Raw genomic sequence first — 56506 nt, forward strand, 5'->3', positions numbered from 1 at the left:
CTGCAGCGCGCGCCGACGCTGGCCGCCCGAACCGACGGTGGGCCCCTTCTTGGTGCCCTCCTTGCGCACCGCCCCCCGCCGCCCCCCATTCCCGGCCATCTACTTGCCGTCGCCCAGCGTCCACTGCGGGCCGTCCGCGGTGTCGGTGACCTCGATGCCGGCGTTCTTGAGGCGGTCGCGGATCTCGTCGGCCAGCGCCCAGTTGCGCTGTTCGCGCGCCTTTTCGCGGTTCTGCAGTTCGGAGCGCACCAACACGTCGACGGCGGCGAGCGCGGCCGAGGTCTCGTCGCGGGTCTCCCAGCGTTCGTCGAGCGGGTCGCAGCCGAGGATGCCCATCATGGCGCGGATGGCGCGGGCGTGTTCCAACGCGCCCTCGTGGTCGCCGGCGTCGAGCGCCCGGTTGCCCTCGGCGCGGGTCTGGTGCACCTCGGCCAGCGCGATCGGGACCGCGAGGTCGTCGTCGAGGGCGTCGGCGAACCGCGGCGTCCACTGGCCCGGCTCGACGCCGCCGACCCGGCTGCGGACGCGGTGCAGGAACTCCTCGACGCCGACGTAGGCCTTCACCGCGTCCTGCAGGGCCGTCTCGGAGAACTCCAGCATCGACCGGTAGTGGGCGCTGCCCAGGTAGTAGCGGAGCTCCGCGGGCCGCACCCGTTGCAGCATCGCCGGTATCGCGAGCACGTTGCCCAGCGACTTGCTCATCTTCTCGCCGCCCATGGTGACCCAGCCGTTGTGCAGCCAGTACCGGGCGAAGCCGTCGCCGGCGGCGCGGCTCTGGGCGATCTCGTTCTCGTGGTGCGGGAACACCAGGTCCATGCCGCCGCAGTGGATGTCGAACTCCGGCCCGAGGTACGTGCGGGCCATCGCCGAGCACTCCAGGTGCCAGCCCGGCCTCCCGCGCCCCCACGGCGTGGGCCACGACGGCTCACCGGGTTTGGCGGCCTTCCACAGGGTGAAGTCGCGCTGGTCTCGCTTGCAGGTCGCCGCACCCTCGCCCTGGTGGACGTCGTCGATCCTGTGCCCGGACAGCTGCCCGTACTCCGGGTAGCTCAGCACGTCGAAGTAGACGTCGCCGCCCGCCGCGTAGGCGTGACCGGTTTCGATCAGGCGGTCCATCAATTCGACCATCTGGGTGATGTGGCCCGTCGCCCGCGGTTCGGCCGACGGGGGCAGCACGTCCAGCGCGTCGTAGGCGGCGGTGAAGGCGCGCTCAAAGGTCGCCGCCCACTCCCACCACGGCCGGCCGGCCGCGGCGGCCTTATTGAGGATCTTGTCGTCGATGTCGGTCACGTTGCGGATGAACGCGACGTCGCAGCCGCGCGCGATCAACCAGCGGCGCAGGATGTCGAAGGCGACCCCGCTGCGGACGTGCCCGATGTGCGGCAGGCCCTGGACGGTGGCACCACACAGGTAGATGGAGACGTGGCCGTCGCGCAAGGGTACGAAATCGCGCACGGCACCGGCGGCGGTGTCGTGGAGCCGCAGGCGGGGGCGATCGGTCACGACGTGCCAGCTTACCTGCCCTATTGCGGCGACCGACGGCACCGAGCGTCACGCTGGCGTGGCCGTCGGCGCCGGGCGTCACGCTGGCGTGACGCCCGCGCTCAGCCGATCGGGAGGAGCAGCGCCGTGGCGACGGCGGCGCGGCCCTCGCCGCGGCCGGTCAGTCCCAGCCCGTCGGTGGTGGTCGCCGACACCGATACGGGCGCACGCAGCAGTCCCGACAGCACCTCCTGCGCCTCGGCGCGGCGGGGGCCCACTTTCGGCTCGTTGGCGATCACCTGGACGGCGGCGTTGCCGACGCGGTAGCCGTGCCGCTCGACAAGGTCGAGCACGTGGCGCAGCATGTCGGCGCCGCTGACGCCCTTCCAGCGCGGGTCGTCGACGCCGAATACGGCCCCGATGTCGCCCAGGCCCGCGGCCGAGAGCACCGCGTCGCACAGCGCGTGCACGGCGGCGTCACCGTCGGAGTGACCGGCGCAGCCGTCCGCGCCGTCGAACATCAGGCCCACCAGCCAGCACGGCCGACCGGGTTCGATCGGGTGGACGTCGGTGCCGATGCCGGTCCGCGGCGACCCGTTCACCGGCGGACGATCGCCTGGGCCAGCAGCAGATCCAGCTGGGTGGTGATCTTGAACGCCAGCGGGTCGCCGTCGATCACCTGGACCTGGCAGCCGATGTGCTCGACGAGCGACGCGTCGTCGGTGAAGCCGGCCGCCGACGCGTGGTCGGCGCCGGAGTACGCGCGATAGGCGCGCAGCAGCAGATCGGTGTCGAAACCCTGGGGGGTCTGCACCGCGCGGAGTCCGGCCCGCTGCGGCGTCCCCAGCACCACCCCGTTCGCATCCACGGCCTTGATGGTGTCGACCGGCGGCAACGCGGGAACGACGGCGGGGTGACCGGCCCGCAGCGCCTCGACCACCCGGGCGATCAGCCCGGGCGGGGTCAGCGGCCGCGCGGCGTCGTGCACCAGCACGAAGTCGGGGGCGTGCGCCTGGGCGACGCCCGCCAGGGCCAAACTCACCGTTTGCGTCCGTTCCGGACCGCCGGCGACCACGGTCGCGCGGTCGCCGACGATCCGCTGCGCCTGGTCGAGCCGGTCGGCCGGGACGGCGACGGCGATGTGATCGACGACGCCGGAGTCGACGAGGCCGGTCACCGCACGCTCGAGCAGCGTGCGGCCATCGAGTTCACAGAAGGCCTTGGGGATGCCTGCGGCGAGTCGCTCCCCCGACCCTGCGGCCGGGACAACGGCGATCACCGAGCCCGAGGCGCTGTTCTCCGCGACCACCGGAGCGTCAGGAATTTCAGGAAGCGGCGGCCAGAACCTCGTCGAGGATGGTTTCCGCCTTGGCGTCGTCGGTGCTCTCGGCCAGGGCGAGCTCGCCCACGAGGATCTGCCGGGCCTTGGCCAGCATCCGCTTCTCGCCGGCGGACAGCCCGCGCTCCTGGTCGCGGCGCCACAGGTCGCGGACTACCTCCGCGACCTTGTTGACGTCACCGGAAGCGAGCTTTTCCAGGTTGGCCTTGTAACGGCGGGACCAGTTCGTCGGCTCCTCGGTGTGGGGGGCACGCAACACCTGGAAGACCTTGTCGAGGCCTTCCTGGCCGACGACGTCGCGGACGCCCACGTATTCGGCGTTGTCGGCGGGCACTCGAACCGTCAGGTCGCCCTGCGCCACTTTCAAGACGAGATACTCTTTTTGTTCCCCTTTGATGGTTCGGGTTTCAATCGCCTCGACTAGCGCAGCACCGTGATGCGGGTAAACAACGGTGTCGCCGACCTTGAAGATCATCTGATTCGGGCCCCTTTCGTTACTTCATTCTAACACGGCAACCCGACGCGTGCGGAACAACGGTGCAGGTCAGGGGCACAACGCACGCGAATTAGGGGTTGACAGACCGAGCGATACATGCAAGGGCAAACCTTACCAATGCGCTCAACGGCCGGCGCGGGCACCCTTGTCCTTCGCTGCCACGCTGGTCTGCGGCCCTGCGCTACCGCCGCCGAAGCCTTCCTACTACTGTGCATAGTTGCGTATTCGATCGCGTTGATCCGCTGTCCGTGACGGCGTGAGGCCCTGCAGGAGGGACCCCGAGTGAACCGCTTCAAGATCTGCCTGGTTGCGTTGGCCGCCGCCGTGCTCAGCGGTTGCGGGGCGGGTCAGGTCTCCCAGATGGCCACTCAGCAACCGGCGATCAACGGCAACGCCGTCACGGTCAAGAACGTGGCGCTGCGCGACATCAGGATCCAGGCCACCCAGAAGGGTGACTCCGTCCCGCCGGGGCAGACGGTCGACCTCGTCGCGGTCGCCGTCAACCAGTCGCCCGATCAGCCGGACAGGCTGGTCGGGATCACCAGCGACATCGGCACGGTGACGGTGAACGGCGACGGTCGCGTGCCCGCGGCCGGGACCCTGTTCATCGGCACCCCGGAGGGCCAGAAGGTGGCGCCCGGCCCCACCAGCAATGCGGTCAAAGCAACGGTCAACCTGTCCAAGCCCATCAGCAACGGCCTGACGTACACCTTCACGTTCAACTTCGAGAAGGCCGGCCAGGCGACCGTGCAGGTCCCGATCACGGCCGGGTTGCCGCAGTCGGAGCAGACCTAGTCGTCCCTGGGCCTGCAATGCCGGGCCTGTCGCACCGGAATTGTCGGACCGGCCCGATACCTTCAGGGCGTGGCTAATGCGCGCTCGCAATATCGCTGTTCGGAGTGCCGGCACGTCACCGCCAAGTGGGTGGGGCGCTGCATGGAGTGCGGCACCTGGGGCACCGTCGAGGAGGTGGCGGTCCTCAGCGCCGTGGCCGGCGGGGCCCGCCGCTCGGCCCTCGCCCCGGCGTCGCGGGCGGTTCCGATCTCCTCGGTCGAACCCAATGCCAGCCGGCACCGCTCGACGGGCGTAGGCGAACTCGACCGGGTGCTCGGCGGCGGCGTCGTGCCCGGCTCCGTCACGCTGCTGGCGGGCGACCCGGGCGTGGGCAAGTCGACCCTGCTGCTCAAGGTCGCGCACCGCTGGGCGGAGGCCGGCCAGCGCGCCCTGTACATCTCCGGGGAGGAGTCCGCCGGCCAGATCCGGCTGCGCGCCGACCGGATCGGGTGCGGGGGCGACGAGGTCTACCTGGCTGCCGAGTCCGACGTGCACACGGTGCTCGACCACATCGCGACCGTGCGTCCGGCGCTCGTCATCGTGGACTCGGTGCAGACGATGTCCACCCGGGAGGCCGACGGCGTCGCCGGCGGCGTGACGCAGGTGCGGGCGGTCACGGCCGCGCTCACCGCCGCCGCGAAGGCCAACGGCGTCGCGCTGATCCTCGTCGGCCACGTCACCAAGGACGGGGCCATCGCCGGGCCGCGCTCGCTGGAGCACCTAGTCGACGTGGTGCTGCACTTCGAGGGCGACCGCAACGGTTCCGTGCGAATGGTCCGCGGGATCAAGAACCGCTTCGGCGCGGCCGACGAGGTCGGGTGTTTCATGTTGCACGACAACGGGATCGAGGGCGTCTCGGACCCGTCGAACCTCTTCCTGGACCAGCGGCCGGCGCCGGTGCCGGGCACCGCGATCACGGTGACGCTCGACGGCAAGCGTCCGCTGATCGGCGAAGTCCAGGCGCTGCTCGCGACGCCCCCGGGCGGCTCACCCCGCCGCGCCGTCAGCGGCATCGACCATGCCCGGGCCGCGATGATCACCGCCGTGCTCGAAAAGCACGGCCGGCTCAACCTCGCGGTCAACGACATATACCTGTCCACCGTGGGCGGCATGCGGCTCACCGACCCGTCCTCGGACCTGGCCGTCGCAGTCGCGCTGGCGTCGGCCTACCTCAACAGGCCGCTCCCGACGACCGCGGTGATGATCGGTGAGGTGGGGCTCGCGGGTGACTTGAGGCGGGTCAGCGGCATGGAACGCAGGTTGAGCGAGGCCGCGCGTCAGGGGTTCGACGTGGCGCTCATCCCGGACGGGGACGACCCCCGGCGGGAAATCGTGCCGAACGGGATGCGGGCGCTGCGCGCGCTGACCATCGCGGCGGCGCTCAAGCACGTGCTGGACATCGCCGAACCACCGCAGCGGCTGGACGCATAGCGCGGCGGGGCCGCAGAATGCACGCTGTGACTCGTCCGACGCTGCGTGACACCATCGCCCGCCTGGCCCCGGGAACGGGCCTGCGCGACGGCCTGGAGCGCATCCTGCGCGGCCGCACCGGTGCGCTCATCGTGCTGGGCAACGACGAGAACGTTGAGGCGATCTGCGACGGCGGCTTCACCCTGGACGTGCGGTACGCCCCCACGCGGCTGCGGGAGCTCGCGAAGATGGACGGCGCCGTCGTGCTGTCCACCGACGGCGGCCGCATCGTCCGCGCCAATGTGCAGCTGGTCCCCGATCCGTCGATACCCACCGACGAATCCGGCACCCGGCACCGCTCGGCGGAACGGGCGGCGATCCAGACCGGCTACCCGGTGATCTCGGTCAGCCACTCGATGAACACCGTCACCGTCTATGTCGGCGGCGAGCGGCACGTCGTCGCCGACTCGGCGACCATCCTGTCGCGGGCCAATCAGGCCATCGCGACGCTGGAGCGCTACAAGATGCGGCTCGACGAGGTGAGCAGGCAGTTGTCGCGGGCCGAGATCGAGGACTTCGTGACGCTGCGCGACGTGATGACGGTGGTACAGCGGCTGGAGTTGGCGCGGCGGATCGGCCTGGTGATCGACGACGACGTCGTCGAGCTCGGCACCGACGGCCGCCAGCTGCGCCTCCAGCTCGAGGAGCTGTTGGGCGGCAACGACATCGCCCGCGAGCTGGTCGTCCGCGACTATCACGCCAGCCCCGAACCGCTGTCGGAGGCGCAGATGACCGCCACCCTGGACGAGCTGGACGCCCTGTCGGACACCGAGCTGCTCGACTTCACCGCGCTGGCGAAGGTCTTCGGCTACCCCACCACCACCGAGGCCCAGGATTCCGCGCTGAGCCCGCGGGGCTACCGGGCGATGGCCGGCATCCCGCGGCTGCAGTTCGCGCATGTCGACCTGCTGGTGCGGACGTTCGGAACCCTGCAGGGCGTGCTGGCCGCGAGCGCCAGCGACCTGAGGTCGGTCGACGGCATCGGCGCCATGTGGGCCCGCCACGTCCGGGAAGGGCTGTCGCAGCTGGCGGAGTCGACCATCGCCGACCCGCTGACGTAGCGACCGGGTGTCAGCCCGCGGGTGACTGGGCGCCCGGCGCCTCCGGCGGCGGCGCAAGCGCCGGCTGGCCGGGCGCCGGCACCGGACCGGGCGGCGGTGGCGGCTGGTTCAGGATGAACGGCACCGGATTCGAGCGCAGGTTGCCCAGTTGCACCACCAGGTTGTAGGTGCCCGGCCCGATCGCCGGCCTCGGCAGCGGGCAGTGCGGCGCCGACCCCATCCCGGTCCAGGTCACCGCGGTGGTCACCTGCTCGCCCGGCGTGAACGTCTTGACCAGCGTCTCGTTGGACGGCGCGCAGTCCAGGTTCGACCACAACCGCTTGTTGTCCAGCGAGTAGACGTACGCGGCGAGCACCGCCGCCCCGACGTCGCGCTTGCAGGCCACCAGCCCGATGTTGGTGACGACCATCGTGAACTTCGGCTGGTCACCGATGAAGTACTGCGGCGCGTTGGTCAGGCCCTTGACGGCCAGGGTCGAGTCGGGGCAGTCGTCGCCCTCCTTGAGCACCGGCGGCGGCTGCACCGCGGCCGTCGGCGTCGGCGACTCGGGGTTCTGCCCCTGCGGGGCCGGCACCGGGGTGACGCCCTCGGGGCCCGGCGCCTGCGGCGCCTGCGGCGCGGGGGCCGCGGGTTTCACCTGGGCGGAGTTGGGTTTGTCGGCACTGGCAGGCTTGGCGCCCGCGTTGTGACTCATGATGGCGACGACCGTGGCGACAACAATTCCCACGACGACCACCGCGATGCCCAGGGCCAGGCCCCTGCGCCGCCAATAGATCTCGGTAGGTAGCGGGCCACGCGGTTCCAGATCCAGCACATTCGCAGCGTAGGGGCAGGTCACGCCGATTTGTTACACCCGCGTCGGCGTGTCGCAAGGTTTGCTGGCTGAGGACCGGGTATTGGCGGTCCGGAGACGTGGTTTTCCCTATTCGCCGATGTCGCCGATGTGGTCGACGAGGGCCGCCCGCCCGTCGGAGAGGTGATAGGTGGCGCCGGCGACCGCCAGGGTTCCCGCATCCACCCGCTCGGCGATGGCCGTGGAGCGGGCGAGAAGCTGCGCCACCGTCTCGCGCACATGTCGTTCCTCGAACTCGTCGACGCGGGTCAAGCCATCGCGGCGGCCCATCAGGATCGAGGGCGCAACACGTTCCACCACGTCGCGAACGAAACCACCGGGGATCGCACCGTCGTCGATAGCTCCGAGCGCCGCCTTCACGGCGCCGCAGCTGTCGTGGCCCAAGACGACGATGAGCGGAACGTTGAGCACCGTGACTGCGAACTCGATCGAGCCCAATACGGCCGTGTCGATTGCCTGCCCGGCAGTGCGCACGACGAACATGTCGCCCAGGCCCTGATCGAAGATGAGTTCGGCCGCCACCCGGCTGTCGGCACACCCGAACACGACCGCGATCGGATTCTGTCCGCCGGCGAGGCTGGCGCGGTGCTCGACACTTTGGCTGGGGTGCTGTTGCTTGCCGGCGATGAATCGCTCGTTACCCTCTTTAAGTGCTTTCCATGCGGTTACTGGGCTGGTGTTAGGCATGGCTCATATCATGCCGCACGGCCCGGTGAACGCACGACCAACTGTTTCGGTCGACGAGTTGCTCGACTGGTATGACCGTTCGTGCCGGGACCTCCCGTGGCGACGACAAGGTGTGAGCGCGTGGCAGATACTGGTCAGCGAATTCATGTTGCAGCAGACGCCGGTGTCCCGGGTGGAACCGATTTGGTCGGAATGGGTGCGACGCTGGCCGACACCTTCGGCCACGGCGTCGGCGAGCCCCGCCGATGTGCTCCGGGCCTGGGGCAAGCTGGGCTATCCGAGGCGGGCCAAACGCCTCCACGAGTGCGCCACCGTCATCGCGCGCGACCACGACGACGTCGTTCCCGATGATGTGGACACATTGCTGACCCTGCCCGGCGTGGGAAGCTACACCGCGCGGGCGATCGCCTGCTTCGCCTACCGTCAGCGAGTACCCGTGGTGGACACCAACGTTCGCAGGGTGGTAGCCCGCGCAGTGCGCGGCCTGGCCGACGCGGGGACGCCGTCCGCCGTGCGCGACCACGCCGAGGTCTTGGCCTTGTTGCCTTCCGATGAGATGGCGCCAAAGTTTTCGGTGGCGCTGATGGAGCTGGGCGCGATCGTGTGCACCTCGCGAGCGCCGCGCTGCGGGTTGTGCCCGGTTCTCGACTGCGCGTGGCGGCGGGCAGGTTATCCCGCCGCACAAGGGCCTGCACGCAGGGTGCAGAGCTACGCCGGAACGGACCGCCAGGTCCGAGGCCGATTGCTCGATGTCCTGCGCGAGAGGGACTCTCCGGCCACCAGAGTGGAATTGGACTCGGCATGGGTGATCGATTCCGAACAACGTGAGCGGGCGCTGGATTCATTGCTGGCCGATGGACTGGTGACCCGGACCGGCGACGGCCGATTCGCGTTACCGGGCGAAGGATAGCCCGCATTCAGAGGTCGTTGCCCGCGTACGACTGATTGAAGCTCTTGTTGGCCAATGGGAAGTCGGGAACTATGTTGTCGGCCATCGCAACTGGCAGCGCGGGCCAGTTGAAGCACGACGGATCGACGATCTTGGCGCGGGTGATCAGCTTGGCGGCGTCGAGTTCGATGCGATGGACTATGGTGCCGCGCCAGCCTTCGACGATGCCGACGCCGCTCCGCGCCGCACACCGCGCCGTTGGGTCTCCGACGTAGTCGGCCGGCCCGGTGTGCGATTCGATCAAATGGCATGCCAACTCGGTGGACGCGGCGAACTCGTCGCGTCGTACCGTGAACCGAGACAACACATCACCCCGAGCGGCGCACACCTCGGTTACAGGCAGTCGGGCGGTCGGGTGTTCGAGTCGGGCGTCAGTACGAATGCCGCTGGCACGAGCGACATAGCCAAGGCAGCCGAGGGCCTGCGCGTCTTCCGGATGCAGCACCGCGGTCCCGGCAAATCTGTCGTACACCAGTGAACTGCGCAGGGTCAGTTCCGCAATCTCGGCGACATCGGCCGCGATGGACCGCAGTTCGGCGACGTCGGGCAGTGCCCGCAGCGCGACCGCGCCCGGGCGAATTGCGCCACGCAGCAGCCGGTTCCCCGTGACGAAAGCGTTGAGCCGCAAAAGCTTTTCGCGCACCCGCTGGGCATGCGCATTGGCGAGACCGAAGCCGGCGTCGTTGGCCAGTGCCCCCAGATCGGTGATGTGGTTGTACAGCCGTTCGAGTTCGACAAGCAGTGCCCGCAAGCGGTGCGCCTCCTCGGGCAGTGCGATCCCGAGCCCGTCTTCGATGGCAAGGCAGTGCGCGAGCGCGTGCGCAGCAGAGGTGTCACCGCTGACGCGTTCGGCCAGGTCGACCGCGCCTACCGCCGGCCGGCCCTGGAAGAGCTTCTCCAAGCCTCGGTGCACGAACCACAGGCGGGCCTTGAGGCGCAGCACTTTTTCGCCGGCGACCGAAAAGCGGAAGTGGCCCGGCTCGATCAGGCCGGCGTGCACCGGGCCCACGGGAATCTCGTACACCCCTGGACCCTCGACGGTGACAAACGGGAAGTGGCCGCTGCCATCGAATTCGGGTGCCGACGAAGCCGATTCGCGCATCGGGTACCAGCTCTCGGGCCAGTGGGCATGCCGCACCAATCGGCGTGCTTTCGGATGCCCGACGGGCCGGATGCCGTACAGGTCCGCCACTTCACGCTCGAACCGGCTGGCCGGGAAGGACAGATAGGCCAGCGATCGGAGCTCTGGATCATGTTTGGGCAGTTCGCATTCGAGTTCGACGCGCCGGTCTGGCCGGCCGGCGAGGAACAGGTACACCACCCGGAATGCGGCACCGTCGTCGTGGGCGGCCACCAATGCCAACCGAAATCCATTGCCCAGCAATCCTTCTGCCATTTCGGCCACTTCGCACTGCGAAAGCCGGTGGCGCGCCCACTCAGGCGTCACCGCGATCTCCCGACACTGGCCGCGGCGGTGAACAAGTCGGTAAGCGGACCGGCGCTGACCCCCAAGGCGAACGATGCGGCAACACCAACCAGTAGGGCCGCCGCCACTGTTCGCGGAACGGTAATTGCGGGTGTACCGGCTGCGGCGCCCAGCAGGATGCGGGCCGAGTTACGCGCCAGCGCGGCGAAGGCGACCACAATAAATATCATGCCGACGCCGAGGGCCCAGCCGAGTCGCGCGTCTGCGAGCGAACGTACGATTGCCAGCTCACTGGCGAACATCGCGAAGGGTGGCAAGCCGAGCAGGACGACCACACCGACGGCAATCGACACGCCGATGAGTCGAGACCGACGCAGCACATCACCGATGTCGGCGATCGCGGTGGAGTCGTGAGCAGCCTGCAGCTGCCCACTCGCCAGGAACAGGACCGTCTTGCCGATCCCATGAGCGAGGACGTGCAGCAGCAGGGCGGCAATCGCCAGCGTGGTTCCGGCGGCTGCGGCGATCGCGATCACACCCATGTTCTCCATGGAGGAATAGGCGAGCATGCGCTTGACATCCGGTGTCACCGTGAGCATCAGCGCCGCGACCGACAACGTCACAAGACCGATCACCAGTAGGCCCGACCGCATGAACGTGGGTCCCGTCGCTGCGTCGATGATCGGCGTGATGCGGATCAACACCGAGAAGGCGACCGACAAGAGCACGCCGCTCATCAACGCCGACACCGGCGCCGGGGCCTGACTGTGCGCGTCGGCCAGCCACGTGTGAAACGGAAACAGGCCGACCTTCGCGCCGTAGCCGATCAGCAGCAACCCACCCGCAAGTCGAGCGACGTCGGGGTTGAGCCCGCCGGCGTGCGCGGTCAGCACGTCGAGGTTAAGGGCGGCGGCGGCCGGCGCGCCGGCATGCTCGGCGGCGTAGTACAGCAACACCGTTCCCAGGAAGGCGATGGCGATGCCGACCGAGCAGATCACCACATATTTCCACGTGGCCTCGAGCGCGCCCCGGTTGCGGCGGTGTCCAACCAGGAATGCGGTGATCACGGTCGTTGCTTCGATAGCGATCCAGATCATGCCGATGTTGTTGGCGCACACCGCCAAAACCATCGCGGCCAAGAAGGCTGCGATCAGCGCCCCGTAAATTCGTGCGCCGCGCATGTCGGTGTGCTCGTGCGCGAGTTCGGTGTCGACATAGCCGATGCTGGCCCAGCTGGCCAGTGTGGCAACGATTCCGATAACGATCAGCATGGTGATGGTGAGAGCGTCGATGCGCAGTAACCCGCCCAGGGCGAGCCGCGTTCCCGATCCGCCACGAATACCGAGCGCCGCGCCACATCCGAGAACCGACACCGCAGACAACACGATCAGCGTCGCAGTGGCCCTCCGCCATCCGGCGATCAGGGTGGTGATCGCCGCAACGACAGGCGTGAGGATGGCGGTGAGCAGTAAACCGGTCATCAGTCGTGCAGCTCCTGCAGCGCGTCCAGGTCCGCGCCACCGAAGGCGGACGACAGCCGTCCCGTGAGAACCCCGATCACGATGACCGCGAACAGCACGTCCAGCGAGGCACCGAGTTCCACGATCAGCGGGACCCCGGCCGTGAGCAGGAAGGCCGTGGCGGCAATTCCGTTGTCCAGCATCAGGAACCCCGCGGCCTGTGACACCGCGTGCCGCCGCGTGACCATCACCAGCAACGCGATGAGCACCACCGCGGTGGCGGCGGGGACCGCGGTCGTCGTCGCGCCGGGTTGCAGGTTCACCAGAGGGCGAGTGGCGGCGAAGGCGACCAGTGTCAGCGCGGCGGTGATCAGCAGCGACGTCGCGGTGTTGACCAGCGGGGTGGCTTCGCGGCGGCAGTGCGGCTCGGCGCCAACCGCGCGGGCCAATAGCCGCGGCAGCACCGCAACCCGCAACACCAGGACTGCAACGCCAACACCGATCAGCGCAGCATCGCCGTCGTGCGCTCCGCGCAGGATGGGCACGGACGCCAGGGCGACGCCCTGCCAGGCCAGCAGACGGACAATCGCGGCCAGGTCGCGGCGCCACACGATGAGCACTGCAGCCAGGAGCAGGCCGCCGGCGGCGAGGTCCACCAGGTCTGCAAATGCGACGGACGTCATGCCGGCACCGCGAAGAAGTTGGCCGCGATGACGGCAAGGAGCGCCAGCAGGAATGATCCGGCCAGCAGCTCGGGGACGCGGAACAGCCGCAGCTTGGCTACGAACACCTCGACGGTTGACAACAGCCCCGCGAGCACCGCCACCTTAATCGCGACCGCCGCGAGGCCGACAACGATATCCACCGCACTCGGCCGTCCGCCCGCAACGCCCCACGGCACGAACAGATTTGCCAGCAGGGCCAACAACACCGTCAGCCGCATCCCGGCCGCCCATTCGACCAGTGCCAGGCGCGGACCAGCGTATTCCAGGACCATCGCCTCGTGGACCATCGCCAGTTCGAGATGCGTGGCCGGGTTATCCACGGGTAGGCGGCCGGTTTCGGCGACGATGACGATCACCAACGCGGCGAAGGCCAGCACCGACGCGAGCGACACCACCTGCGCGGGATGACTGACGGTATGCGCTACCAGGGCACCGAGGTTCGCCGACCTCGCCGGCATCGACACCGCGAAAAACGCCAGCAGGATGGTGGGCTCGACGAGTGCGGCGATGGTGATCTCCCTGCTGGCACCCATCCCGCCGAACGAGGTGCCGGTGTCGATGCCGGCCAAGGTCAACGCGACGGTCCCGACGAACAGCAGGCCCACCACGGCGAACAAGTCGGCGGCGGCGTCCAACGGGGATCCGGTGGCGACCAGCGGCGCGATGGCGGCGATCAGCAACGTCGAGCCGGCGACCACGGCGGGCGCGGCCGCGAATACCAACGTCGTCCCGCGGGGCGTGATCTGTTGTTTGCCAAGCTGTTTGAGGAGATCACGCCAAGGCTGCAGGATCCCGCCGCCGGCGCGGCCTTCCCAGCGCGCGCGTACCTGGCGGGTAAGGCCGACCACCAGCGGCGCACCCACCATCACCCCGCCGATCTGGACCGCGCCAGCGGCGCAGGAAAGGACGTTCATCGGGCGACCACCACCACGGTCAAAACACCGAGCGCGCCGTAGGCCAGATACAGATGCACACTGCCCGTGTGTGCGCGCCGTACCAATTCCCCTGCAGTGACGATGAATTGGATCACCGGCAGGTACCAGCGTTCCTCGATCGCATCGCCGATCCTGCTGCGGTAGCTGATTCTTTCGGCGAGATAACGCGACTCGGCCGCGGGAGTGACCTCGATGTCGGTGTCGGGCCGCAGGACGTCGTCGAAGATCCGCTGCAAAGGCTGGGCGAAGGACGTCGCCGTGTACTGCATCCGTGCGGTGAGATCGTCTGCCCCGCAGGCCCATAGCGGCAAGGTGGCGGGTGCGGGTCGCCGCCTCACACGCCACAGCGCCAGCACGGCCGCCACCACCGCGGCCGCTCCGAGGCCGGCCGCGATCACACCAGGTGCGATCGATCCCTGCAGCCCCGGCAGTCGGACCACGGCTCCGAGATCGGTGAATTGAACATTCCGGGCCGCGGGTAGCGCGGCGGCCGCCGAGCGCAGGGCGGGTGCGACAACCGACGGCGCCACGGCAAGCACGAGGCACGCGGCACCGGCGATCGCCATCCCGGCCAGCATGGTGCCGGGCGCCTCTCGGGCGCGGGCGGCCTGGTCGGAACGCGGCCGCGCCAGGAATCCGATCCCGAACGCCTTGACCATCGCTGCCACACCCAGGCCCGTGCAGAGCGCGACCGCACCGACTGCCAGCGGCGTGGTCAACGCCAAGACTGTGGCATGCTGCGGGGCTGTGTGAATCAGGGACTGCACCAAGAGCCACTCGCTGACGAACCCGGCGCCGAGCGGTAACCCGGCCGCTCCGAGCGCGGCCACGCCGAACAAGCCGGTGGTCAACGGCATTCGCGGGGCCAGGCCACCCAGCCGGTCGAGGTCGCGCAACGTTGTCGCGGCCAGAACCGACCCGGCGGCGAGGAATGCGAGAGTCTTGAATGCCGCATGCGCGATCAGGTGCAGCATGGCGGCAACCGCGGCGATCGTCGCTGGCGCGTGAGCGCCGGTTGCAGCGAACAGGGTGGCGGCTCCCAATGCAAGCGTGATCAAACCAAGGTTCTCCGTTGTCGAATAGGCGAGCAACCTTTTGAGATCCGTTGCCACCGAAGCCTGCACGACGCCATAGAGCGCCGACAACCCGCCGATGGTCATCAGCGTGAGCCCCCACCAACGCGGCCCAGGGCCGAGCAGTTGCAGATCGACACGGCAGATGCCGTAGACGCCGAGGTTGACCATCGCGGCGCTCATCAGAGCCGACGCCGGGCTGGGCGCCTCCGGGTGGGCACGCGGCAGCCACGCGTGGAGCGGCACCAGTCCGGCCTTGGATCCGAACCCGGCGATCGTCAACAAGAAGACAACAGCGGTGCACGCACCCGGGGGTATTCGATGCAAGTCGTCGAACCGGTCCGCGCCACCTGCCGCCGACAAGACCATGAGTCCGACAAGGATCGCCACGAACCCCAATTGGGTCATCACCGCGTACGTCAACGCAGCGGAGCGAACCTGTGGACGCGTGTGATGCGCCAGCACCAACACCAGCGACGCGACCGCCATCGACTCCCAAGCCAAAAGAAAAGTGGTGACGGAACCAGCGGCGGGCACCAGCAACATCGCCGCGACAAACACCGGCAACACCGCCAGGGTGAACCTACCCAGACGCTCGCTCCGGGCGTACGCGATCGTGTACACCCCGACGGCGACGGCGACCGCGCCCGTGAGCGCCATGAAGAATCCGCCCAAAGGATCGAGCCCCAGTTGGACCCCCGCCAGTGGAAGCAACCACCCGATGCGGATCGTGGGGAGTGACCCGAACATTCCCAGTGCGCCGGCCCACAGCCCGCCGGCACCCAGCAGCGACGTCGAAACGCCCGTGAGGATGCGGTGGAAATTGTTGGGAGGCAATCTCTTCGGCATCGGAGCCGCGCCGGTCGCCAACGCCGGGGTCACCTTCCGGTCACCGATCGCAGCGCGGTGATGATGTGGGTCGGGTCCGGCGGACACCCCGCGATTTCCACATCGATGGAGACCACATCGGCAACCGCGCCCACCACACCATAGGCGCCGATGAACGCGCCCTGGTTCAAAGCGCAGTCCCCGCAAGCGATCACCCACCGCGGACGCGGGGTGGCCTGGACCGTCGCGCGCAACGGGTCGGCCATGTTGCGTGTGACTACTCCCGTCACCAGCAGCGCGTCGGCATGTCGCGGTGAGGCCACCAACCGCGCACCGAACCGCTCGGCGTCATACACCGGGCCGAATGCGCCGGCAATCTCTACCTCACAGCCATTGCACGAACCCGCGTCGACATGCCGTATTTGAAGCGAACCACGCGGCGCCGCAGTCAATCCGGCCTCTCGTTGCCGGGCCGGTGGCGCGGGCTCGGTGATCCGGCCGACCCTGAAGACTTTCCCGATCCAGCTCATCGGCGCTTTGCCACGCGCTCTGCGCGCAGGTCTTCCAAGACCGCAACCCGGTCGTTCAGCACACCGGTGAGGACCTTGCGCGCCACCAGAAGCAACTCGGCGATGTCCGGCGACGCGATCGAGTAGATGACCGTGTTGCCGTCCCTGAATGCATCGACGACCCCCGCCCGCCGCAGGACCCCGAGCTGTTGCGACAGATTCGACGATTCAAGCCCTACCTCGGGTAACAGCTCGGCGACCGACTTGTCCCCCGTCGCCAGCAGCTCCAGAACTCTGATCCGCGCCGGATGCCCCAGGGTCTTGAAGAACTCCGCTTTCAGCTTGTACAGCGGCTCCGACCCGAGCCCTCCCTCGCCCAGCAGCCGTCGACGGAGGACAAGTTAAAAAATTTATCAGTTCGTATCCCCGCCCCCCCGCCGATCACCGCCCCTCCCGTGGCCCGTAGGAGTGGTCCTGTGCCGCCTTTCGACGCCGAGAACTGCGGCAATGCCTGTCGGGCCGGCCGTTCTATGACTTCGAGCACACACCGGGGTGGGGCGTCCACCGGACTCCGTCGGGCACCGCAAGGTGCGTGATTGCGATTCGTTTTTCGCGAAGCTTGACATACGTATTTTTCTTCGCGTATTGTGTATCGCATGACCGATGGATCTGTCCACCTGGCGACCGGTGGTGATCACCGGTGAGCACTCTCCTCCTGGCGGTTGTCACATTGCCGCTGTTGGCCGCGCTCGGTGCGCTGTGTGCAGGCTCGAAACACCACCGTCTCGTTGGTCGTCTGGGCGCCTCGGCCGCCGGGGCGGGATTCGTCGGTGGTTGCGTCTTGGCGTTCTACGTGACCGCCCAAGGTTCCGTGTCCGCGACCCTGAGCCCGGGGGGCACCTTGATGGCCGGGGTGACGGCCAACCGGCTCAGCGCACTGCTGCTCGTGCTGGTGTTCGGGGTCAGCACCGTCGCGCAGGTCTTCGCTCTGCGCTACCTGGCGGGTGACGATCGGGCGATCTGGTTCACCGCGGGCACCGGGATTCTCACGGCCGCGTCCGGCGGCCTGATGACCTCGGCGACCCTCATCGGGTTGGCGCTCTGCTGGACGACGGCCGGTACCGCGCTGTGCATGCTCCTGGCGACCTATTGGGACCTGCCCGCGGCCCGCGAGGGTGTGCGGCGGACGGCGACGGCGTTCGCCCTGGGTGATCTCTGCCTGTGGGTGGCGGTCGGCCTTGTCACCGCGCAATCGGGCAACGTCAACCTGATCACGCTGAGCGCCAAGCGATTCGAGCACTCTTCCCCGACGCTGATGGTGGCCGCGGCATTGGTCGTCGTCGCGGCCTTGTCGCGCTCGGCGCAGATTCCCTTCCATCGCTGGCTGCCGGCCACCCTGGCCGCACCGACCCCGGTCTCGGCGCTCCTGCACGCCGGAGTGGTCAACGCCGGCGGCGTACTACTGGTGCGGTTGAGCCCCCTGGTGAGCGGATCGGCCGGCGCAATGGTGCTGGCGTTCGCCGCCGGCGCGCTGAGCGTGGTCTACGGGGCCGTCGTGATGCTCACCAAAACCGACATCAAGGGCTCGCTGGTCTACTCGACGGTGGCCCAGATGGGTTTCATGATCATGACCTGCGGGCTCGGCCTGTCCGCGGCCGCCGTCTTCCACCTGGTGGGTCACGGCTTCTACAAGGCCACGCTGTTTCTCTCCTCCGGGTCGGCCATCGCCAAACGCCGGCAGAAAGAAGCGCGGCCCGCCGCGAAGGCGCCGACCCCCGCCCGGTGGGCGGCGATCGCGGCAGCCGCGACCCTCCTGCCCGCCGCGGCGCTCTACACTGCCGCGCGAATCGTGAAAGTGCCTGCGGGCGAACATGGCTCGGCGGAGGCGCTGCTCGTCTTCGCCTGGGCGACCGCCGCGGCGGCGCTGACCGCCTGGCTGGCGCGCAGCCCGGGAGTCCGCGCGGCCCTGGCCGGCGCGTCGGCGCTGCTGGTCGCCGCGGTCGCGTACGTGGCATTCGTCGGCGCCGTCACGGGATTGCTCGGTCCGGACCTGCCGCCGGTCACCGTGCCCTCCGCATCGTCGGCCGGCATCGTCGCCCTGGCCGTCATCCTCGGCGCGCTGGCCATGCTGCGTCAGGCGCCGCCGGACGGCAGGACCGGCGACATCCAGCGGGCGATCTACGCCAAAGCCGTTACCTCCGGTCATGTTTCAACTTCACGGCCGCAGGTTCCCACCACCACCCACACGTCGACCCGCCACCTGACAGGAGCGCACCGGTGACCATCGTGGCCGACCAACTCACTACCGACACCCACCGCGCACAGTTGCGCAGCGAGGTGGCCCTCGCCGCCCGGGTGCTGCCGACGCACTACCCACTCGAAACCTTCATCGCGGTGAACCCCTTGTCCGGACTGGAATCCCTGCCGTTCGAGCAGGCGGTCCGGCGTGCCGGTGACCTCTATGGCGGCGCCGGCGTGCTCGACGAGGTGACCTATCGCGAGCTGTACCGCGCCGGACGGATAACCGACGCCGACCTCGAGTCGGCGCTTCGCATGCGCTATCCCGCCCTAGTGGACGGCAAGTCCATCCGGCTCGGTACCCATGTGCTGACACCGGGCGCACTGCTGCGCGCCGATCTGCTGCACGGCAGCACCGCGCCGAAGCCATCGCGCCGCAACACCTTTCGCAGTGAACGAACGGCGCCGCCGGTCGCGGACCAGATCGACGCGCAGGCCGCCAAGTGGTGTGCGGCCTACTTCGGCTCCCCCGCGGCGGCCTGGCCCATGCCCGATCGCGACAGGGGCTTCTACCATGCCTGGCGGCGGCTGGCCCCGGGCGACCACAAGCTGAGCCGACGGGCGCGGGCCGCACTGCGCGAGGTTCCCCATCGTGCCGATGACGCCGCCCTGCGCGCTCTGCGACAGCTCGAAGTGGCGGACGACGAGCGAATCCCCTACCTGCAAGCGCATTTGACCCGGCTCCCGGGTTGGGCGGCACACATCCGATGGTCCGCCGGCCGCGGGGGGGGCGTGACGCTGCTCGACTACCTCGCAATGCGCCTGACCTACGAAGCGGTCCTGCTGTCCCACACCTCGCGGAAACAAAGGCCCGCGCCGCCGCCGACCACCCCGGAGGTCGTGCCCTCCGCCCGCGAACGAGCCGCCGCGCTGGCCCAGGAGCTGGGTGTCGAGCACGTCACCGACGACGATCTGGGCGCGGCGGCACGCGTGCTGTCGGCGTTGCCGGTCAGCGCCCGGCCGATGGTGTGGCAGCAGGCCTTCGAGGGGCACTACCGCGACGCGCTGCTGCGCTCGCTGACCGGCCCCGGGGCTCACCCGGGCCACAAACGGCCGGCCGTCCAGCTGGTGTGCTGCATCGACACCCGGTCGGAGGGGCTGCGCCGCCACTTCGAAGCCCTCGGCGACCACGAAACCCTGGGCTTCGCCGGGTTCTTCGCCGTCGCGATCCGATTCACCGGCCTGCTCGGGGGAGCGCCGAACGATCTGTGCCCGGTGCTGATCAGCCCGGAGCACGAGGTCATCGAAGGTCCCGCACCGGGCGCGGGCGACGCCGCGCGGCGCGTTCGCGAGGGCGGCGCGATCATGGGCGGCGCCGACGCCGCCTTCCACGCCGCCAAGCAGTCTCTGGTTGCGCCGTTCGCCCTGGCCGAGGCGGCGGGCTGGGCCGCCGGCCCGTGGGCTGCCGCCAAGACGCTGAGCCCGCTGGTCACCGGCGCGCTGCGGCGGCGCCTGCGCGACCGCCTGGCGCCGCCCGCCCCCACGGTGCTCTCGGTCAACGACACCGTCGCGCTGAACCAGCGCGCCCTCTACGCGCAGGTGGCACTGACCACCATGGGGCTCACGGACGGATTCGCGCGCGTCGTCGTCCTGTGCGGGCACGGCAGCATGACCGAGAACAACCCGTATCAGGCGGCGTTGGAGTGCGGCGCCTGCGGCGGGCAAGCGGGCGGCCCCAATGCCCGCACGGCGGCCGCGATCCTGAACGACGCCGAGGTCCGCGCCGCACTGCGGGACGACGCGGGGATCACCATTCCGGACGACACCCGGTTCATCGCGGCTCAGCACGACACGGCGACCGACACGGTCACCGTCCTCGACCCGCATCTGGTCCCGGAAAGCCACCGGGCGGACGTCCAGCGCCTCGTCAAAGACCTTGGCGTCGCCGGCGCCGCGCTGTCCGCCGAACGCTGTCGCGAACTGCCGGGCGGCGTCACCGACCCCCGCCCCGCGCGGGCGGCACGGCACGTCACCGCCCGATCCCTCGACTGGGCGCAGGTCTTCCCCGAGTGGGGGCTGGCCAACAACGCGGCGTTCATCGTCGCGCCTCGAGAGCTCACCCGGGGCATCGACCTGCGTCGGCGGGCCTTCCTGCACTCCTACGACGCCGACATCGACCCGGACGGCACCGCGCTCGAAACCATCCTGACCGCGCCCATGGTGGTGGCCCAGTGGATCAACTGCCAGTACTACTTCTCGACGGTGGCGCCGGTGATGTTCGGGGCGGGCACCAAGACCATCCACAACGTCGTCGGCGGAGTCGGTGTGCTGTCCGGACACGGTGGTGACCTGCAACTGGGCCTGCCGCGCCAGTCGATCACCGACGGCCTGTCCTTCGGACACGAACCCATGCGGCTGCTGACCGTCGTGCAGGCGCCGCTGCAAAGCATCGACTCGGTGATCGAACGAAATCCGATCCTGCAGCACCTGTTCGGCAACGACTGGGTCTGCCTGGCAGCCCGGGAGAACGCCCATCAGGACTGGCAACGCTGGACCCGATGCGGCTGGCGGCGCTGGGATGCCGCCGCCGCGACCGACCCGAACACCACCGACCAGGAGGCGACCCCATGTCAACAAACGGCCTGACCAAGATGACCAAGATCGAGGTCGTCGTAGCGGGGGAGGACGTTCCCGCGGTCAAAGACCAGTTCCGCGGCGCCGGCGCAACGGGATTCACCAGCGTCTCCGGCGTCTCGGGACTCGGCCATCACGGCTACCACCAAGGCCGGCTGCTGTTCAACCAACAGGCGGCGCTCGAAATGCTCATCACCGTTGTCCCGGACGACAAGTCCGAGGCGTTGATCGCCGGACTGCGCCGCCTGCTCGACGGCTCGCCCGGGGTCATGTTCGTCACCGACACCTACGTGAGCCGACCCGAGTACTTCAGCTGAATCCCAACAGGAAAGGAAACCACCATGTCCAACCCCCTATCCGCCTGGCAGCGCCTGCAAGCCGGCAACGAAAGGTTCTGCACCGCAGTCCATTCCCCGCGGTTCCGGAAGACGGCCGAGAGCCGGAGCCCCGTCGCGGTCGTGTTCCGCTGCGCGGACTCCGACGTGGCCAGCGAGGTGGTGTTCGGCCAGGGCCGCGAGTCGCTCATCGACATCAGCACCTGGGGCCACGTCATCGACACGGGCGTGCTGGCGACCGCGGAGTATGCGGTGGGCACGCTGATGACGCCGCTCGTCGTCGTGCTCGGCCACGCCGACTGCGCGGCGATGCAGACAGCGCTCACGGCCTGGACCAACGCCGAGTTCCCCGACGGCGCTTCGCGGGCGGTGATCGAGCAGGCGATGTCATCGCTCACCCGGCTCGACGCGCACGTCACCGACGCCGACGAGCTGTCCGCCGCCCACGTGGTGCACACGGGCGCCTCGCTGCTGCACAAGTCGCCGGTGATCGCCAAGGCCGTCGACACCGGGCGGACCGCGATCGTGTGCGCCGTCACCGACGGCAAGGACGGCCGGCTGCGTGCGCGCGCGACGTTCGGTGACGTTCCCGAAAGCCGGTCGGCATTGCTGGAATGCGTGTAGGCGGGCTCCGGAAATCGTCTGGGGCGCATGGTCGCAACGCCGACGGCTATGCCGGCGCGGTGTTCGCGATGGGCACCATGCACGGCAAGGAGCGCCAAGTGGCGCCTCCTTTCGACGACGAGCTGGGCGCGCGCGTCGTGGCGCCGCCCGGCATCGACACCGACCAGTTCGGCACGTTCACTTCGGAGGTGAGCAGGACGTTGACGCCGCTGGCGGCGGCCACCGCCAAAGCCCGCCTGGCCATGCGCACGTCCGGAGTGCCGTACGGCCTGGCCAGCGAGGCGAGCTATGACGCCTGGCTCGGCATGCTGCCGATGCACGCGGAGATCCTGGTGTTCATCGACGACACCCGCGGCATACGGGTGGTCGAGGGCATCAACACGCCCGGCGGGCCCGGCCCTCCTCAGCGGGTGAACTCGGCCGACGACGCCGTCGGCGCGGCGCGGGAGTTCGGATTCCCGCGCCAGGGAGCGGTGGTCAAGGCGAGTGTCGACGGCGGCGTGCGGGTGTTCGGCAAAGGCATCACCGACTCCGGCACGCTCGTCGACGCCGCCGGCACGGCGCTGGCCGCGGCGTCGGACCGCCGGGCCTGGGTCGAACCGGACCTGCGGGCACATCACAACCCCAGCCGCCGCGACGTGCTCGCCGCGTTGGCCCGGCGGCTGGCGCGCCGGCTGGCGACACCCTGTCCGAAGTGCGGGTGCCCGGGCTACGGCAAGGTCGCGGTGCGCGACGGCCTGCCATGCCGGGTGTGTGGCAGCCCCACCACCCTCACGGCAGCGGACGTCCACGGCTGTCCGGCGTGCGACCAACGCGCCATCGTCGCCCGGGAGGGTGTCTGCGCCGAGGCTCGGTTCTGCCCGGAATGCAACCCGTGAACGAGGTGCCGATCAGGACAGCGCCGCGACGAGCTCCCCGACCGTGTGGCTGGACTCGAGCGGGTGGCGCAGCTTGCCCTTCGGGTTGAGCTCGTAGACGTTGCGCCGGCCGACCTTCGACTTGATGAGGTAACCCTCGTCGGTCAGGTCGGTCAGGATCGCCTGCACGGAACGCTCCGTGATGCCGATCCGCAACGCCAGTTCCCGGGCCGTCAACGACTCGCCGGTCGACACGCACAGCAGCACGTGAGCGTGATTGGTGAGGAACGTCCAGGTGCGCTCGGGCGGCTCGACAGCGGGCCGCGCTGCCGCCCTCCCCTTTCGAGCACCGTCCACGGCGACATCGTACTACATCGAAATTCGCGTAAGGGCCTTCGTTAATTGGCCAGCGGGGTTAGCAGGGACTCGACCGCCCCGCGGTAGGCCAGCGGCGCCTCGTCGTGGATCAGGTGTCCCGCCTCGGGGACGCGCAGATAGGTTGTCGGGCTGTCCCTTTCGGCCATCGATCGCATCTGCCCTGAGGGCGTCACCGAGTTGCCCGCCTCGATCAGCAGCACCGGCGCGCGCACCGCCCGCCACTGGTCCCAGTACTCCCTGGTACCCCACTCGGCGGCGATCTCAATCCAGCGCGCGGTGTGGCCGTGCAGCCGCCAGCCCGTGGCCGTGCGGTCGAAGGCGTCCAGGAAATACTGCCCGGCCACGGGCCCGAACTCACTGAATACCTGCTCGGCCGAGCCGAACTCGACGGGCAGGGCGTGCAGCCACTGCTCCCAGGGGCCGGTCGTGCGTCCCACGAAGTTCGGTGCCATGTCCTCGACCACGAGCGCAGAAACCAGGTCCGGACGCTCCGCCGCCAGGTACCACGAGTGCAGGGCGCCCATCGAGTGCCCGACGAGCCTCGCGGGCGTGCCGAGCGCGCTCACCGCGTCGGCCAGGTCGGCGACGAACCGCTCGGTGCTGATCGGGTGGGGATCGTCGACGTCGCGGCCCCGGTGCCAGGGGGCGTCGTAGGTGTACACGGTGCCCAGCTCCGCCAGCCACGGGATCTGGCGCGACCACGTGCTACCCCGGCCCATCAGGCCGTGCACCAGCACCAACGGCTCGCCGCGCCCGCCGCGGCAGGTCAATAGATCGGTGGCCACATCACCATCTTGCGCGGTCCGGCCGCCGATGGAAGAGGCGCGACGCGGTAGCCTAGCCAGATGCCACCAGTGGTGAAGATCAATGCCATCGAAGTGCCCGCCGACGCCGGCCCGGAGCTGGAGAAGCGATTCGCACACCGGGCGCACGCGGTCGACAACCAGCCCGGTTTCCTCGGGTTCCAGCTGTTGCGCCCCGTCAAGGGGGAGAACCGCTACTTCGTGGTGACTCAGTGGGAGTCGGAAGAGGCCTTTCAGGCGTGGGCCAAAGGCCCCGCCATCCAGGCGCACGCCGGTGAGCGGGCCAATCCGGTCGCGACGGGTGCGACCCTGCTCGAGTTCGAGGTCGTGATGGACGTTGCCGGTAAAGATGAGGCAGGTTAGCGGGCGGTCCGCTCGGCGCCATGCGGTGGCGTTGTGCGCCGCCGCCCTGGTCGCGGCCCTCACGCCCGGGTGCACCCCCGATCCGTCACTGGAGGCGAAGGCGGCGAACCCGGGCCGGGGCATAGACACGCGGACCCCTCCCGGGCTCCGGGCGCAGCAGACGATGGACATGCTGAACTCCGACTGGCCGATCGGCCCGGTCGGGGTCGGCACCCTCGCCGCTCCCGACAAGGTCGAGCCGGTCGAGGCCACCATGGAGAAGCTGTGGTGGGACCGTCCGTTCACCCTCGCGGGCGTGGACATCTGGGCCAGCGTGGCGACGCTGCACCTGATCTCTTCCTACGGCGCCCGCCAGGACATCCGCCTGCATACCGACGACGAGGGGCGGGTCGACCGGTTCGACCTGGAGACGCAGCCGCCGAAGGTGTCGTCGTGGCAGGACATCGACGCGCTGCTGAGCAAGACCGGTGCCCGGTACTCCTACCAGGTGGCCAAGGTCGACCAGGGCCGCTGCGACCGGGTGGCCGGCACCAACACGAGCGAATCCCTGCCGCTGGCTTCGATTTTCAAGTTGTACGTGTTGCATGCCCTCGCCAACGCGGTCAAGACCGGGGCCGTGTCGTGGGACGATCAGCTGACGGTTACCGAGAAGGGCAAGGCGGTCGGCTCGTCGGGCCTGGAACTGCCTGTGGGAGCGCACGTTTCGGTGCGTACGGCCGCCGAGAAGATGATCGCCACCAGTGACAACATGGCGACCGACCTGCTGATCGAACGGATGGGCACGCACGCCATCGAGGAGGCCCTCGTCACGGCGGGGCACCACGACCCGGCCAGCATGACCCCTTTCCCCACCATGTACGAGCTCTTCTCCGTCGGCTGGGGTCAACCGGATGTGCGCGACCAGTGGAAGAACGGCTCGCCGCAGGTTCGGGCTCAGCTTCTGGCACAGGCGAATTCGACGCCCTACCACCCCGACCCCACGCGTGCGCACACGCCGGCGTCGTCGTACGGGGCGGAGTGGTACGGAAACGCCGAGGACATCTGCCGGGTGCATACGGCGCTGCAGGCCGACGCGGTGGGCGCCGCCGCACCGGTCCGGCAGATCCTGTCCGCGGTGTCGGGCATTCAATTGGACCGCAACGTGTGGCCCTACATTGGCGCGAAAGCCGGTGGGCTGCCCGGGGATCTGACGTTCAGCTGGTACGCCGTGGACAAGACGCACCAGCCGTGGGTGGTCAGCTTCCAGCTCAACTGGCCCCGCGACCACGGGCCAACGGTGACCGGTTGGATGCTGCAGGTCGCCAAGCAGGCGTTCGCGCTGATCGAGCCGCGCTGACCGTCCCGCGTGTCAGGTCGACGCCGGATCAGCCCGCGATCCGGGGGATAGCGATTCCACCACGTCGACGAGCGCGTCGGCGCCCTCCCAGTTCAGCAGATGGCCGGCGTCGGGCACCGTGACCAGCCGTGCACCCGGTATCCCGGCGGCGAGGCGTTGCGAATGAGTCGGCGGGGTGCTGCGGTCGGCCGAACCGATCATGACGACCGTCGGGATCGAGATCTCGCCCAGGCGCGGGTAGCGGTCCTCGCGCCCGAACGCACGCAGGATCGGCGTCAGGGGCCCGTGCTCGCGAATGTGCTTGTCGAAGATCTCGATGAACACCGAAATCATTGCGGGAGAAGGGGTTGCGCCGCTTTGGGCGGCCCCGAACAGCACGCCGCCGACCCGCGTTCGCACCAGCCAACCCATGAGCCCTGACTTCATCAGCGGGATCTGCAGCCTGTTCTGCGGCGCGCCGTCGTGGATCCGGCCCGCCCATGTCGCGAACAGCACGAGCCCTCGCAGCCGGCCGGAGACTTCGGAGTGGTCGAGCACCGCGCGGACCGCGACGAAACCGCCCATGGAGTGGCCGACGAGCACGCCGTCCTCAACGCCGAAGTGCCGCAGGACCGCCGCGTAGTCCTCCGCCATGGGCGCGGACCCCGCACCCACCGAACCGAGCGTGGAGCGGCCGTGTCCTCGTTGATCGAAGGCGATGAGGCGGTGGCCTCGCGCGAGAAGCCGGTCCCAGACGATGTTCCACTCGCCGAGCGTGCCGCCGTAGCCGTGCGCGAAGACGATCGAGGGGCCCGCGCCGGCGGTGACGGCGCGAAGCACGGTCCCGTCCGGTCTAGCGATGAAGTGTTCCTCGCCGGACTGTTCGGTCGCGAGGCGCTCGCGAGGATAGGGGTCGGGGTTGTTCTCGATCCGCGCGACCACCGATCTCGCGGCATAGCGTGCGGCCGCACCCAGGAACCCGACGAGGACTGCGCCGCGAAGTGAATTCGTAAGACCGCCTTTGAACGGCATCGCGCCCCTAGCTATTATTCGGAGACTGTCTCCGGAACTATACGGAGATGGTCTCCGGTTGTCTACGGGAGGTGTCGTTGGCAAAAACGCGGCCGTTACGCGCGGATGCCGCCCGCAACCGTGCGCAACTGCTCGACGCCGCTCGTGAGGCGTTCGGCAATTACGGTGTCACCGCCTCGCTCGACGATGTAGCGCGCGCGGCGAACGTCGGACCGGGCACGTTGTACCGGCACTTCCCCACACGCGACGACCTGGTCCTTGCAGTCATCGACGAGGGGCTCGCGGACCTGCACCGGCTTGGAACCACCCTGCTTGGCGAACCTGACGCTCTGGATGCGTTGCGGCGCTGGCTGCGCGCCTACATCGATCAGGGCAGTACCTTCGACGGCTTGGCTCGCACGCTGGCCTACCCGCCGCCCGCGGCCGGGGCTAGCGGCGCCTGCCACCTGGCCCGGGAGGCCGGGGCAGGATTGGTCAGGCGCGCGATCGACGAGGGGTTGGTGCGTGACGACGTCGACATCCGCGATGTGCTGGACCTAGCGGCGGCCATCGCATGGCTGGGGGAGCAACCCGACCGATCGGCAGATCAGCGGCTGCGGCTGCTGGAAGTAATCGTCGACGGACTGCGCGTCCCCCGTTCCTCGATCAGTAAGCGTGAGACGCGTTGACGATGCACTAGCTGTGCCGGGGACGTCTAAACGCGCAACGTCCAACGGCCGTCGCGGAGGTGCAGGACGGTATGGCTCGCGGGCGCAACGTCGATGCGCCAGAACGACTTCGACGGCGCGTCCAGGGCATGGAGGATCGCTGCCCGGATCACCGCGGGGTGCGTCACCGCCACCGTGGACCGGCTCAATGACCCCAGCCACGCCGACACTCGCTTGGCCAGGTCGGCGATCGACTCACCCCCGTGGGGCGCACACTCCGGTTCGGCCAGCCACGTCTCGAGGTGTCGCACATCGATTGTCGCCAGCGGGCGACCGCGCCACCCGTCGCAATCGAGGTCCGCCAGCGCGGGCTCGACGACCGGTCGCAGACCCAGACGCTCCGCGGTTTCCCGGGCGCGCCGTTCGGGAGCGGTGAGATGACGGCAGTCTTGTTGGCCCGCAAGCGATTCGACCTGACGCCGGCCGACGTCGGTGAGCGGCTCGTCGAGGGGAAAGCGCCCGGCCGCCATCGCGTCGGTCATCGCGTGCGACACCAGCGTCAGCCGGACGACCTCGCTCACGCCCGTACTCGTTCCTCCAGCGTCCGCCGGGAAAGGGTCGCGAAGACCACACCGATGGTCGTCCACAGCACCAGTTGCGCGCCCAAGGCGAGCAACCGGAATTCGTAGAGCACGTCCGCGGGAAACCCGGGATAGGCGATCCCACCCGTCCCGTCGCGCAGCGGTCCCGGCGTCTCGTCGACGTCCGGCAGCAACACCATCACCGCGGCGACCGCCGCCAGATACGCGCCCGCCGCGGCCAGCCCCGCGTTCCACGAGCCCAGTCGGGCGGCGAGCCGGCGCGCCAGCCACGCCGCCGCCACCGCGGCGGCCACCGACGCCAGCACCATCGTCAGGTACCAGCCGGTGCGCGCGTCGATGGTGTCGGCCTGGCCCACCGCGGGCGGATTCGGCGGATACTTCACGAACGGCACGAGGTAGACCGCGCCGAAGGCTGCCGCCGCCAACATCAGCGAAAGCCGTTGGAGAGCAAGATTTCTCACACGCGCGAAGACGATGCGGAACAGCACGGCGAATAGCGCACCCATCGCCACGCCGAACACCAGCACGCCGAATCCCAGCCCGGCGTTGGCCTGGACCCCGCGGCTGAACAGCTCGGCCCCATGCTCGTGGACCCCACGCGCGTTCTCGGCGTCGAGCCGGCCGTCCTCGTAGGCGACCGCACGGCCGATGACGGGTTCGGCGAACACGCGGGCGAACGCAAACGCGAGCACCGCGCCGATCGCGCCCGCCAGGAGACCGCGCCCGATCAGGCGTTTCTCCATGACGTCAGTGGCAGGGGAAGCCGAGCAGGTGCCGCGCGTCGTGCACGAACTCGTGCGGGACCGCGCCTTGATCGAATCCCACGAAATACAGCGCCAGCAATGCCAGGAAGGCCGTGGCCGTCAACCACATAATCGCGCCGGCAGCCGAGAGGTCTACGGGGACGATGCGGGAAGTCTTCGAACGATCGGGCACGGCCTGCTCCTTCTGGGGATTGTCGCGTCCCCTGCTGGGATGACGGGCGTCGGGTCTGACTTTCACAGTGGCGCGACCGTTCCGGAGTTACACCGGATTCCGTTGACCGTCGATGACAACGGTCAGTCTATGCCCTGGGCGGCCGAGGGGTAGCCGCCGCCCTCAGCGCGGTGACGAATCACCTGGCGTGGCTTCTATTCGGGCCGCGCGCTCGGCCTTCTCGACCAGCGATGCAGCCATTCCGACGATGGCCCGATGGAGTCCGATCCGCAACAGTGGGCCGAGTCCCGGCGTCGATGCGGTGAACCGGCCGGTCCACAGCAGGGCCGTGCCCGCGCCCAGCGGGGTCAGATGCACCTCACCTACGTAATCCGAGACAGGCAAACCTCGGGTGAGCGAATAGCGCTGATAGTGCGGCGGCCTTACTTCGAGGATTTTCTCATCGATCTTGAGGATGCCAGCTCCGGTGATTCGCCTGACCGTCCCGGCATCACCGGGCCGGGTGCTGCCCTGGGTCGTATAGGTGGCGCTGGTAACCATGGGCGCCCATCCTGTCCATCCCGGGACGTCCTCCAAGATCGCGAATAGCACGTCAGGCGATGCGCTGGACTGCATCTGCACTCGAAAGGTTTGCTCGCCCATCACATCTCCTTCACACTCAAGGTTGACTGGGGGTACGAGGAGCCCGCGTCAATGCTGCTGGGAAGGCTGGCCGCCGTAGCCCAACTGGGTGGCCGTGTACTTCGCGGCCTCGGTGACCGGCACCGCCTCGACCGCCGTGCCGTAGGCGCAGATCTCCGTCCACACGTCGCCGATCTCGGTGGTGTCGAAGCGCATGGCGACGATCGCGTTGCCGCCGCGATTGCGCGCCTCGGCGATCAGCCGACCCATGGCCTCGTTGCGGCTCTCGGCCAGGTTCTTCGTCATGCCCTGCAGTTCACCGCCGAACATGGCCTTGAAGCCGGCGCCCATTTGGGAGAACGCGTTGCGGGAGCGGACGGTCAGCCCGAACACCTCGCCGCACACGCGCCGGATCTCCCAGCCGGGAAGGTCATTGGTGGTCACGATCAGCACGGTGATAACTCCCTAGATCGACGAAACGGGCGGTTAATCCCGTCAGAGATTAACCGCCCGTTTCCGGGAGCTGCTACCTACGGAGCCTCGTGCGCTCCGGCCTTCGCCAGATCCGGCTCGGCCGGCTTGCGGGTCCCGGTGAAGGTGAACACCGCGTCCTCGCCGGCGCCCTCGCCGTCCCAGTTGTCGACGTCGACCGTGACGATCTGGCCGGGACCGACCTCCTCGAAGAGGATCTTCTCGGACAGCTGGTCCTCGATCTCGCGCTGAATGGTGCGCCGCAGCGGGCGGGCACCCAGCACGGGGTCGAACCCGCGCTTGGCCAGCAACGACTTCGCCTTGTCGGTCAGCTCCAGGGCCATGTCCTTGGTCTTGAGCTGGTTCGCGACCCGGCTGATCATGAGGTCGACCATCTTGATGATCTCGTCCCTGGTCAGCTGGTGGAAGACGATGATGTCGTCGATGCGGTTGAGGAACTCCGGGCGGAAGTGCTTCTTCAGCTCGTCGTTGACCTTCTGCTTCATCCGCTCGTAATTGTTCTCGCCGCCACCCTGGGTGAAGCCCAGGCCGACCGGCTTGGAGATGTCGGAAGTGCCCAGGTTGGACGTGAAGATCAGCACGGTGTTCTTGAAGTCGACCGTGCGGCCCTGACCGTCGGTGAGCCGACCGTCCTCGAGGACCTGCAACAGGCTGTTGTAGATCTCCTGGTGGGCCTTCTCGATCTCGTCGAACAACACCACCGAGAACGGCTTGCGGCGCACCTTCTCGGTGAGCTGGCCGCCCTCCTCGTAGCCGACGTATCCCGGAGGGGCACCGAACAGCCGCGACGCGGTGAAGCGGTCGTGGAACTCGCCCATGTCGATCTGGATGAGCGCGTCGTCGTCGCCGAACAGGAAGTTGGCCAGCGCCTTGGACAGTTCGGTCTTACCGACACCGGACGGGCCGGCGAAGATGAACGAACCCGACGGGCGCTTGGGGTCCTTCAGGCCGGCGCGGGTGCGACGGATCGCCTTCGAGACCGCCTTGACGGCGTCCTCCTGGCCGATGATCCGCTTGTGCAGCTCGTCCTCCATGCGCAGCAGGCGGGTCGTCTCGGCCTCGGTGAGCTTGAACACCGGGATTCCGGTCCAGTTGCCCAACACCTCGGCGATCTGCTCGTCGTCGACCTCGGCGACCACGTCGAGGTCGCCCGAGCGCCACTGCTTTTCGCGCTCGGACCGCTGGGCCACCAGTTGCTTCTCCCGATCGCGGAGGCTGGCCGCCTTCTCGAAGTCCTGGGCGTCGATCGCCGATTCCTTCTCCCGGCGCGCCTCGGCGATTTTCTCGTCGAACTCGCGCAGGTCTGGCGGCGCGGTCATCCGGCGGATCCGCATGCGGGCTCCCGCCTCGTCGATCAGATCGATCGCCTTGTCGGGCAGGAACCGGTCGTTGATGTACCGGTCGGCCAGGGTGGCGGCGGCCACCATCGCCGAGTCCGTGATCGACACCCGGTGGTGGGCCTCGTAGCGGTCGCGCAGGCCCTTGAGGATCTCGATGGTGTGCTCGACGGTCGGCTCGCCCACCTGCACCGGCTGGAAGCGGCGCTCCAGGGCGGCGTCCTTCTCGATGTACTTGCGGTACTCGTCGAGAGTGGTGGCGCCAATGGTCTGCAGCTCGCCCCGGGCCAGCTTCGGCTTGAGGATGCTGGCCGCGTCGATCGCGCCCTCGGCGGCACCGGCACCGACCAGCGTGTGCAGCTCGTCGATGAACAGGATGATGTCGCCGCGGGTGTTGATCTCCTTGAGCACCTTCTTCAGGCGCTCCTCGAAGTCACCGCGGTAGCGGCTGCCCGCGACCAGCGAGCCGAGGTCGAGCGTGTAGAGCTGCTTGTCCTTCAGCGTCTCGGGGACCTGGCCGTGGACGATGGCCTGCGCCAGGCCCTCGACGACGGCGGTCTTGCCGACGCCGGGCTCGCCGATCAGCACCGGGTTGTTCTTGGTGCGCCGGGAGAGAACCTGCATCACCCGCTCGATTTCCTTCTCGCGGCCGATGACCGGGTCCAGCTTGCCCTCCATGGCGGCGGCCGTCAGGTTGCGGCCGAACTGGTCCAGCACGAGCGACGTCGACGGGCTGCCCGATTCGCCGCCGCGTCCGCCGGTGCCGGCCTCCGCGGCCTCCTTGCCCTGGTAGCCGCTCAGCAGCTGGATCACCTGCTGGCGCACCCGGGTCAGCTCGGCGCCCAGCTTCACCAGAACCTGGGCGGCGACGCCCTCACCCTCCCGGATGAGGCCGAGCAGGATGTGCTCGGTGCCGATGTAGTTGTGGCCGAGCTGCAGCGCCTCGCGCAGGCTCAGCTCCAAGACCTTCTTGGCGCGCGGGGTGAACGGAATGTGTCCCGACGGGGCCTGCTGGCCCTGGCCGATGATCTCCTCGACCTGGCTGCGAACGCCCTCGAGCGAGATCCCCAGCGACTCCAGCGACTTCGCCGCGACGCCCTCACCCTCGTGGATCAGACCCAACAGGATGTGCTCGGTGCCGATGTAGTTGTGGTTGAGCATCCGGGCCTCTTCCTGCGCCAGGACGACGACCCTGCGGGCACGGTCGGTAAATCTTTCGAACATCGTGGGTTACCTGCTCTCCCTCACCATCGGTACAACCTCAAATTCCGGCCGGTGGGACCGGACTTGCGTACCTGCCATCCACTGTAATGGTCGGCCTGCCAGGGTTCCTAACCTTGCGGTTCCTCGCTCCAGCGAGACGCACCGGCGTTTCCCCCGACTCCACTGAGACTTCCCGTCAAAGCGGCGCCGTAACTGAAGAAACGAGGCATCCCACAAATTCGTTTCCCCGGATCCCGGGGATCTTTTCGCCGGGAGCGAAAGGTAAGAAACACAGCGCCCGGGCCTGCTGGCCCGGGCGCCGGTCAACGCTTCGTCAGGTGGCCGCGTGGAACGCGTCGATGACGTCGGCCGGGATGCGTCCGCGAGTCGAGACGTTGTGCCCGTTGCGACGAGCCCATTCCCGGATCGCCGCGCTCTGCTCGCGGTCGATCGCGCCGCGGCCGCGTCCGGTGCCGGAGCGCCCGCGCCGCCTGCCGCCGACGCGACGGCCGGCCGCCACCCATTGCTTCAAGTCATTGCGCAGTTTCGCCGCATTCTTGGACGAAAGATCAATCTCGTAGGTCACCCCGTCAAGCCCGAATTCCACCGTCTCGTCGGCTGAGCCGTTACCGTCGAAATCATCGACCAAGGTGACGGTGACTTTTTTCGCCATTTGCTTACCCTCGCGTTTCGTCCTGAGCAGTTACTTAGCAGTTTGGGCGAACCTCCCCGGCTACCAATCTGCCATAAGTAGGAAGCATACTCAATCCGTAGCGATGTCGCACAGTTCGCGTTTCGACTACGCCTGTGGTCGAACAATCGGGAACAAAACAGTCTCTCGAATTGACAGACCGGTCAAAGTCATCAACAACCGATCGATACCCATTCCGGTTCCCGTGCACGGCGGCATCCCATACTCGAGAGCCGACAGAAAGTCTTCGTCGAGCACCATCGCCTCGTCGTCGCCGGCGGCCGCGGCGCGGGCCTGGGCGGCGAAGCGCTCACGCTGCACGACCGGATCGTTCAGCTCGGAGTAGCCGGTGGCCAGCTCGACGCCGCGCAGGTACAGGTCCCACTTTTCGGTCACTCCGGGAATGCTCCGGTGCTGGCGTGTCAAAGGCGTTGTCTCCACAGGGAAATCCTTGACGAACGTCGGCGCGCTGAGGCCGTTGCCGACGGTGTGCTCCCACAGTTCTTCGACGAGCTTGCCGTGGCCATACCCACGATCCGTCGGGATTTCCACCCCGAGGCGGTCGGCTATCGCCCACAGCCGCTCGACCGTCGTCTCGGGCGTGATCTCCTCCCCCAGCGCCGCCGACAGCGACGGATACATTTCTATGGACGCCCATTCTCCGTCTATGTCGTACACGCTGCCGTCGGGCAGGGGCAGTTGTCTGGTTCCGATCGCCTCATCGGCCACCTCTTGAATAAGCTCGCGCGTCATGACGGCCGAATCGTCATAGGTGCCGTAGCTCTGGTAGGTCTCGAGCATGGAAAATTCGGGGGAATGGGTGGAATCGGCGCCCTCGTTTCGGAACACCCGATTTAGCTCGAAAACCTTGTCGAAACCACCCACCACGCATCGCTTGAGGAACAGTTCCGGCGCGATCCGTAGGTAGAGATCGATGTCGAGCGCATTGGAATGCGTGATGAACGGACGGGCCGCCGCCCCACCGGCCAGCGTCTGCAACATCGGCGTTTCCACTTCCAGAAACCCGCGACGCTCCAGCGCGTTGCGGATCGCGCGGATAACGGCGATTCGCTGCCGGGCCACCGTGCGGGCCTGCGGGCGGACGATCAGGTCGACGTACCGCTGCCGCACCCGGGCCTCTTCGTTCATCTCCTTGTGCGCGACGGGCAGGGGCCGCAGCGACTTGGCGGCCATCCGCCAGGAATCCGCCAGAACCGACAACTCCCCGCGCCGGGAACTGATCACGGTGCCGTGCACATAGACGATGTCGCCCAGGTCGACGTCGGCTTTCCACGCGTCGAGCGACTCGCGACCGACCTTGTCGAGGCTGATCATGACCTGCAGGCTCGCGCCGTCGCCCTCCTGCAGGGTGGCGAAGCACAGCTTTCCGGAGTTGCGCGCGAAGATCACGCGGCCCGCCACGCCGACGACGTCGTCGGTCGCGGTGTCGGCGGGCAGGTCCTGGTGGGCGGCGCGGACCTCGGCGAGGGTGTGGGTGCGCTCGATGGCCACGGGGTAGGGATCGCGGCCCTCGGCGAGCAGGCGAGCGCGCTTGTCCCGCCGGATCCGGAACTGCTCGGGAAGGCTCGGGTCGGCTTCCGGGGGGACAGAGCTCACGACGTGCCAGCTTAAATGACCTGGTGTGGCGGTCGGTCGCGGGCATCGAGGCTGCGCCGACGGCGTCGAGCCTGCGCCGGCGGTGCGAGATCCGCTCCAAGAGACGCGCTCAGCGCAGGCTCGATGCGGCTGGGCGTCCGAAACGCCGGGCGAAGGGCCGGGGCAAGGCTCCCCAGGCTCAGCGCGCGGTCTTGAGCCGACCGCGCTGGACGTCCCGGTTGCGTTCGAACACCAACCGCAGGCCCTGCAGGGTCAGGTGCTGGTCGTAGTGGTCGACGGTGTGCAGCTCGGGCAGCAGCAGCGGGGCGGTGTGCCCGGTGGCCACGATCGCGACCTGGTTCCCCGGCTCGCCGGAGAAGCCGTCCACCTCCTCGCGGATGCGGGTCACCAGGCCGTCGACCAACCCGGCGAATCCGAACACCGCACCCGACTGCATGCACTCGACGGTGTTCTTGCCGACCACCGAGCGGGGGCGCGTCAGCTCCACGCGGCGCAGCGCGGCTGACCGGGCCGCGGCGGCGTCGGACGACACCTGCAGCCCCGGGGCGATCGCGCCGCCGAGGAACTCCCCCTTGGCCGACACCACGTCCACGCAGATCGAGGAGCCGAAGTCGATGACGATCGCGGCGCTGCCGAACTTGTGAAAGGCGGCCAGGCAGTTGACGATCCGGTCGGCGCCAACCTCTTTCGGGTTGTCGACCAGCAGCGGGATGCCCGTCCGCACGCCGGGCTCGATCAGCACGTGCGGAATCGACGGCCAGTACTGGTCGAGCATGATGCGCACCTCGTGCAGCACCGACGGGACGGTCGACAGGGCGGCGGCGCCGGTGAGCCGGTCGGAGTCGTCGCCGATCAGGCCGTCGATGGTGAGCGCCAGTTCGTCCGCGGTGATCTCGGACTCGGTGCGAATCCGCCACTGCTGCATGACCTTCGCGTGCTCTTTGGAGCCCGAGATCAGTCCGACGACGGTGTGGGTGTTGCGGACGTCGATGGCCAGCAGCACGTCTATCCCACGCCGATCCGTGGGTCGAGGAGATCCGAGGCGTCGGCCGGGACGAAGGCCGGGTCGTGCCCGAGGTCGACGGGCTTGTTGTCGGCGTCGACGAACACGATCCGTGGACGGTAGGCGCGCGCCTCCGCGTCCTCCATGGTGCCGTAGGCGATCAGGATGACCAGGTCGCCGGGATGTACGAGATGGGCTGCGGCGCCGTTGATTCCGATGACGCCGGAGCCGCGCTCGCCGGTGATCGCGTAGGTGACGAGGCGAGCGCCGTTGTCGATGTCGACGATGGTCACCTGTTCGCCCTCGAGCAGGTCCGCGGCGTCCATCAGGTCAGCGTCGATGGTGACCGAGCCGACGTAGTGCAGGTCGGCCTGCGTGACGGTGGCGCGGTGGATCTTCGACTTGAGCATCGTTCGTAACATCAATTCCTCCAACGTGATTCGAGGGTGTCCCGATAGTCGTCCGGCCCGATCGGTGCCGGCGAAGTTGCGATGTTGATCGCGACATTGTCCAGGAGCCTGGTGGCGCCCAGCCGCGCCGCGACGAGCAGGCGGCCCGGCCTGCCGGCCCGTAGCGGCCCGAGTTCGAGGTCGCGCAGCTCGAGATAGTCGACCGTGATGCCGGGCACGGCGTCGAGCACGGCGCGCGCCGCGGCCAGGGCGGCCTGCGGGCCGTGCTGCGCGGCGTGCCCTCCCGCCGTCAGCGCCGCCGAGAGCGCGACGGCGGCCTCCCGCTGGACGGGATCGAGGTAGCGATTGCGCGACGACATCGCCAGCCCGTCGACCTCCCGGACGGTCGGCACCGCCACGACGGACACGTCGAGGTTCAGGTCGGCGACCATCTGCCGGATCAGGACCAGCTGCTGATAGTCCTTCTCCCCGAAGAACACTCGATCGGGGCGGACGATCTGCAGCAGCTTCATCACCACGGTGAGCACGCCCGCGAAGTGCGTCGGCCGGGCACTTCCCTCCAGCTCGGCGGCCAGCGGCCCGGGCTGGACGGTGGTGCGCAGGCCGTCCGGATACATCGACGCGGCCGTCGGCGCGAACACGATGTCGACGCCTTCGTCGCTCAGCAGCGCCAGATCGTCGTCGAGGGTCCTGGGATAGGCGTCGAGGTCTTCACCGGCGCCGAACTGCAGCGGGTTGACGAAGATCGAGACGACCACCACCGACCCGGGGACCCGCTTGGCCGCGCGCACCAGCGAGAGGTGCCCGTCGTGCAGGGCGCCCATGGTCGGCACCAGCATCACCCGCCGGCCGGTGTGCCGCAGCGCGCGGCTGACATCGCTGACGTCGCTGGGCCGCGAGTAGACGTTGAGCTCGCCGGGTTTGAAGGCGGGTGGCTTGCCCTGGACGGGGCTCATCGCGCCAGCACCTCGACGACGTCGGAGGGCGCGTGTGCGCGCCGGGCGGTGCGCAGGGCGTTGACGCGGTAGGCGTGCGCGAGTTCGGGGTCGGCGCATTCGAGCGCGGACAGGTGGCCGGCGACGGCGGCAGCGTCCCCGCGGGCCACCGGGCCGGTGAGCGCGGCCTGGCCGCGCTGCAGGGTGTTCTCCAGCGCGGCGCGGGCCAGCGGGCTCACGATCCGCTCGGCGAGGCCGCCCGGCTGGTCGTCGACCAGTTGTTGGCCCAGCAGTTCGCTGCCGCGCAGCGCCGCGCGCAACGCGTCGAGCGCGTCGGCGAGCACGGTCACGATGTGGTTGCCCGCGTGTGCCAGAGCCGCGTGGTAGAGAACGCGGGCGTCCTCGGGCACGCAGAACGGCTCGCCGCCCATCTCCAGGACCAGCGACTGCCCGATCGCATGCCCGACTTCGTCGGCCGCGGTGATCCCGAAGCAGGTGTCCGGCAGCCGGCTGATGTCCTCGTCGGAGCCGGTGAACGTCATCGCGGGGTGGATGGCCAGCGGCGTGCAGCCGGCCCGCGCCAGCGGCTCCAGCACGCCAATGCCGTTGGCGCCGGAGGTGTGCGCGACGATGGTCCCCGGCCGCACCGCCGCCGTCGCGGCCAGGCCGGACACGAGGCCGGCGAGTTCGCTGTCGGGAACCGCGAGCAGCAGCAGTTCGGCGCCGGCGGCGACCTCCTGAGGCGGGACCACCGGGGTGTCGGGCAGCCGGCGCTCGGCGCGCTGGCGCGACGCACGGGAGATGGCGCTGCACGCCACGACGACGTGGTCAGCGCGCTCCAGCGCGACGCCGAGAGCGGTGCCCACCCGGCCGGCGGAGATGATTCCCACCTTCAGCCTGGCCGGGCGCAGCCCGTCGAACTGCACCATCGCAGACGACCTCACATGGATCTTCGTTCGTTCCAGTCCCATGGCTCGGGTACCGGACGGTCACTAAAACTGTAATGGATTCGCCGGGCGGAACCGAGATCAGCCGTCGCGGCGACGACGCCGGCCGCCCCCGGACGGCTGTACCTGCAGCCGGGCCAGGAGCTCGGCGACCGACTGGCCGCCGCTCTGCGAGCCGTCGTCCGACCCCTCCGACCACGAATCGGCGCTGCGGTGCCGTCGGTTCGGCGGCGGCGCCATCTGCGGTGGTGGTGGCTCGGCCGCAGGTGAGGGCGGCGCGGGCGGTGTCGGGGCGGCGGCGGCCGGCGCGGCGGCCGGTGGCGGCGGCGCTTGTGGCGCCGGCGGCGTCTCGACGCCGGATTCGCCGGACGTGAAGTTGCGCACACCGTAGTCGCGGTACTCGGCGGAATGCCGCGAGCGGGCTCTGCGGCCGGCGTCGGCGTACGGATCCGGAGGCGTGGCCGCGACGGGCGCGCCGTCCAGCGGTTGGTCCGGATCCGAATGCCGTGCGCGCCGCCCGGTCAGCGGATCGACGGGTGCGACGACCGGCTCGCCGCCGACCCATTGGCTGCCTGGCGCGCCGGGCGGCAACCACAGTCCGGTCGCCGGCGCGGGCTGCCAGCCTTGCATCTGCGGTTGCGGCTGGGGCTGCTCGGGCTGGGGCGGCGGCCGGTGGCGCGGCTCGAACCGCGGCTCCGGCTCCGGCGGGGGGCCGTACGCTGCGGCGTCGGGGGCTTCCCGCGGTCCCTCGTAGGCGGAATTCACCCGTTCGGGCTGTGTGGGCTGCCGGGGCGGCAACAGCGGTCCCCCGTCGACGGGCGGCACCCCCACCTCGGTGACGTCGATGATGGCGGTCTCGTCGGCGCGGGCGGGCGGGCGGTCCTGGGGCACCGTGGTGACCCGGTCGCTGGAGACCCAGTCGGCGGGAGCCGAGCGGGGGCTGTCGCCGTTGCGGTCCCACTCGCTGTACGCCCGCTCCGGAGGCGCTTCGGTCTCGACGGTCTCGAGCGCCGGCCGGTGCTGCAGGTCGGTGTCGAACAGCACCTCGAGGCTGGTGCGCAGGGCGCTCAGCTCGGCACGCAGCGCCGCCAGGTCGTCTTCGGCCTGCGCCCGCAGCTCGGAGGCAAGCTCGCGACGAAGCTGCGACTCCACGGTGAGCTCGTACTCCCTGCGGGCCGAGATCTCCCGGTCCAGCTGGAGGTCGTAGACGAGCTTGAGGTCGCGGACGCGGGCCTGGTCGGCATCGCTTTGCCGACGGTAGAGCACCGAAACGAAGGCACCGGCGACTGCGGCCCACAGCGCCAGGATTACAGCGAGCTTGAGCAGTTCCACCCGATTGGTGAACACCAGCGCGGAACTGGCCCCGATCGCCAGGACCAGCAACGCCGTCAAGAGCACCCACCCCGGCCTGCGGCCGCCGCGCCGAACGCGGGCGCCGCGGGACAGAACGGTCATGGCCTGACTGTACCTGTGGGAGGTCATTCCGCGTGTCGCGCAGGTTCGGCGATTCTCGGCCGGGTTCGCGGTCCCGCAATCCCCGCTAGACCCGATGGCGACGACCCGCGTCGCCCGGCTACGCCTTGAGCGCTAACAATCGCCGCTAGCTCTCCGCGCCCTCGCCGTGTTCGGTCGGGTCCGGCGGGGACTTGCAGCAATGCTCGAGCCAGAGCGCGGCGGCAATCAGCGCGAGGGCGCTGATGGCGGCGACCGTCGTGCCCGTGGTGTCCTCGGCGGCGACGCGCAGCCACGACCGCCGAGGCAGGAAGTAGGCGAGCACCCCGACCCACCAGCCGAGCATCAATGCGCCCACCCAGGCCGACGCCTTGGCGACCGTGAGGCTGCGCGCCACCGCGAGCGGGTGCAACCGGCCGGTTCCCACCCCGATCTCGCCGTCGTTGATCTTGGCCCGCACGTACCGGGCCCACAGCGCCTCGGCGACGGCGGCCGCGAGCAACGACAGGCCGGTCCACACCGTGATCGGCGGGAAGTACCGGAACAGGCCGGTCACCAGCAGGTACCCCACCACCGCGGCGCCGACCACCGCAACCGTCAGGTCACGCTTCCTCGTCGGCCCCATTCAGCCGCCCGTTCCGGGGAGCGTGAGGGTGACGTCGGACAGTCGGACACCGGCGCGATCGGCGGGGTCCAGTTCGGCGAGCAACCGGGCGACGGGTTGTGGGCCCTCGGCGACGGTGATGCGTGCGTCGGGGTCGACGGCGAGCCACGGCACCATCACGAAGGCACGCAGATGGGCCAGGGGGTGCGGCAGCGTCAGGTTGTTCTCGCGGGAGGTCAGTTCGAGGGCCTGTCCTGACGGGCCGGTCTCGTAACACGCGATCAGGTCGACGTCGAGGGTGCGGGGTCCCCAGCGCTCGCCCCGGACGCGACCGGCCGCCCGCTCGAAGTCCTGCGCTCGGCGCAGCCAGCCCTGCCCGTCGAGCGAGGGGTCGTCGGCGATCAGCACCGCGTTGAGGAATGGCGCCTGGTCCGTGCGCCCCCACGGGTCCGTCTCGTAGACCGGGGAGACGGCGACCACGGCGTCACCCAGTCCGTCGACGACCGACTGCAACCGCGCCCGCCGATCGCCCAGGTTGGACCCGATCGACAGGACGACGCGAGTCACAGGGCCCTGCCGACGGGGACGATAGAGCCGCGCCCGCCGCGCCGCGAACGGCGAACGACCACCGCGACGTCGGCGAACTCGTGCGGGATCGGCGCGCGCGGCTTGTGCACCGTCACCTCGACGGCGTGCACGCGCTCGTCGGCCATCACCCGGTCGGCGATCTCGGCGCCGACCCCCTCGATCAGGTTGCGCGGGGGGCCGGCCACGATGTCGGCCGCGAGTTGGGCGAGCGCTCCGTAGTCGTAGGTGTCGGCCAGGTCGTCGCTGGCGGCCGCGGCCGCGAGGTCGATCCACACCGTGATGTCCACGACAAAATCCTGGCCGTCAGCGCGTTCGTGGTCGAACACCCCGTGCCGGCCGCGAACGGTCAACCCCCGCAGTTCAATTCGATCAGCCATCGCTTCTGACCCCCACCCAGGCAGCCACCACCTTGACGGCGTCCGTCGAGGCCCGCACGTCATGCACGCGCACCCCCCATGCCCCGTACAGGGCTGCCAGCGCGGAAATCACGGCGGTCGCCGTCTCGCGCCCGTCGGGCGGGCGGGGCGACCCGTCGGGCCCGGCCAGCAACGTTCCGAGGAAACGTTTGCGCGAGGCGCCCAGGAGGACCGGGATCCCGGTGGCGACGAATTGTGGCAGGGCCCGCAGGAGCGCCCAATTGTGTTGTCCCGTCTTGGCGAATCCGAGGCCGGGATCGATCACCACATTGGCGGGATCGACGCCCGCGGCCACCGCTTCGTCGACGCTCGCAAGGAGTTCGGCGCGGACTTCGGCCACCACGTCGCGGTACGGCGGCACCGCATGGGGCTGGTCCGGCGACACCGGCCGCCAGTGCATCAGCACCCACGGCACACCGGCCTCCGCCACCAGGGGCGCCATCGCCGGATCGGCCCGGCCGCCCGAGACGTCGTTGATTATCCGAGCGCCGCTGTCCAGGGCTGCCCGCGCCACATCGGCGTGCATGGTGTCGATGCTGACCGTGACGCCCTGTGCCGCAAGCTCTTTGACGACGGGGACGACGCGTTGCGCCTCGACCTGCGGATCGATGCGGGTGGCACCGGGCCTGGTCGACTCGCCCCCGACGTCGACGATGCTCGCGCCATCTGCGGCCATGGCCAGTCCGTGCGCCACGGCGTCGTCGGAGTCGAGGTAGCGGCCGCCGTCGGAGAACGAGTCATCGGTGACATTGAGAACACCCATAACCTGCACCGGCAGTGGACTCAAAGGGCTCACTTACGCAGGATGAGATCGAGCGCTTCTGCCCGGGACGCGGCACTGCTCTTGAACAGGCCCCGCACGGCGGACGTCGTGGTGGTGGCGCCCGGCTTGCGAACGCCGCGCATCGCCATGCAGAGGTGCTCCGCCTCGATCACGACGATGACGCCGCGCGGGTTGAGCTTGTTGACCAGGGCGTCGGCGATCTGGCTGGTGAGCCGCTCCTGAACCTGCGGCCGCTTGGCGTAGAGGTCCACCAACCGCGCGATCTTCGACAGGCCGGTGACCCGGCCGTCGGTGCCGGGAATGTAGCCCACGTGGGCGACGCCGTGGAACGACACCAGATGGTGCTCGCAGGTCGAGTACATCGGGATTTCCTTGACCAGGACCAGTTCGTCATGGTCCTCGTCGAACATGGCGTTCAACACGCTCTCGGGTTCGGTGTACAGCCCGGCGAAGATTTCGCGATAGGCCCGCGCGACGCGGGCCGGGGTGTCGCGCAGGCCGTGCCGGTCCGGGTCCTCGCCGACGGCATACAGGAGCTCGCGGACCGCGGCCTCGGCGCGCGCCTGGTCGAATACCCGTGGAGTGGCAGTGTCCGGCCCGAAGTCGGTCAACGCCATGGAAACCTCCGTTCGTCAGCCGTGGGCCGGCGGGTTTGACCGGCTCACGTCGTCATCCTGCTGCTCGGGAGACCTTCCGGCATCCGGAGCGGCTTGCCCCGGCGGCGGATACGGCGGATAGGGGGGGTAGGACGGGGGGGCCTGACCCGGGTAGTGCTGCGCGGGCTGCGGCCAGTACGGCTGCGGCTGTTGCGGCATCGGGGGCTGCTGAGGCTGGAGCGGCTGCGGATACCAGTAGCCGGGAGGTTGCTCCTGCGGAGGCCAGCCCGGCGCACGCCAGCCCGCCGGCGCACCGTAGTCGGGCTGGGTCGGCCCGTTGGGGGCGCCCTGCCGATTAGCGGCGCCGTGAGAACCATTGCCGCCGTTGGCGTTTCGATCGGCCGCCACCCGCGCGGCCTCGGCCTCCTGGCTGGCCCGCGCGATGGCCGCCTTGAAGGCGGGCTCCTTGACCGGTGGGGGCCACGGCTCGCCGCGCTCCATGGCGAGCTCGCCGGGCGTCTTGATCGGGGGCTTGTCCGACGGGATCCGGCCGCCGAAGTCGTCGAACATCGTGAGGCGGGGGCGTTTTTCGACGCCGGAGAAGATGCCCTCGAGCTCGGCGCGGTGCAGCGTCTCTTTCTCCAGCAGCTCCCCCGCGAGCGTGTCGAGGATGTCGCGGTATTCGGTGAGGATCTCCCAGGCCTCGGTGTGCGCGGCCTCGATCAGCTTGCGAACCTCGTCGTCGATGTCGCGGGCGACCTCGTGGGAGTAGTCGGCCTGGGTGCCCATGGTGCGACCGAGGAACGGGTCGCCGTGTTCGGTGCCGTACTTCACGGCGCCGAGCTTGGAGCTCATGCCGAACTCGGTGACCATCGCGCGCGCGATCTTGGTGGCCTGCTCGATGTCGGACACCGCCCCGGTCGTGGGCTCGCGGAACACCAGTTCCTCGGCGGCACGCCCGCCCATCGCGAACACCAACTGCGCGATCATCTCCGAACGGGTGCGCAGGCCTTTGTCCTCCTCGGGCACCGCCACCGCGTGCCCGCCGCTGCGGCCGCGGGCCAGGATCGTCACCTTGTAGATCGGCTCGATGTCGGGCATCGCCCACGCGGCCAGGGTGTGTCCGCCCTCGTGGTAGGCGGTGATCTTCTTCTCCTGCTCGCTGATGATGCGGCCCTTGCGGCGCGGGCCGCCGATCACCCGGTCCACCGCCTCCTCGAGGGCGGCGCCGGTGATGACGGTGCCGTTCTCGCGGGCGGTCAACAGCGCCGCCTCGTTGATCACGTTGGCCAGGTCGGCCCCGGTCATCCCGACGGTGCGCTTGGCCAGGCCGTCGAGGTCGGCGTCGGGCCCGATCGGCTTGCCCTTGGAGTGCACTTCGAGCACCGCGCGGCGCCCGGCCATGTCTGGGTTGGAGACGGGGATCTGCCTGTCGAAGCGGCCGGGCCGCAAGAGCGCCGGGTCGAGGATGTCGGGCCGGTTGGTGGCCGCGATGAGGATGACGCCGGCCCGTGGGTCGAATCCGTCCATCTCGACCAACAGCTGGTTGAGCGTCTGCTCGCGTTCGTCGTGGCCGCCGCCCAGGCCGGCGCCGCGCTGGCGGCCGACCGCGTCGATCTCGTCGACGAAGATGATGCACGGGTTGTTCTGCTTGGCCTGTTCGAACAGGTCCCGCACCCGCGACGCGCCGACGCCGACGAACATCTCGACGAAGTCGGAACCTGAAATCGTGAAGAACGGAACCCCGGCCTCGCCGGCGACCGCGCGGGCCAGCAGCGTCTTACCGGTCCCGGGCGGGCCGTAGAGCAGCACGCCGCGGGGGATCTTGGCGCCCAGCGCCTGGTAGCGCCCCGGATTCTGCAGGAAGTCCTTGATCTCGTAGAGCTCTTCGACCGCCTCGTCGACGCCCGCCACGTCCGCGAACGTCGTCTTCGGCATGTCCTTGTTGAGCATCTTGGCGCGGGACTTGCCGAAGCCGAAGCCCATGCGCGCGCCCCCCTGCATGCGGGAGAACATCACGAACAGGCCCACGAGCAACAGCAGCGGCAGCACGTACACGAGCAGCTCGCCCAAAATGCTGCCCTGGTTGACGACCGTGCTGATCTTCGCGTTCTTGGCGCTCAGCGCGTTGAACAGGTCGACGGCGTACCCGCTCGGGTACTTGGTGATGACCTTGTCGGAGTTGTCGGTGTCGCCGTTGCCCTTCTTCAGGGTCAACCTCAGCTGCTGCTCCCGGTCGTCGATCTGCGCGCTCTTGACGTTGTCGCCCTTGATTTGCGCCATCGCGACCGACGTGTCGACGGGCTTGTACCCTCGGGTGTCGTCGCTGAAGTAGAAGAACGACCAGCCGAGGAGCACGACCACGGCGATCGCCGTCAGTGTGCGGATCAAGTTTTTACGGTTCATCAATCATCGGCCGTGCAGGCCAGGTTCCTTCCCGATACACACAGCTGGAAAAGTCCAGGCTACCGCTCCTGGCGATCGCAAGCCCCGGCAGAGCCGGGGCGAAGCGGGTCGCCAGGTCGCTAAGTCAACGAGCGAGGGTTCCCGATTGTTCGCCCGCCTCGAGCGTCATGCTGGAGTGACGGCCGACGCCGATGGTCACGCTGGCGTGACGCTCGGGGTACCCGACGCGGTGCGCGGCGCTACTCGTAGTAACGGGCTTCGACCACATTGCCGTCGGGATCGGCGAAGTAGAAGGCCTCCGGGGCCCGTCCCCGCGCCCCGTAGCTGCGGTGCAGCCGCGCGCCGGTGTTCACCCCTTCGGCCTGCAGGCGCCGGTCCAGCGCATCGAATTCCGAACGGGACAGGGCCAGGCACACGTGGTTGACCGGATGCCCGGCGCTGCCGGCCGCGTTCGTCAGCGACTCGGTGGAGCCCACACTGTCGACCGGCATGAGATCGATGATGGAGTCTTCGCACACCCGGACGCTGGGGAACGGAGCCTCCCCGGCCTCGTACTCCGTGAAACGCACCGGCTCCAACCCGACGACGCGGGTGTAGAAGTCCATCGACGCCCGCGGATCCCTCGTCCACAGCACGACATGGTCCAGCCGCCTCATGTGTGCCCACCTCCCTGCCTCGCGCCGACGGGGCGAGTATCCGCCGTGGGCGCAGCCGGAGGGCCGCAATTGCCCTAAGCCAAGTCCTTCTCTGCCCGCAGCCATTGTGCTTTGGTGTGACGGTGCCCCCTTTAACCGAGCGGTTGGTCGATACCAACGGTGTGCAGCTGAGGATCGTCGAGGCGGGTGACCGCGGCGCGCCGGTGGTGATCCTGGCCCACGGCTTTCCCGAATTGGCGTACTCGTGGCGCCACCAGATACCCGCCCTCGCCGACGCCGGCTATCACGTGCTCGCGCCGGACCAGCGCGGCTACGGAGGGTCGTCGCGGCCCGAGGCGATCGAGGCCTACAACATCCACCATCTCACCGCCGACCTGGTCGGACTGCTCGACGAAGTCGGCGCGGAGCGCGCAGTGTGGGTCGGTCACGACTGGGGCGCCGTGGTGGTGTGGAACGCCCCGCTGCTGCACCCGGACCGCGTGGCGGCCGTCGCCGCGTTGAGCGTCCCGCCGCTGCCCCGGGCGCAGGTGGCGCCGACGGAGGCGTTCCGGAAAACGTTCGGGGAGAACTTCTTCTACATCCTCTATTTCCAGGAGCCCGGCGTCGCCGACGCCGAACTCGACGCCGATCCCGGGCGTACGATGCGCCGGATGCTGGGCGGCCTGCGGTTGTCGGGCGACCAGAGCGCCGCGCTGCGGATGGTGGCGCCCGGCACCGAGGGCTTCATCGACCGCCTGCCGGAGCCGGACGGCCTGCCCGACTGGCTCAGTCAGGAAGAGCTCGACCATTACGTCAGCGAGTTCGCCCGGACCGGCTTCACCGGCGGCCTCAACTGGTACCGCAACTTCGACCGCAACTGGGAGACCACACCCGAGCTGGCCGACGCCAAGATCGCGGTGCCCTGCCTGTTCATCGGCGGGACGGCCGATCCGGTGCTCGGTTTCACCCGGGCCGACCGTGCGGCCGAGGTGATCTCCGGTCCGTACCGCCAGGTCATGCTCGACGGGGCGGGACACTGGCTGCAGCAGGAGCGCCCGGACGAGGTGAATGCGGCGCTGCTGGAGTTCCTCGGCGGATTGGAGTTGCGATGAGCCGGCCCCTGCGTTTCGGTGTCTTCATCACCCCGTTTCATCCCGTCGGCCAATCGCCAACGGTGGCATTGGAATACGACATGGAGCGGGTCGTCGCGCTCGATCGCCTCGGGTTCGACGAGGCGTGGTTCGGTGAGCACCACTCCGGTGGTTACGAGCTGATCTCCTGCCCTGAGGTGTTCATCGCCGCCGCGGCGGAGCGGACGAAGCACATCCGGCTGGGCACGGGAGTGGTGTCGCTGCCCTACCACCACCCGCTCATGGTGGCCGACCGCTGGGTTCTGCTCGACCACCTCACCCGGGGCCGCGTCATCTTCGGCACCGGGCCCGGGGCCCTGCCGTCGGACGCGTACATGATGGGCATCGATCCCGTCGACCAGCGGCGGATGATGCAGGAATCCCTGGAGGCCATTCTCGCGTTGTTCCGCGCCGGCCCCAGCGAGCGGGTCGACCGGCACTCCGACTGGTTCACGCTGCGCGACGCGCAGCTGCATGTCCGCCCCTACACCTGGCCGTACCCCGAACTCGCCACGGCCGCAATGATTTCCCCGTCCGGCCCGAGGCTGGCCGGCGCCTTGGGCACGTCGCTGCTGTCGTTGTCGATGTCGGTGCCCGGGGGTTACGCCGCGCTGGAGAACACCTGGGACGTGGTGACCGAGCAGGCCGCCAAGGCCGGCCGCGACGAGCCGGACCGGGCCCACTGGCGGGTGCTGAGCATCATGCACGTCGCCGACAGCCGGGAGCAGGCGATCGATGATTGCACCTATGGGCTGCAGGATTTCGCCAATTACTTCGGGGCGGCCGGGTTCGTGCCGCTGTCCAACTCGGTGGACGGTGCGGCTCAGACACCGCACGAGTTCGTCGAAGACTATGCGGCCAAGGGCAATTGCTGCATCGGCACGCCCGACGACGCGATCGCGCACATCGAAGACCTGCTCGAGCGGTCCGGCGGCTTCGGGACGTTGTTGATGCTGGGCCACGACTGGGCGTCCCCGGAGGCGACCTATCACTGCTATGACCTGATGGCACGCAAGGTGATTCCGCATTTCAAGGGGCAGTTGGAGGCGTCGCGCTCGTCGCACGAGTGGGCCCGGGGCAAGCGCGACGAGCTGATCGGGCGCGCCGGTGAGGCCGTGGTGAAGGCGATCACCGAGCACGTGGCCGAACAGGGAAGCCACTGATGCGCGCGGCGGTGTTGCGCGAAGGGCGCATGGTCTACCGCGACGACGTGCCCGAACCGGTGCCCGGGCCCGGCCAGGTGCTGGTCGGGGTGCGCGCCTGCGGAATCTGCGGCTCGGACCTGCATTTCGCCGCGCACGGTGACGAGGTGGTCGCGATGACCGCCGAGGTGGCCGGTGGCGCCGGCGGCATGGGCGTCGACCTGGGCCGGGACATCTTCATGGGTCACGAATTCAGCGCCGAGGTGCTCGAGGCCGGGCCCGACACGGAGACCCTCGCGCCGGGAACCCTCGTCACGTCGCTCCCGGTCCTGTTGTCCGACAAGGGCGCCGAACCGATCGTCTACAGCAACAGCACGATCGGCGGCTATGCCGAGCGGATGCTGCTCTCGGCGCCGCTGTTGCTGCCCATCCCCAACGGCCTGGACTTCAAGCAGGCGGCCCTGACCGAACCGATGGCGGTGGGCTTGCACGCGGTCAACAAGTCGGACATCCAGCCGGGCGAGACGGCGCTGGTGCTGGGCTGCGGGCCCATCGGCGTGGCGATTGTCGCCGCCCTGAAGATGCGTGGTGTGGAAGAGATTGTGGTGTCGGACTTTTCGCCGAAGCGCCGGGAACTGGCGACCGCGATGGGCGCTCACCGCGCGCTGGACGCCGCCCAGGGCTCGGCGTTCGACAGCGTGAAGGCCAAGGTGGTGTTCGAGGCGGTGGGCGTGCCCGGAATCATCGACGACGTGTTGCGCAGGGCGCGACCGGGCACCCGCCTGGTGGTCGCCGGGGTGTGCATGCAAGCCGACACCGTGCACCCGTTCTTCGCGATCGCCAAGGAGATCAGCGTGCAGTTCGTGCTGGCTTACGGCCCGGACGAATTCGCGGAATCGCTGCGGGCGCTGGCGGAGGGCGACATCGACGCGTCGCCGCTGATCACCGGAGAGGTGGGACTGGACGGGGTCGGCAAGGCCTTCGACGACCTCACCGACCCCGAGCGGCACTGCAAGATTCTCGTTACCCCTTAGGTCAGGCCCAGCTGGACCCGACGGCCGTGTCGGTGGTGGACATGTTGGCGCCCGCGGTCTGCACGTTCTGCCCGTGCGCGTTGGCCTGTTCGTAGATCACCTGGAAGTTGCGCCCCAGGTCTGTGACGAACTGTTGGCACGCCGTCGAGCCGGCCCCGCCCCAGAAGTCCCCGGCCGCAAGCACATCGCGCACGATCGCCTGGTGCTCCGCCTCGAGCGACGCGGCTTGCGCGCGGATGGTTGCGCCGTGCGTGTCGACGTCGCCGAACTGGTAGTTGATGGTCATGATTGAACGTCTCCTGTGGGATTGGTTGGTCAGCTAATCAGGACCTGCTGCGAGGCCTGCTCTTGTTGCTCGTAGTTGCCGGCATCCCGGACGAGCCCGTCGCGCACGCCGTGCAGCATGGCGACGATGTTCCGGAAGGCCTGATTCATCTGGCCCATGGTGTCGAACGACGTGGCCTCGGCGGCCCCGCTCCACCCCGCCCCGGAGATGTTCTGCGACGACGCCCACATCCTGCGGGCCTCGTCCTCGACGGTCTGGGCGTGCATCTCGAAGCGGCCGGCCATGTCGCGCATGGCGTGCGGGTCGGTCATAAAACGTGCGGTCATTGGTAGATTCCTCCTTGGAGAAGTGTTGTCACGGTTGGTGATTGGTCATGCCGGACGGTTCCCAGGGGCCGGTCCTCCTCTCCGTCACCCGATCACTCGCGGCAGGACGCTGGTGCGAAGCGGAGCACCGATCGCGCGCGCCTCCATGCCCCCCACCTGGCCGGCGGGAAGCCCGCGGGGAGCCATCATCGGGGCCGCGGACCCGGCACCCGACAGCGGCGTGGCGCTGCTGGCGCCGACCTCCGGACCGGCCGCGGTCCAGCTGGACGGCACCGAGAGACCGCCGACCGGGGCCGCCTGCCCCATGGCCGCCGCGGGCATCAGCCGCACCTGCATGCGCATTTCCGGATTGAGCGTCGTGGGGGAAGCCGGAAGCGGGTTCTCCAAGCCCGGCATCAAAGTCCTCGGCATCACGGTCATCGTGGCGGGCATCGGGGTCCCCGGCGCCGTGCCGGGCGCGATCATTCCGCCCATAGTCGCCGTGCCCGCGCCCTGGCCGAGGGGCCCATTGAGCAAGCCGGTGAACTCGCTGATGGCGGAACCGAACTCGCCCACGAGCGTGGGCGCCGTGGATGCGACGGCCGACGGGATCGCGGATAGCGAGTTGGCCGCTTGCGTCGCCAGGCCCTGCAGGTTGCTGACGCCGGCGGCGATGACGCCGGAGGCCAGTCCGGCCGGGTTGGTGGTCGGCGGAGCCGGCGGCAGGGGGCTCAGCACCGTGGCCGTCGTGGCCGCCGCGGCGTAGGTGTACATCGCCGCGGCGTCCTGGGCCCACATTTCGCCGTAATGCGCCTCTGTCGCGGCGATCGCGGGGGTGTTCTGACCCAGGAAGTTCGTCGCGACCAGCGCCATGAGCATCGCGCGATTGGCGGCGATGACGGGCGGCGGGACGGTGGCCGCGAAGGCCGCCTCGTGCGCGGCGGCGGCCGCGGCCGCCTGCATGCCCGCCTGCTCGGCCTGCGCGGCCGTTCCGTGCATCCACGCCACGTAGGGCGCGGCGGCCGTCACCATCGCCAACGATGACGGCCCCTGCCATCCGGTGTCCGCGAGCTCGGCGATCGCGGACCCGTACCCGGTTGCGGCCGAACGCAACTCGGCGGCCAAGCCCTGCCAGGCTGCCGACGCGGCCAGCATCGACCCCGATCCCGGCCCAGCGTACATCAGTCCCGAATTGATCTCCGGGGGTAAGGCGGCGAAATCCATTGCAGTTCCCTTTCTTCGAGCGTGGGTAGTTAGGCCGATGCCAGGACGGCGGGCGTGAGGCGGACGGGGGCTGCGGGCGCCGGGTAGGCCGGCGCGCTCGGTGGCAGGTGCGTCGGCGTGATGTGATTCGGGGACGGCGCGGGCGCGGCGGGTGCCTCGTGCCTGAGCGCTGGGTGCTGGACCGGCGCGACATGCGTCAGATGGTCCGGTGCACTCAGAGGCAGCTGCGAGGGCGCGAGGTGCTGGGTTGCCGGGGCGGGCGCGGCGGGCGACACATGGCCGCCCGAGCCGGGGCCCACGTCGGCCAGGGCCAGCGGCGCACCCCCACCGGGCGCAATGTGCGCGGGAGCGGCGCCGGTCTGTGTGAAAGCTCCCGGGCCGGTCGGGGCGGGCGCTGTTGCCGGCGGCGCCATGTGCGGGGGTGCGACGTGCGTGATAGGCGCCGTGGGCGCCATGCGGGCCGGAGACGTGTGCTCGACGGGTCCGGCGGGAGCGGTGTGGGTCGGGTAGCCGCCAGTGCCCGGAATTGTGTGGACGGGCGTCGCGTGCGGGCTGTACGTCGTCTTGGTGAACGGTGCCATCTGCGGGCTGTACGTCGTCTTGGTGAAACGGGGCGTCTGCGGGCTATAGGTCGTTTGAGTGAACGGCGCCGTCTGCGCCGCGTACCCGCCGCGTCCGTAGTAGCCGCCGCCGGCGCCGCCGCATCCGCTGCCGGCGGTCTGTCGCCACGGCGGGGCGGGCGGGGCGCCGGGTGACGTCGGGCTGGCGGGCATCGCAGGCGGCAGGTGAGTGGGCACCGCGGGCGCCGCGGGTGCCGCGGGCATCGCGCCGCCGCCGGCCTGCATCGCGTTGGTTGCTTCGGTGGCGGCATAGGAGTTGGCGGCGAGTCCAAGGGTCTTGACGAACTCGTCGTGGATGAGGCCGGCCTCAGCGCTGATTGCCTGATAGAGCCGGCCATATCCGGCGAACGTCGCCGCCGTGAACGCCGAGACTTCGTCGGCGGCCGCGGGGAGCACCCCGGTGATCGGAAACGCTGCGGTCAGGTTGGCCGAGCTCACGGCCGACCCGATCACTTCCAGGCGGCCGGCTGCCGCCGTCAGCAGCTCCGGCAGTGCGGTCACAAACGACATGTGGTTTCTCCTTCGGGGCGAACCGCGCCGGGGGGCGGGGGGCGGTTCAGGGTTTCGACTGGTCTGGCTTGATGTTCGACACTGTTTCATGAATTATGAACTTGTGTCAAACAAATGGGCGAGAATTCGGTATCCATGCCGATCACTCTGTTGGTCTGAGGCTTTGACCGGCTTCCGGCATCCCATTACTCTCGAGGGATGCCACGAACGAACGCCGCCGGTTGGGAGCTCAAGCGCCTGCTCGAGGCGACGCTGAACCGCGACATCACCGTCGAGCAGCTGCGCGACGCGTGCGGTGTCACCAAGGGCCGGTGGTACGGCGGAGCCGGGCGCGCCAACGCCGACGACTTCCCGGACGCCGAGGAGGCCAGGCGGGCGGCCCACGCGTTCGGACTCAGCGCCACCTGGCTGCAGGTGGAGCTCGGACTGATCACCCTCGACGACGTGCGCGAGGCGCTCGACGAATCGCAGTCTTTGGATCCGTTCCGGGTGACGACGCGGCAGCGCGTCCTGATGCCGAAGCCCCCGTCGGAGCCGCCGCGCGACTAGCTCGTCGGCGTTCCCGGCGGCTCAAACAATTCAGGGTCTCGCCGCGCGCGGCGCTATGAACATATAGCTTCCGCACGATCCGGCATTTTGCTGGTTACGAATGCTTGCCGGCCGTCCGGCAATCGCCGAGATCCAACGCGCCCCCGCCTCCGCGAGGCGTATCACCGCCGTTTGCAACGCCTTCGGGAGTCGAAGCACTCTTCGTTGCCTGCGACCCGCCGGACCGATTAAGCACTGGCGCTCTTGGAGAAATCCCTTTGCCCGACGCCGACAATTGCGCGACAGGACGGCAAACGAATGATCCCGCCGAAATCGGGCCGATAAGTGAAGAGTTGGGCCGGCCAACCTACGGCTGCGGGCGACTCCGGGGCCATACTCGACCCATGGGGGGCTGAACGTGTCCCATAGGAACAGCCCGAGGTCGGACCGTACCGCTCAAGCAACGGGTTGTCACGAGACGCCTCCCAATTCAGCCCCCCACACATCACTCCGCCCGGCAAGCCGCGCGATCCGCAGCGCTTCGGCCAGTCGATGCCGGGCCCCGGCCAGGGCACTAGCGCCAAAAGGCGCTCACAACAAGGCGTTCGGTCAAGGCCTGATCATTCACCGAGGGTCCGCCACGCGGCGCGAGGCGTGGGTTGTATGTCGAAAACCCTTGCGCGACAGACGACCATCCCCCTAGCCCGCAAGCCGCTACTGCTGGTAGACCCTGGGGTCGAGGGTGCCGATGTACGACAGGTCGCGGTAACGCTCGTCGTAGTCCAGGCCGTACCCGACGACGAAGTCGTTGGGGATGTCGAAACCCACGTAGGCGATGTCGACGTTGGCGCCGCGGGCGTCGGGCTTGCGCAGCAGCGTGCACACGCGAAGCGAGCGCGGGTGCCGACTCGACAGGTTTCGCAACAGCCACGACAGGGTGAGCCCGGAGTCCACGACGTCCTCGACGATCAAGACGTCCCGGCCCTCGATGTCGCGGTCCAGGTCCTTGAGGATTCGAACCACGCCGGACGACGACGTCGACGTCCCGTAGGAGCTGACGGCCATGAACTCGAACTGTGTCGGCACCGGGATCGCGCGGGCCAGGTCCGTCACGAAGATCACAGCGCCCTTGAGCACAGTGATGAGGAGAAGGTCTTGTCCGCTCTCGGTGATGACGTCGCGGTAGTTGTTGCCGATCTCCTCACCGAGCTCGGCGATGCGGACCTGAATCTGCTCCTCGGTCAACAGCACCGACTTGATGTCCCCGGGGTACAGCTCCACGGAGGAAGCGGGGCTGGTCGCCGACGAGAACTGGGCCACGACCACAGCGTGCCATGCCCACGGGCGAAGAACCAACGGCAGCCCCGATATTGGGCCAGTCGCGATCGCGAGCGCGGCGTCGCCGGGCGACGCGGGTCGCGACCGTTGGGCCTATTCGTCCTTCGTGCGCACCGGCTCGCGCCACAATGTCAGCACGCCGTCGCGCCGCCCGGCCACGAGACGCTCCCCCGGCAGCGACGACCCCACGGCCACGCCGCCCTGCCCGCGCCAAGCGGTGACGAGGGCGTCGACACCCCGGATCTGCCTGTCGGACAGGTCCAGCGCTCCCCCGGCCAGCAGCCAGCCGCGGATCACACGGCGGCGAACCGGCCCGGGCAGCTCCGCCAGTGCGACGGCCCGAAGGCCCGCATCGGCCGCGACCCCGGGCAGTGCCCGCGCGGCGAGTTCGTCGATCAGCTCGGTGTCCTCCCGCAGCGCGGTCGCCGTGCGGGCAAGCGCCTCGGCCACCCCACCACCCAGCACGTCCTCGAGCAGCGGCATCACCTCCAGCCGCAGCCGGGTGCGGGTGAAGCGGCGGTCGCCGTTGTGCGGGTCCTGCCACGCGGTCAGGCCGAGCTCCTCGCAGGCGGCGTGTGTCACCGCGCGCCGAACACCCAGCAGCGGACGGCACCACGGCTGGTCGTGCGGGCGCATCCCGGCGATGGAGCGCACGCCCGAGCCGCGGCCCAGCCCCAACAGGACCGTCTCCGCCTGGTCGTCGAGCGTGTGGCCCAGCAGCACCGGGCCGTCGCGGTAGGCGCCCAGCGCGGCGTAGCGCGCCGCACGCGCGGCCGCCTCCGGTCCGCCCCGGTTTCCCACCCGGACCCGAACCACCTGCGCGTCAACGCAACCCAGCGAGAGGGCCTGGAGCCGCGCGGTCTCGGCGACGTCGGCCGAGTCGGGTTGCAGCCCGTGGTCGACGATCAACGCGGTGGTGGGTTTCAGCCCGGCTGCCACCGCGGTGAGCGCCAGCGAATCCGGGCCGCCCGACAGCGCGACGCACCACCGATCGACGGCGACGAGGTAGGTGGTGACGAACGCCTCGACAGCCGCGCGCAGCTGTCCTACAGCACCCGGTCGATCCATCGCTGAGGGTGTTCGATCTCGGCGGGCAGCGGCAGGGTGTCGGGGCCGGACCACACGGCGTTGAAACGCTCCATGCCGACCCGGCCGACGACGTGGTCGACGAACGCCTTGCCGCGGGTGTACTGGCTGATCTTGGCGTCGAGCCCCAGCAGGGCGCGCAGCAGCCGCTGCAGGGGCGGCTGCTTGCGGTGCCGGCGCTCGTCGAACCGGCGGCGGATGGTGGCCACCGACGGCACCACCATCGGGCCGACGGCGTCCATCACGTGGTCGGCGTGGCCCTCCAGCAGGGTGCCCAGCACCAGCAGCTGATCGAGGGCATCGCGCTGCGGCTCGGACTGCACCGCCCGCACCAGGCCCAAAATCCCCGGCGAGCCGGCGTCGGCCGCGGCCGTGCCGGTGCCGCGGCTGCGCACGTAGTCGGCCAGCCGGGCCGCGACCTTCCCGAAGTCCTCACCGGCGTCGCGGGTCAGCAGTTCCAGCGCCTGCGACATGTAGCCGGGCAACCATTGGTTGGCGGTGAACTGGACCCGGTGCGTCACCTCGTGCAGGCACACCCACAGCCGGAAGTCCGAGGGGTCGACCCGGAGCTGACGCTCGACGGCAATCACGTTCGGATAGACGAGCAGCAACAGGCCCTGTCGCGCGGCCGCGAACGGGTCGTACTGACCGAGGATGCCCGACGAGACGAACGCGAGCACCGCGCCCGTCTGCGCGCCGGTGATGCGCCCGGTGACGAACCCGCGCGGCTTCTCGCTGCCGTTCACCATCAGCCGCATCGATTCGGCGGCCGCGCCGATCCACTGCGCGCGGTCCACGATGTGGGCCGCCGGGACGGCACCCTCGGTGACCAGGCCGGTGACGTCGCGCACCGGCGGTTCGGCCTTGGCGGCCGCGCGGGTCAGCTCGTCGATCGCCTGCCGCCGGGTGTAGTCGCTGGAGGGCGGCCCGGGCCGGGCCAGCCGCTGCCCGACGGTGGCGGCGAAGCGCCAGTCGACGGCGGTACCGAGGGTCAGCTCCGAGGCCGTCATGCGCACCCGCAAGACCAGAGCCGGGCGGCCAGCGCGTCCACCGCGTTGCGCCCGTTGGGCCCCGCGGCATTGGAGAGGAAGGCGAAGGTGAGCACCCGTCCGCTGCGGTCGGTCAGCACCCCCGCCAACGTGTTCACGGCGGTCAACGACCCGGTCTTGGCGCGCAGCCAGCCGGCCGGGCCCAGGTTGGAGGCGGCGTCGGTGAACCGGTCGGCCAGCGTCCCGCTGCCGGCGGCGATCGGAAGGAGATCCAGCAGCGCCCGCAGCGACGGCTGGTCCGGCCCGGCCGCCGCCTGCATCACCCCGTCGAGCGTCCGGGCCGTCAGCCGGTCGTCCGCCGAAAGGCCGCTGGAATCCACCAGCGCCGCGCCCGTGGTGTCGACGTGCGCGGTGTTCAACCGATTGGTGACCGCGTCGGACGCGCCCGCGAAGCTCTGCGGCCGGTTGATCGCCGCGGCCACCTCCCGGGCGATGCACTCGGCCAGCACGTTGTCGGAGTGCTCCATCATCTCCCCCAACCGCTGGACCAGGGGCGCCGACTGCACCACGGCCAGCTGCCGCGCCCCGGACGGCGCCTTGGCGAGGGTCACGGCAGCGGGATCCAGCCCGAGGGCCTTGGCAAGCTCGCGGCCGGCGTCCAGCGCCGGCGTCAGAGTCCGATGCGA

General features: G+C 69.3%; 59 protein-coding genes and 2 pseudogenes (1 of these 61 cut by a window edge). 16 read left to right on the plus strand and 45 right to left on the minus strand.

The genetic code is table 11. The features are described 5' to 3' along the window. The 5 genes and pseudogenes from GPY60_RS03800 to carD form a co-directional block, all read right to left on the minus strand. Positions 1-99, minus strand: a pseudogene (locus GPY60_RS03800) (23S rRNA (guanosine(2251)-2'-O)-methyltransferase RlmB); the annotation flags it as partial. Continuing rightward, the gene (cysS, locus tag GPY60_RS03805) at positions 100-1503 is read right to left on the minus strand and encodes a cysteine--tRNA ligase (RefSeq protein ID WP_156686308.1); all 1404 of its coding nucleotides are present in this window, start codon (positions 1501-1503) and stop codon (positions 100-102) included. Between the two features lie 101 nt (positions 1504-1604). Then, the gene (gene ispF / locus GPY60_RS03810; protein WP_156686309.1) at positions 1605-2084 is read right to left on the minus strand and encodes a 2-C-methyl-D-erythritol 2,4-cyclodiphosphate synthase; all 480 of its coding nucleotides are present in this window, start codon (positions 2082-2084) and stop codon (positions 1605-1607) included. Further along, on the minus strand, positions 2081-2791 hold the full coding sequence (gene ispD / locus GPY60_RS03815; RefSeq protein ID WP_156686310.1) for a 2-C-methyl-D-erythritol 4-phosphate cytidylyltransferase: 711 nt from the start codon (positions 2789-2791) through the stop codon (positions 2081-2083). The genes ispF and ispD overlap by 4 nt, the downstream gene beginning before the upstream one ends. 16 nt (positions 2792-2807) lie before the next feature. Continuing rightward, positions 2808-3296, minus strand: a complete 489-nt coding sequence (gene carD, locus GPY60_RS03820; protein WP_007166539.1) for an RNA polymerase-binding transcription factor CarD — start codon at positions 3294-3296, stop codon at positions 2808-2810. 303 nt (positions 3297-3599) lie between these two features. Between carD and GPY60_RS03825 the strand changes: the two genes are divergently transcribed. The 3 genes from GPY60_RS03825 to disA all read left to right on the plus strand — a co-directional run bounded on the left by GPY60_RS03825 (position 3600) and on the right by disA (position 6682). Next, complete coding sequence (locus GPY60_RS03825) at positions 3600-4112, plus strand: hypothetical protein (RefSeq protein ID WP_156686311.1); 513 nt, start codon at positions 3600-3602, stop codon at positions 4110-4112. 69 nt (positions 4113-4181) lie between these two features. Next, complete coding sequence (gene radA, locus GPY60_RS03830; RefSeq protein ID WP_156686312.1) at positions 4182-5582, plus strand: DNA repair protein RadA; 1401 nt, start codon at positions 4182-4184, stop codon at positions 5580-5582. Between the two features lie 17 nt (positions 5583-5599). After that, the gene (gene disA, locus GPY60_RS03835; RefSeq protein WP_156686313.1) at positions 5600-6682 is read left to right on the plus strand and encodes a DNA integrity scanning diadenylate cyclase DisA; all 1083 of its coding nucleotides are present in this window, start codon (positions 5600-5602) and stop codon (positions 6680-6682) included. Between the two features lie 10 nt (positions 6683-6692). Here disA and GPY60_RS03840 read toward each other — a convergent pair whose 3' ends face one another. Beyond that, complete coding sequence (locus tag GPY60_RS03840; protein ID WP_156686314.1) at positions 6693-7496, minus strand: hypothetical protein; 804 nt, start codon at positions 7494-7496, stop codon at positions 6693-6695. Positions 7497-7604: 108 nt separating this feature from the next. Continuing rightward, positions 7605-8222, minus strand: coding sequence for a carbonic anhydrase (locus GPY60_RS03845; protein WP_156686315.1), 618 nt, complete (start codon positions 8220-8222; stop codon positions 7605-7607). Between GPY60_RS03845 and GPY60_RS03850 the strand changes: the two genes are divergently transcribed. After that, positions 8221-9132 carry an A/G-specific adenine glycosylase gene (locus GPY60_RS03850; RefSeq protein WP_156686444.1) on the plus strand — a complete coding sequence of 304 codons (912 nt, stop codon included), beginning with the start codon at positions 8221-8223 and terminating at the stop codon, positions 9130-9132. The two genes, GPY60_RS03845 and GPY60_RS03850, sit on opposite strands and share 2 nt — an antisense overlap. Positions 9133-9139: 7 nt before the next feature. Here GPY60_RS03850 and GPY60_RS03855 read toward each other — a convergent pair whose 3' ends face one another. Genes GPY60_RS03855 through GPY60_RS03885 form a run of 7 tightly spaced genes read right to left on the minus strand, consistent with a single transcriptional unit; the run spans position 9140 to position 16507 of the window. Next, positions 9140-10567, minus strand: coding sequence for a hydrogenase large subunit (locus tag GPY60_RS03855; protein WP_231639322.1), 1428 nt, complete (start codon positions 10565-10567; stop codon positions 9140-9142). Positions 10568-10614: 47 nt separating this feature from the next. Next, entirely contained in the window at positions 10615-12078 is a 1464-nt protein-coding gene (locus tag GPY60_RS03860; RefSeq protein ID WP_156686317.1) for a proton-conducting transporter transmembrane domain-containing protein, read from the minus strand. Further along, entirely contained in the window at positions 12078-12740 is a 663-nt protein-coding gene (locus GPY60_RS03865) for a hypothetical protein (protein ID WP_156686318.1), read from the minus strand. The genes GPY60_RS03860 and GPY60_RS03865 overlap by 1 nt, the downstream gene beginning before the upstream one ends. Beyond that, positions 12737-13696, minus strand: a complete 960-nt coding sequence (locus GPY60_RS03870) for a respiratory chain complex I subunit 1 family protein (RefSeq protein ID WP_156686319.1) — start codon at positions 13694-13696, stop codon at positions 12737-12739. Before GPY60_RS03870 ends, GPY60_RS03865 begins: the two co-directional genes overlap by 4 nt. After that, positions 13693-15639, minus strand: a complete 1947-nt coding sequence (locus tag GPY60_RS03875) for a proton-conducting transporter transmembrane domain-containing protein (RefSeq protein WP_156686320.1) — start codon at positions 15637-15639, stop codon at positions 13693-13695. The genes GPY60_RS03870 and GPY60_RS03875 overlap by 4 nt, the downstream gene beginning before the upstream one ends. 29 nt (positions 15640-15668) lie before the next feature. Then, on the minus strand, positions 15669-16148 hold the full coding sequence (locus tag GPY60_RS03880; RefSeq protein ID WP_156686321.1) for an NADH-quinone oxidoreductase subunit B family protein: 480 nt from the start codon (positions 16146-16148) through the stop codon (positions 15669-15671). Continuing rightward, positions 16145-16507: an ArsR/SmtB family transcription factor gene (locus GPY60_RS03885; protein ID WP_156686445.1), complete on the minus strand. Its 363-nt coding sequence runs from the start codon at positions 16505-16507 to the stop codon at positions 16145-16147. Before GPY60_RS03885 ends, GPY60_RS03880 begins: the two co-directional genes overlap by 4 nt. Before the next feature lie 320 nt (positions 16508-16827). Between GPY60_RS03885 and GPY60_RS03890 the strand changes: the two genes are divergently transcribed. The 5 genes from GPY60_RS03890 to GPY60_RS03910 all read left to right on the plus strand — a co-directional run bounded on the left by GPY60_RS03890 (position 16828) and on the right by GPY60_RS03910 (position 22836). After that, the gene (locus tag GPY60_RS03890) at positions 16828-18408 is read left to right on the plus strand and encodes a proton-conducting transporter transmembrane domain-containing protein (RefSeq protein ID WP_156686322.1); all 1581 of its coding nucleotides are present in this window, start codon (positions 16828-16830) and stop codon (positions 18406-18408) included. Next, positions 18405-21011, plus strand: a complete 2607-nt coding sequence (locus GPY60_RS03895) for a DUF2309 domain-containing protein (protein ID WP_156686323.1) — start codon at positions 18405-18407, stop codon at positions 21009-21011. Before GPY60_RS03890 ends, GPY60_RS03895 begins: the two co-directional genes overlap by 4 nt. Further along, positions 20993-21316: a P-II family nitrogen regulator gene (locus GPY60_RS03900; RefSeq protein WP_156686324.1), complete on the plus strand. Its 324-nt coding sequence runs from the start codon at positions 20993-20995 to the stop codon at positions 21314-21316. Before GPY60_RS03895 ends, GPY60_RS03900 begins: the two co-directional genes overlap by 19 nt. A gap of 24 nt (positions 21317-21340) precedes the next feature. Beyond that, a complete protein-coding gene (locus GPY60_RS03905; RefSeq protein ID WP_156686325.1) occupies positions 21341-21958 on the plus strand; it encodes a carbonic anhydrase in 618 nt (205 codons plus the stop codon). Positions 21959-22056: 98 nt separating this feature from the next. Next, positions 22057-22836 carry a DUF6671 family protein gene (locus tag GPY60_RS03910; RefSeq protein ID WP_156686326.1) on the plus strand — a complete coding sequence of 260 codons (780 nt, stop codon included), beginning with the start codon at positions 22057-22059 and terminating at the stop codon, positions 22834-22836. A 12-nt stretch (positions 22837-22848) separates the two neighbouring features. On the opposite strand, the gene GPY60_RS03915 is transcribed toward GPY60_RS03910, so the two are convergent. Next, positions 22849-23172: a helix-turn-helix transcriptional regulator gene (locus GPY60_RS03915; RefSeq protein ID WP_156686327.1), complete on the minus strand. Its 324-nt coding sequence runs from the start codon at positions 23170-23172 to the stop codon at positions 22849-22851. Positions 23173-23213: 41 nt separating this feature from the next. Beyond that, positions 23214-23978: an alpha/beta fold hydrolase gene (locus tag GPY60_RS03920; protein ID WP_156686328.1), complete on the minus strand. Its 765-nt coding sequence runs from the start codon at positions 23976-23978 to the stop codon at positions 23214-23216. Positions 23979-24038: 60 nt separating this feature from the next. Here GPY60_RS03920 and mhuD point away from each other — a divergent pair, with 60 nt between their 5' ends. Both mhuD and GPY60_RS03930 read left to right on the plus strand, forming a co-directional pair. Further along, a complete protein-coding gene (gene mhuD / locus GPY60_RS03925; RefSeq protein WP_156686329.1) occupies positions 24039-24359 on the plus strand; it encodes a mycobilin-forming heme oxygenase MhuD in 321 nt (106 codons plus the stop codon). Then, positions 24346-25695: a serine hydrolase gene (locus GPY60_RS03930; protein ID WP_156686330.1), complete on the plus strand. Its 1350-nt coding sequence runs from the start codon at positions 24346-24348 to the stop codon at positions 25693-25695. Before mhuD ends, GPY60_RS03930 begins: the two co-directional genes overlap by 14 nt. 12 nt (positions 25696-25707) lie before the next feature. Here the strand turns inward: GPY60_RS03930 and GPY60_RS03935 are convergent, their stop codons facing one another. Continuing rightward, on the minus strand, positions 25708-26616 hold the full coding sequence (locus GPY60_RS03935; RefSeq protein WP_231639305.1) for an alpha/beta fold hydrolase: 909 nt from the start codon (positions 26614-26616) through the stop codon (positions 25708-25710). A 161-nt stretch (positions 26617-26777) separates the two neighbouring features. Between GPY60_RS03935 and GPY60_RS03940 the strand changes: the two genes are divergently transcribed. Then, positions 26778-27374, plus strand: a complete 597-nt coding sequence (locus GPY60_RS03940; RefSeq protein WP_231639307.1) for a TetR/AcrR family transcriptional regulator — start codon at positions 26778-26780, stop codon at positions 27372-27374. A gap of 26 nt (positions 27375-27400) precedes the next feature. On the opposite strand, the gene GPY60_RS03945 is transcribed toward GPY60_RS03940, so the two are convergent. From GPY60_RS03945 to GPY60_RS04040, 20 genes are all read right to left on the minus strand, one after another. Then, a complete protein-coding gene (locus tag GPY60_RS03945) occupies positions 27401-27934 on the minus strand; it encodes a histidine phosphatase family protein (protein WP_156686333.1) in 534 nt (177 codons plus the stop codon). Further along, entirely contained in the window at positions 27931-28698 is a 768-nt protein-coding gene (locus tag GPY60_RS03950; protein WP_156686334.1) for a CbtA family protein, read from the minus strand. Before GPY60_RS03950 ends, GPY60_RS03945 begins: the two co-directional genes overlap by 4 nt. A 4-nt stretch (positions 28699-28702) precedes the next feature. Then, positions 28703-28891, minus strand: coding sequence for a CbtB domain-containing protein (locus GPY60_RS03955; protein ID WP_231639309.1), 189 nt, complete (start codon positions 28889-28891; stop codon positions 28703-28705). 162 nt (positions 28892-29053) lie between these two features. Continuing rightward, positions 29054-29533: an SRPBCC family protein gene (locus GPY60_RS03960; protein ID WP_156686335.1), complete on the minus strand. Its 480-nt coding sequence runs from the start codon at positions 29531-29533 to the stop codon at positions 29054-29056. Between the two features lie 48 nt (positions 29534-29581). Beyond that, complete coding sequence (locus tag GPY60_RS03965) at positions 29582-29965, minus strand: YbjQ family protein (protein ID WP_156686336.1); 384 nt, start codon at positions 29963-29965, stop codon at positions 29582-29584. A gap of 77 nt (positions 29966-30042) precedes the next feature. Next, positions 30043-32565 (minus strand): ATP-dependent protease ATP-binding subunit ClpC, encoded by a 2523-nt coding sequence (gene clpC1 / locus GPY60_RS03970; RefSeq protein WP_156686337.1) that lies wholly within the window; start codon positions 32563-32565, stop codon positions 30043-30045. Between the two features lie 313 nt (positions 32566-32878). Next, entirely contained in the window at positions 32879-33217 is a 339-nt protein-coding gene (lsr2, locus tag GPY60_RS03975; protein ID WP_156686338.1) for a histone-like nucleoid-structuring protein Lsr2, read from the minus strand. 126 nt (positions 33218-33343) lie between these two features. After that, on the minus strand, positions 33344-34852 hold the full coding sequence (lysS, locus tag GPY60_RS03980) for a lysine--tRNA ligase (protein ID WP_156686339.1): 1509 nt from the start codon (positions 34850-34852) through the stop codon (positions 33344-33346). A gap of 178 nt (positions 34853-35030) precedes the next feature. Continuing rightward, entirely contained in the window at positions 35031-35855 is an 825-nt protein-coding gene (locus tag GPY60_RS03985) for a type III pantothenate kinase (RefSeq protein WP_156686340.1), read from the minus strand. Positions 35856-35857: 2 nt separating this feature from the next. After that, on the minus strand, positions 35858-36277 hold the full coding sequence (gene panD, locus GPY60_RS03990) for an aspartate 1-decarboxylase (protein ID WP_156686341.1): 420 nt from the start codon (positions 36275-36277) through the stop codon (positions 35858-35860). Next, a complete protein-coding gene (panC, locus tag GPY60_RS03995) occupies positions 36277-37221 on the minus strand; it encodes a pantoate--beta-alanine ligase (protein ID WP_156686342.1) in 945 nt (314 codons plus the stop codon). The genes panD and panC overlap by 1 nt, the downstream gene beginning before the upstream one ends. Then, complete coding sequence (locus tag GPY60_RS04000; RefSeq protein WP_156686343.1) at positions 37218-38129, minus strand: Rossmann-like and DUF2520 domain-containing protein; 912 nt, start codon at positions 38127-38129, stop codon at positions 37218-37220. Before GPY60_RS04000 ends, panC begins: the two co-directional genes overlap by 4 nt. A 99-nt stretch (positions 38130-38228) precedes the next feature. Next, the gene (locus GPY60_RS04005; RefSeq protein WP_156686344.1) at positions 38229-39602 is read right to left on the minus strand and encodes a DUF6779 domain-containing protein; all 1374 of its coding nucleotides are present in this window, start codon (positions 39600-39602) and stop codon (positions 38229-38231) included. 145 nt (positions 39603-39747) lie between these two features. Continuing rightward, on the minus strand, positions 39748-40224 hold the full coding sequence (locus GPY60_RS04010) for a DUF3180 domain-containing protein (protein WP_156686345.1): 477 nt from the start codon (positions 40222-40224) through the stop codon (positions 39748-39750). Continuing rightward, positions 40225-40770 (minus strand): 2-amino-4-hydroxy-6-hydroxymethyldihydropteridine diphosphokinase, encoded by a 546-nt coding sequence (folK, locus tag GPY60_RS04015; RefSeq protein WP_156686346.1) that lies wholly within the window; start codon positions 40768-40770, stop codon positions 40225-40227. Then, positions 40767-41168, minus strand: coding sequence for a dihydroneopterin aldolase (gene folB, locus GPY60_RS04020; protein ID WP_156686347.1), 402 nt, complete (start codon positions 41166-41168; stop codon positions 40767-40769). The genes folK and folB overlap by 4 nt, the downstream gene beginning before the upstream one ends. Next, complete coding sequence (gene folP, locus GPY60_RS04025) at positions 41161-41994, minus strand: dihydropteroate synthase (RefSeq protein WP_156686447.1); 834 nt, start codon at positions 41992-41994, stop codon at positions 41161-41163. The genes folB and folP overlap by 8 nt, the downstream gene beginning before the upstream one ends. A 5-nt stretch (positions 41995-41999) precedes the next feature. Next, a complete protein-coding gene (gene folE, locus GPY60_RS04030; protein WP_156686348.1) occupies positions 42000-42608 on the minus strand; it encodes a GTP cyclohydrolase I FolE in 609 nt (202 codons plus the stop codon). 15 nt (positions 42609-42623) lie between these two features. Beyond that, positions 42624-44993 carry an ATP-dependent zinc metalloprotease FtsH gene (gene ftsH, locus GPY60_RS04035; RefSeq protein WP_156686349.1) on the minus strand — a complete coding sequence of 790 codons (2370 nt, stop codon included), beginning with the start codon at positions 44991-44993 and terminating at the stop codon, positions 42624-42626. 239 nt (positions 44994-45232) lie between these two features. Beyond that, on the minus strand, positions 45233-45649 hold the full coding sequence (locus tag GPY60_RS04040) for a VOC family protein (RefSeq protein WP_156686350.1): 417 nt from the start codon (positions 45647-45649) through the stop codon (positions 45233-45235). Positions 45650-45771: 122 nt separating this feature from the next. Here GPY60_RS04040 and GPY60_RS04045 point away from each other — a divergent pair, with 122 nt between their 5' ends. The 3 genes from GPY60_RS04045 to GPY60_RS04055 are packed head-to-tail and all read left to right on the plus strand — an operon-like array spanning position 45772 to position 48934. Then, a complete protein-coding gene (locus tag GPY60_RS04045; protein ID WP_156686351.1) occupies positions 45772-46740 on the plus strand; it encodes an alpha/beta fold hydrolase in 969 nt (322 codons plus the stop codon). Further along, the gene (locus GPY60_RS04050) at positions 46737-47921 is read left to right on the plus strand and encodes an LLM class flavin-dependent oxidoreductase (protein WP_156686352.1); all 1185 of its coding nucleotides are present in this window, start codon (positions 46737-46739) and stop codon (positions 47919-47921) included. Before GPY60_RS04045 ends, GPY60_RS04050 begins: the two co-directional genes overlap by 4 nt. Further along, positions 47921-48934, plus strand: coding sequence for a zinc-binding dehydrogenase (locus tag GPY60_RS04055; RefSeq protein WP_156686353.1), 1014 nt, complete (start codon positions 47921-47923; stop codon positions 48932-48934). The genes GPY60_RS04050 and GPY60_RS04055 overlap by 1 nt, the downstream gene beginning before the upstream one ends. A 1-nt stretch (position 48935) precedes the next feature. On the opposite strand, the gene GPY60_RS04060 is transcribed toward GPY60_RS04055, so the two are convergent. The 4 genes and pseudogenes from GPY60_RS04060 to GPY60_RS27665 form a co-directional block, all read right to left on the minus strand. Next, positions 48936-49220: a WXG100 family type VII secretion target gene (locus GPY60_RS04060; protein WP_156686354.1), complete on the minus strand. Its 285-nt coding sequence runs from the start codon at positions 49218-49220 to the stop codon at positions 48936-48938. Positions 49221-49249: 29 nt separating this feature from the next. After that, positions 49250-49546 (minus strand): WXG100 family type VII secretion target, encoded by a 297-nt coding sequence (locus GPY60_RS04065; protein WP_156686355.1) that lies wholly within the window; start codon positions 49544-49546, stop codon positions 49250-49252. An 84-nt stretch (positions 49547-49630) separates the two neighbouring features. Continuing rightward, the gene (locus tag GPY60_RS27490; protein ID WP_156686356.1) at positions 49631-50749 is read right to left on the minus strand and encodes a PPE family protein; all 1119 of its coding nucleotides are present in this window, start codon (positions 50747-50749) and stop codon (positions 49631-49633) included. 833 nt (positions 50750-51582) lie between these two features. Further along, positions 51583-51879: pseudogene (locus GPY60_RS27665) on the minus strand (PE family protein); the annotation flags it as partial. A gap of 198 nt (positions 51880-52077) precedes the next feature. Between GPY60_RS27665 and GPY60_RS04080 the strand changes: the two are divergent. Further along, positions 52078-52428 carry a hypothetical protein gene (locus GPY60_RS04080; protein ID WP_156686358.1) on the plus strand — a complete coding sequence of 117 codons (351 nt, stop codon included), beginning with the start codon at positions 52078-52080 and terminating at the stop codon, positions 52426-52428. 693 nt (positions 52429-53121) lie between these two features. On the opposite strand, the gene hpt is transcribed toward GPY60_RS04080, so the two are convergent. From hpt to dacB, 4 genes are all read right to left on the minus strand, one after another. Continuing rightward, positions 53122-53733: a hypoxanthine phosphoribosyltransferase gene (gene hpt, locus GPY60_RS04085; RefSeq protein ID WP_197283524.1), complete on the minus strand. Its 612-nt coding sequence runs from the start codon at positions 53731-53733 to the stop codon at positions 53122-53124. A gap of 105 nt (positions 53734-53838) precedes the next feature. Beyond that, positions 53839-54813, minus strand: coding sequence for a tRNA lysidine(34) synthetase TilS (gene tilS / locus GPY60_RS04090; protein ID WP_156686360.1), 975 nt, complete (start codon positions 54811-54813; stop codon positions 53839-53841). Then, positions 54792-55841, minus strand: a complete 1050-nt coding sequence (locus GPY60_RS04095) for a zinc-dependent metalloprotease (protein ID WP_156686361.1) — start codon at positions 55839-55841, stop codon at positions 54792-54794. The genes tilS and GPY60_RS04095 overlap by 22 nt, the downstream gene beginning before the upstream one ends. Continuing rightward, positions 55838-56506, minus strand: the 3' portion of a protein-coding gene (gene dacB / locus GPY60_RS04100; RefSeq protein WP_156686448.1) for a D-alanyl-D-alanine carboxypeptidase/D-alanyl-D-alanine endopeptidase. The gene runs 717 nt beyond the window's last position; the window shows 669 of its 1386 coding nt (coding positions 718-1386); its start codon lies off the right edge, out of view; its stop codon occupies positions 55838-55840. The genes GPY60_RS04095 and dacB overlap by 4 nt, the downstream gene beginning before the upstream one ends.

This window comes from Mycobacterium sp. Marseille-P9652 (assembly GCF_902652685.1).
Taxonomy (GTDB): Bacteria; Actinomycetota; Actinomycetes; order Mycobacteriales; family Mycobacteriaceae; genus Mycobacterium.

Excerpts from the sequence above, each read along its gene's own strand:
- GPY60_RS04080 (WP_156686358.1), top strand. The coding sequence starts at position 52,078 with ATGCCACGAACGAACGCCGCCGGTTGGGAGCTCAAGCGCCTGCTCGAG.
- mhuD (WP_156686329.1), top strand. The coding sequence starts at position 24,039 with ATGCCACCAGTGGTGAAGATCAATGCCATCGAAGTGCCCGCCGACGCC.
- GPY60_RS03855 (WP_231639322.1), bottom strand. The coding sequence starts at position 10,567 with ATGGCAGAAGGATTGCTGGGCAATGGATTTCGGTTGGCATTGGTGGCC.
- GPY60_RS04050 (WP_156686352.1), top strand. The coding sequence starts at position 46,737 with ATGAGCCGGCCCCTGCGTTTCGGTGTCTTCATCACCCCGTTTCATCCC.
- ftsH (WP_156686349.1), bottom strand. The coding sequence starts at position 44,993 with ATGAACCGTAAAAACTTGATCCGCACACTGACGGCGATCGCCGTGGTC.
- GPY60_RS03960 (WP_156686335.1), bottom strand. The coding sequence starts at position 29,533 with ATGGGCGAGCAAACCTTTCGAGTGCAGATGCAGTCCAGCGCATCGCCT.
- carD (WP_007166539.1), bottom strand. The coding sequence starts at position 3,296 with ATGATCTTCAAGGTCGGCGACACCGTTGTTTACCCGCATCACGGTGCT.
- GPY60_RS04095 (WP_156686361.1), bottom strand. The coding sequence starts at position 55,841 with ATGACGGCCTCGGAGCTGACCCTCGGTACCGCCGTCGACTGGCGCTTC.
- panD (WP_156686341.1), bottom strand. The coding sequence starts at position 36,277 with ATGTTACGAACGATGCTCAAGTCGAAGATCCACCGCGCCACCGTCACG.
- folE (WP_156686348.1), bottom strand. The coding sequence starts at position 42,608 with ATGGCGTTGACCGACTTCGGGCCGGACACTGCCACTCCACGGGTATTC.
- GPY60_RS03845 (WP_156686315.1), bottom strand. The coding sequence starts at position 8,222 with ATGCCTAACACCAGCCCAGTAACCGCATGGAAAGCACTTAAAGAGGGT.
- folB (WP_156686347.1), bottom strand. The coding sequence starts at position 41,168 with ATGGCTGATCGAATTGAACTGCGGGGGTTGACCGTTCGCGGCCGGCAC.
- GPY60_RS03880 (WP_156686321.1), bottom strand. The coding sequence starts at position 16,148 with ATGAGCTGGATCGGGAAAGTCTTCAGGGTCGGCCGGATCACCGAGCCC.
- GPY60_RS03865 (WP_156686318.1), bottom strand. The coding sequence starts at position 12,740 with ATGACGTCCGTCGCATTTGCAGACCTGGTGGACCTCGCCGCCGGCGGC.
- GPY60_RS04010 (WP_156686345.1), bottom strand. The coding sequence starts at position 40,224 with ATGGGGCCGACGAGGAAGCGTGACCTGACGGTTGCGGTGGTCGGCGCC.
- GPY60_RS04000 (WP_156686343.1), bottom strand. The coding sequence starts at position 38,129 with ATGGTGCAGTTCGACGGGCTGCGCCCGGCCAGGCTGAAGGTGGGAATC.
- tilS (WP_156686360.1), bottom strand. The coding sequence starts at position 54,813 with ATGGATCGACCGGGTGCTGTAGGACAGCTGCGCGCGGCTGTCGAGGCG.
- clpC1 (WP_156686337.1), bottom strand. The coding sequence starts at position 32,565 with ATGTTCGAAAGATTTACCGACCGTGCCCGCAGGGTCGTCGTCCTGGCG.
- GPY60_RS03850 (WP_156686444.1), top strand. The coding sequence starts at position 8,221 with ATGGCTCATATCATGCCGCACGGCCCGGTGAACGCACGACCAACTGTT.
- GPY60_RS03900 (WP_156686324.1), top strand. The coding sequence starts at position 20,993 with ATGTCAACAAACGGCCTGACCAAGATGACCAAGATCGAGGTCGTCGTA.
- GPY60_RS04060 (WP_156686354.1), bottom strand. The coding sequence starts at position 49,220 with ATGACCATCAACTACCAGTTCGGCGACGTCGACACGCACGGCGCAACC.
- disA (WP_156686313.1), top strand. The coding sequence starts at position 5,600 with ATGCACGCTGTGACTCGTCCGACGCTGCGTGACACCATCGCCCGCCTG.
- GPY60_RS04065 (WP_156686355.1), bottom strand. The coding sequence starts at position 49,546 with ATGACCGCACGTTTTATGACCGACCCGCACGCCATGCGCGACATGGCC.
- GPY60_RS03870 (WP_156686319.1), bottom strand. The coding sequence starts at position 13,696 with ATGAACGTCCTTTCCTGCGCCGCTGGCGCGGTCCAGATCGGCGGGGTG.
- GPY60_RS03905 (WP_156686325.1), top strand. The coding sequence starts at position 21,341 with ATGTCCAACCCCCTATCCGCCTGGCAGCGCCTGCAAGCCGGCAACGAA.
- GPY60_RS27490 (WP_156686356.1), bottom strand. The coding sequence starts at position 50,749 with ATGGATTTCGCCGCCTTACCCCCGGAGATCAATTCGGGACTGATGTAC.
- GPY60_RS04005 (WP_156686344.1), bottom strand. The coding sequence starts at position 39,602 with ATGACCGTTCTGTCCCGCGGCGCCCGCGTTCGGCGCGGCGGCCGCAGG.
- GPY60_RS03875 (WP_156686320.1), bottom strand. The coding sequence starts at position 15,639 with ATGCCGAAGAGATTGCCTCCCAACAATTTCCACCGCATCCTCACGGGC.
- GPY60_RS04040 (WP_156686350.1), bottom strand. The coding sequence starts at position 45,649 with ATGAGGCGGCTGGACCATGTCGTGCTGTGGACGAGGGATCCGCGGGCG.
- GPY60_RS03950 (WP_156686334.1), bottom strand. The coding sequence starts at position 28,698 with ATGGAGAAACGCCTGATCGGGCGCGGTCTCCTGGCGGGCGCGATCGGC.
- GPY60_RS03930 (WP_156686330.1), top strand. The coding sequence starts at position 24,346 with ATGAGGCAGGTTAGCGGGCGGTCCGCTCGGCGCCATGCGGTGGCGTTG.
- lsr2 (WP_156686338.1), bottom strand. The coding sequence starts at position 33,217 with ATGGCGAAAAAAGTCACCGTCACCTTGGTCGATGATTTCGACGGTAAC.
- GPY60_RS04055 (WP_156686353.1), top strand. The coding sequence starts at position 47,921 with ATGCGCGCGGCGGTGTTGCGCGAAGGGCGCATGGTCTACCGCGACGAC.
- panC (WP_156686342.1), bottom strand. The coding sequence starts at position 37,221 with ATGAGCCCCGTCCAGGGCAAGCCACCCGCCTTCAAACCCGGCGAGCTC.
- GPY60_RS03860 (WP_156686317.1), bottom strand. The coding sequence starts at position 12,078 with ATGACCGGTTTACTGCTCACCGCCATCCTCACGCCTGTCGTTGCGGCG.